Consider the following 56,518-nt stretch of genomic DNA (forward strand, 5'->3'; position numbering starts at 1 on the left):
CACGGCAGATACGGCGTGCCCGCCTGGGCCGACAGCACCGGTCTCCGCCCCATCGCCGACCTTTCGATGGATTTGTACCAACGATTGGATAATGCGGGTCTTGGGAGGTTGGGTCAAGGGGCTGTTCCCCACTAGAACCAGATCGTCTAGTTTTGTTGGCACAAAGGGGACCAAATGGCACGGTCAACGCTGTATCAACTGGTGGCCTCCGACCTTCGGAGGACCATCTACTCCGGTGCGCTCGGACCGGGGGATCAGCTGCCGACCGAAGTGGAGCTCATGCTCACCCATCAGGTGAGCCGCAACACCGTGCGGCTCGCCCTCGGTGAGCTGGTGAACGAGGGTCTGGTCACCCGTACCCCCCGCCGGGGCACCGTGGTCAGGGAGCGCCGCCCGCTGCTCATCCACCCCCAGAGAGAGCTCCAGCCGCAGCCCGAGGAGACCAGGGAGGCCTTCGCCTGGGCCGTCTCCCAGGAGGGGCGCGCACCGAGCCAGAACATCGAGGTGGCGATCGTGCATCCGATCGAGGAGATCGCCAGCAGGCTGGAACTCCCGGACGACGAGCTCGCCGTGGTCCGCCGCAGGCTGAGATTCGTGGACGGCCAGCCGTACAACACCAACGACTCCTATTTCCCGCTGGCGCTGGTCGCCGATTCCGAGATCGCCCGTCCCGGCGACATCATGCGCGGGGCCAACAAGGTTCTCGAAGAGCTCGGCCATCCTCAGGTCCGGATGGTCGACGACATCTGGGCGCGGATGCCCAACAGTTCGGAGGCCGAGATGCTCCAACTCGAGCTGGGTACACCGGTCGTCGTCTACGTCCGGGTCGGATACGACGAGAGCGACACCCCTGTGCGGGTCGCGGTGTCGGTCCTTCCCTCGGACAAACACCTGATCAGATACGAGCTGGAAAGCCGTTGACGTCCCCGTGACCGCCCGGACGGGCCGGCCCCATATCCGCCCGCGCCGCGGGCGATCATCGGGCCGCGCTCGCCGGGCGGCCGGACGCGGTCCCCTTTCCCCGCTCGCCTCAGGCCCCTAGGCGCTCCGCCTAGCCCGGCATGGATGCCGTGCGCCACGGTCCGGCCACGTTCCGTGTCATTTCATGCACCGAGTGCAACGAAGGGATGAATCATGCACTCAACCACCGTCAATCCCACCGTCACGCACAGACTCACGTTGCGCAGAGCTACGAGTGACGATCTGCGGGGAGTGCTCGCGCTCCTCGCCGAGACCGCCGGATGGCTGAACGGCCGCGGCGTACGCCAGTGGCCCGCGGGAGGGTTCCCCGCCGAGCGCATCAGCCCGCTGATCGAGGAGGGGGTTCTGTATCTGCTGGACGGCGAGAGGGGAGAAGAGGGACCGGCGGCCACCATCGCCCTGGACGGCCACGCGGATCCGGAGTTCTGGGCCGCGGAGGACGCCCCCGGGGCGGCCCTCTACGTTCACAAACTGTCCGTCGCGCGCGACTACTCCGGCCGCGGTCTGGGGGAGGCGCTGCTCGACTGGGCGGGACTGAGGGTCCTGACGACGGGCAGGCGCTGGCTCCGGCTTGACTGTTCCAAGGACAACTCGAAACTGCAGGATTACTATCGGGGGCAGCGTTTCGCCCACCTGCGCACGGTCGATCTGCCGCACCGCGCGTCGGGGGCCCTGTTCCAGCGGGCCGGGGGCCTGCGTGGCCGGGCATCCGGGACCGGGCTGCCGTTCGTGGACCGTCGCGGGCTACCCGTGCCGGAGCATGTCTGAACCACGGCGATCCCAGGACAAAGTCATCCGATAGCCTCACTTCATGACCGGATCCTTGCTTGAGGTGATCGCACTTGACGTGCGTGACGCCGTCGCGGCCGAAGAAGGCGGCGCAGACCGTCTGGAGATCGTCGTCGACATGGCGTCCGACGGGCTCACCCCGGCGGTGGAGACGGTCGCGGCGATCTCCAAGGAGTGCGCGCTGCCGCAGATGGTGATGCTGCGCGGCGATGCGTCGTTCCTGGCCACGCCCGAATCGCTGGAGGGCCTGCGGCGCGATGCCAAGGCCCTCTCCGAGGCGGGCGCGGCCGGGTTCGTGTTCGGCTTCCTCGACTCCGCGGGGGCGGTCGACCTGGCCGCCACCGAGGCGCTCATCCACGCGGTGACCCCGCTGCCCTGGACCTTCCACCGGGCGGTGGACCACGCGGCCGACATCCAGGCGGGCTGGCGTGCCGTCCGCCTGCTGCCCAACCTCGCGACCGTGCTCACCTCGGGTGCGCCCAGCGGCGTGACGGAGGGACTGCGGGTGATCAAGACCCGCTGCGAGGCCGGCGACGGCCCGCTGATCATGGTGGGTGGCGGTCTGAGGCCGGGTCACGTCCCGCTGCTGATGGACTACGGCGTGCGGGCCTTCCACGTCGGCAGCGCCGTACGGGCCTCGTGGTCCGACCCGGTCGACGCGCGCCTGGTCCGCGACTGGCGAGCCCTGATCGACTGAGGACCGGCCCCCGCGCGGGCTGCCTCCCCGGTCAGACGTCGCCCAGGGCCAGGTCTGCCCGGCGCAGGGCGGCGGCCATCGTCTTGACCGTGGCGGGCTCGTCCATCACGCCGCCCCCCGCCCCCCGCTGCTCCTGCCAGGCGCGCACCCGGTGGGAATACTCCTCGTACCGGGACAGGTGGAAGGCGTAGACCGCGGCGTAGCGGCTGACCAGGTGCGACGGATGCATGTCCCAGCCCTGGTAGAAGCCGTGGCTCAGCGAATGCCCGACCATCCCCGCGTGGCGTCGCCACAGGTCCCGCACGACCTGCCTGTCGTCGGAGGCGGGAAAGGCGGCCAGCGAGCCGTCCGACAGCTCCACCCCGGTCCCGGCGAAGGCGGTCTGCATGACGTGCCGGGCGTGGTCGCAGGCCGGGTGGTCCAGCCGCTGCTCGTGCGGGGGCAGGGAGCAGCTCGCCGTGTAGTCGAAGACACCGAAGTGCGCCGCGGACAGCCTGCCGTCGAGGGAGGGGACCAGGTCCGCATCGAGGAACGACACCGTCTGGGTGGCCTCCACCTGGATCTCGAACCTGAGGGTTCCCGCGCCGAGCCCCAGTCCCTTCTCCAGCGCCTCCAGGCAGTCGGCGAACTGGCCGAGGTAGGCCCTCATCAGCACCTTGGGGAAGGTGACGACGAACCCGTCCGGCAGGGACCCGGCGCGTTCGATCACCCCGGTCAGGAACCCGTCGAGGGTCCTGACGCTCCGGACCGGATCGCCGTCGGCGAAGGACTTCACCCGCGGTCCCCACCTGCGCGGGAGCGTCCCGTTCGCGTGCAGGGCCGCGACCGCCTCGGCGGCGGCGGCGACGTGGCCGTCCTCCTCCCCGGGGCGCAGGCCGTACCCGTCCTCGAAGTCCACCCGAAGGTCCTCGATCGGTTCCCGGGCGAGCTTCGCCGCCACCTTCTCGTGCACGGCGCTCACGATGCGCTCGTCCGTCTCGAAGAGCTCCGCCAGGTCGTTCGCGGGCAGGTGCCGTTCGAACAGGTCCAGTGCCGCGTCTCCCCACGCCGTCACCGTGCCGGCGTCGAAGCGGTCGGCCGGGACGTAGACGGTGTGCACCGGCTGCCACTCCACCGCCGAGGCGGGATATCTCGTCTCCTGCTCGCGGTGGGTCTGCTCGAAGCCGGGAATCAGGGCGAGCGGATCGGAGAGCGTGACGCGCATGCTGGTGCTCCTCGTGAACGTGTCGGCCGGCCACACCCCAACCGCCGGCGCTCCAACGACTGGCCAGGCACTCTAACGGCCGGTGCGCGCCGAAGCCAGGCACCCTGTGGAGCCGGGGGAGCGCCCTACCGGCCGGAGGCGTCCAGCATGGCGGCGAGGCCGACCAGCTTCACGCGTTCGCCGCGGTCGAGAGACTTCGCCAGGGCGGCCTCGGCCGCCTCGATGGCCAGCCAGTGCTCGTAGGTGATGGGCAGGACTCCCCGGGAGGCGAGAACGGTGTCCAGGTCCGCCTGCCGTACCGGCTCACGGCCGGCGAGGTCGGCGAGGAGGGTGCGGACCGTCTCGGCGGCGTCGGACTTGTTGGTGCCGATCACGCCGGTGGGGCCGCGCTTGAGCCAGCCCGCCACGAACTCGCGGTCGCGGCCCTGGATCCGCCCGGCCTCGTTCGGCACGGTCATGGTGGCCTCGGAGAAGGGGACACCGGGCAGCGGCACGCTCCGGTAGCCGACCGAGCGCAGGACCATGCCGACCGGGATGGTCTCGAACTCCCCGGTGCCGACGACCCGGCCCTCGGTCAGCCGGGTGCGTTCGAGCTTGAGCGCCTCCACCCTGCCGTCGCCGAGGATCTCCACCGGGCGCATCCAGAACCGGACGTCCAGCCGCCGGGGACGGCCCACGGGACCTCGGGCGGCCCAGCTCTGCAGGACCTCGACGTTTCCCCGGACCTGCCGTGAGGCCGCCGTGACGTCCGCCACGCACTCCTCCGGCCGTACGTACACGTCCGCGTTGGCCAGCTCGCCCAGCTCCCGCAGCTCCTTCAGGGTGAACTTGGCGTGCTCGGGCCCCCGGCGGCCGATCATGTGGATGGCCTTGACCTCGCTCTCCGCCAGCCTGGTCAGCACCTCTTCGGGCACGTCGGTGGCGCGCAGCTCCTCCGCGGTCTTGGCGAGGACGCGCACCACGTCCACGGCCACGTTGCCCACACCGATCACCGCGACCTCGGAACTGTCGAGGACAAAGCGGTCGGCGGGCATGTCGGGATGGCCGCAGTACCAGTTCACGAAGTCGGTGGCGGCCACACTCCCCGGCAGGTCCTCGCCGGGTATGCCCATCCGCCGGTCCACCATCGCGCCGGTGCAGTAGACCACGGCGTCGTAGCAGTCGAGCAGGTCCGCCACGTCGATGTCCTTGCCGAGCTCGACGCCGCCCAGGAACCGGACGTTCGGCAGCTCCAGGACCCCGCGCAGGTAGCCCGCGATCGACTTGATCGACGTGTGGTCCGGGGCCACGCCGTACCGCACCAGCCCGTAGGGCGTGGGCAGCCGCTCCAGCACGTCCACCTCGACGCCGCCGGAGGTCTGTTTCATCAGCGCCTCGGCCGTGTAGATCCCGGCAGGCCCCGATCCCACAATCGCGACTCGGAGTGACACATCGCCTCCTCGGCGTTGGATGTCATGAACGCGATTCCCTCTTTTGATTCTGTACCAACGGGGGCCGCTCGGCCAGGATCGCGCGCCGACGTGATCAAATCGTCCGCCGCCGGGGGTCCCGTGCGATCTTCCGCCACGCGCTGGGGACCGGCCCACCGCAACCCGGTCGAACCCCGTCCCAACGGTCCGTCGAGAGCCCCGGCCGGCTCACGAACAGGGCATGACCAGGCGATCGCCTCATCAAGGGCTTCCCAGGCTTTCCGCGCATTACCGCAGGTCAGGTATACTGCGCGTAGCCACAGGGCGTTTGATCGGGGGATCGGTGGCTTTGGTGGAACGGAATTACACGCTTGACTTCCTCGCGGGAGATCGCCGTGAGAAAGCCATCGTGCAACACATGGTCGTCTCGCTTTTCGCGGGCATACTGCTCGGCGTCCTGGGGGCACTGCTCTCCTACGGGCCCGAGCCTCTTTACGGCGTCTACAGCCCTTACGCCTACATCCTTCTCATCGTCATCGTGGGACGGAGCGCCGCCGGTTTCGGCTGGGCGCTGCTGGCCGGTGTGCTCGCCGCGTTCGGACCGCTCGTCTCGCTGCTGACCGTCTCGATCCTCCACGCCGAGGACCAGTCCAGGGGCCTCGGCGGCAGCGGCACCGTGATGAACCTCATGTTCGTCACCCTCGCGCTGTTCGGGGTGCTCTCCTACTTCACCCGGCGCGACGACCTGTGGGGAGACCTGGCGGGCGGCGTGCTGGCCGGGCTCGTCGCGGTCGTGGGCATGGCGAGCACGTTGCCCGGCAGACCGGAGTACGTCCCGGCGTTCTGGCCCTGGAACGTCGCGATCGTCGGCGTGCTCATGGTGGGGCTGGTGCTCTCGCTGCGCAGGGGCTGGGGATGGATCCGCTCCGGGTTGATCGCGCTGGTCATCGCATCGGCCGACTTCCTCGCCGCAGGCTTCTGAAGCGGCCGACCTCCTCGGCGGCAGACTTCCCCGCCACGGGTTTCCAAAGAGACCGACTTCCCCGGCGGCAGACTTCCTCGCCACAGGTTCCCAAATCGGCGGACGCAGACAACCGGCTTGCGCCACTCGATAGCCTGTAGGACAACGTTTCCCTGCTAGCTAGGAGTAGCCGTGCTGCTGCGCATGTCGTCGTTGTTTCTTCGAACCCTGAGGGACGACCCGGCAGACGCGGAGGTCCCGAGCCACAAGTTGCTCGTCCGCGCCGGCTATGTCCGCCGTATCGCACCCGGCGTCTACTCCTGGCTGCCCCTCGGCAAGATGGTCCTGGAGAACGTCACGCGCATCGTGCGCGAGGAGATGGATCGCATGGGCGGCCAGGAGGTCCTCTTCCCCGCGCTCCTGCCCCGCGAATACTACGAGGCCACCGGCCGCTGGACGGAGTACGGTGACACGCTCTTCCGTCTGAAGGACCGCAAGGGCGCCGACTATCTGCTCGGCCCCACCCACGAGGAGATGTTCACCGACATGGTCAAGGGGGAATACGCCTCCTACAAGGACTATCCGGTGACGCTCTACCAGATCCAGACGAAATACCGCGATGAGGCCCGTCCCCGGGCGGGCATCCTGCGCGGTCGCGAGTTCGTCATGAAGGACTCCTACTCCTTCGACCTGGACGACGAGGGTCTCAAGCACTCCTACGAGCGGCACCGTGAGACCTACATCAAGATCTTCGATCGTCTCGGCATCGGCTACAAGATCTGCTTCGCCACGTCCGGCGCGATGGGCGGCTCGGCGTCGGAGGAGTTCCTCGCCCCCGCCGTGACCGGCGAGGACACCTTCGTGGCCTGCCACCACTGCGGCTACGCGGCCAACGCGGAGGCGGTCACCACCCCCGCCCCCGCCGCGATCACCGGGGAACGGCCCGCCCAGCGGGTGCTCGACACCCCCGGGACGCCGACCATCGAGTCGCTGGTCACCTACGTCAACGAGCACCACGGCCTCAACGTCACCGCCGCCGAGACGCTCAAGAACATCGTGGTCAAGGTGACCAAGCCCGGTTCCGACAAGCCCGAGACACTGATCGTCGGCGTGCCCGGAGACCGTGAGGTCGACTTCAAGCGGCTGGAGGCCTCCCTGGCCCCCGGCGAGCCCGCCATCTTCGAGGCCGAGGACTTCGCCAGGCACCCCGGCCTGGTCCGCGGCTACATCGGCCCGCAGGTTCTCAAGGGCCTCGGCATCCGCTACCTCGTGGACCCCCGCGTGGTCGACGGCACCGCCTGGGTGACCGGTGCCAACGAGCCCGGCAAGCACGCCGTGGACGTCGTGGCCGGCCGTGACTTCGTCGCCGACGGCACCATCGAGGCCGCCGAGGTCCGCACCGGCGACGCCTGCCCGGTCTGCGGTTCCGCCCTCTCCATCGACCGGGGCATCGAGATCGGTCACATCTTCCAGCTCGGCCGCAAATACGCCGACGCCGCCAAGCTCGACGCCCTCGGCCCCGACGGCAAGCCCATCCGCGTCACCATGGGCTCCTACGGCGTCGGTGTCTCCCGGGCCGTGGCCGTGATCGTCGAGCAGGGGCACGACGAGCTGGGCCTGGTCTGGCCCCGCGAGGTCGCCCCCGTCGACGTCCACCTCGTGGGCACCGGCAAGGACGGCCAGATCGAGGCCGCGACCCGGCTCGCCGAGGAGCTCGAGGCCCGCGGCCTGCGCGTCCTGGTCGACGACCGGGCCGGCGTCTCCCCGGGTGTGAAGTTCAAGGACGCCGAACTGCTGGGCATGCCGACGATCCTGATCGTCGGCCGCGGTCTCGCCCAGGGTGTCGCGGAGCTGCGTGATCGCGTCACCGGCGTCAAGGAGGAGATCCCGATCGCCGAGGCCGTCGACCGCGTCGTGGCCGCCTGCCGCGCCTGACCTCCGGCGCCTCCGGCGTCTTCGCGCGCAAACCCCGGCGTCTTCGCACGAAAAGGAGCGGCCCACCCGTCACGGGTGGGCCGCTCCTTCGTCCGCACGGCCCTGCCGTTCGTATCGCGCGGTCGCCTGCGCGGTCCTGCGTATCGCGCGGTCCTGCCGTCCGTACGGTCCGCCCTGCCGTCCGTACGGTCCGCGCCGGTGGTGATGGGGGCCCGTCAGCGGCGGGCGCTGCTCCCGAGAGTCTTGCGCCAGTGGAAGCCGCCGGGGAGGTTGACGCTCAGCGTGCGGCGCCCGTCGGCCGTCTTGGTGACGCGGAAGGCGCGGTTGCCCCAGCTGTGGCCCACACCGCTTCGCGAGAGATTGACGCGGAACGGACCGAACTTCATCGACTTCCTATATCCCCAGCCCATTGCTTCCTCCCTAGACGTATTCGCGGAAGTTCAGCTACCCCCCAGGCTCGCAATAAACGCAGCAAATATGACCGCTTACGGTAAATGCGACAAATGATGTCAAAATGAATTTAAATGGCGATAAGGGATTCGGTATGGCAAAACTGGAAGCGAGTCGCGATCGCCGCGATGTGATCATCGGCGCACCGGCGTGATCGCCGCTTCACCGAGCCTGTCGGCTCACCGACGGGATTTCCCGTTCAGCGTTGGGGCCGCCGCTCCGCCGCCGGGGTCGCCGGCCCGCTGGGCTCACTGTGACGGGGCGGCGCTGCTTGACGGGGTCGTCGCCGGGAGGACGGGTTCGGGGGCGGGGGGCATGCCGGGGAAGGCCGCGATCTCCGGGCGCAGGCCGTACGAACGGGTGGCGCACTCCTGCATGGCCAGCGCGGACATCTGGCGGACGGCCGCGTCGGTGGACGCGGTCAGCTGCAGATAGGCGGTGGTCACCCTCTGCTCGACCAGCACGGCCAGCTCCACGGCCTGGGCCGCGGTGGACGGGATGACCGGCAGGTCATAGGTCGGGGTCGGCTCGGCCGGGGTGCCGCCGCCAGAGATGATCAAGGTGCGGAGCCGGTCGCGGCGGGCGCGATGGGCGTTGAAGGCCGCCGTCGCGATGACGCGCAGGTTTCCCGTGGTCCTGGCGCCGATGATCCCGTAGGCGTAGACGGCCGCGTGCTCGGCCGCCAGAGCCGTGTCAAGCTCCTGAGCGGCCGTCACAGGGACCTCGAGAGGGCCATGGCGTGTGCGGCCTCACAGGCGCCGATGGACGCGATCAGCTGGGCCAGGGCGGGGGAGACCCCGGCGAGCTGGCGGGGGCGGAGCGCCGCGGCCTTCTGCTCCAGGTCGCGCAGGCTCCGCAGGGTGGGCCTGCGGCTCGGTGCGGGGGTGGCCGACGGCGAGGGCGGTGTGGAGGCGGGTGAGGGCGGTGCCGTGGCGGGAGAGGTGCTTGAGAGGAGCTTGTCGCGAAGTCTGCGGCGGAGCTCGGCCAGGTGGGCCTCGTGCCGCCCGGCGAAGGGCGCGAGCTTGGCGGAGGCCGCCGAGGCGTACAGCGCGACGGTCCGCTCCTTGCCCGCGATCAGCTGGTTGAGCAGCACCGTCTCCGGATCCGGGGGTGTGGCCACGACGGGTTTCGGCTCCTCGGAGGCGCAGCCCGCCACCGTCAGGGCGGCCACCCCGAGAGCGCTGCCCCGTAACAGGGTGCGCCGGGAGACGGAACGCACGGGCGACCTCCGGTTATGACATGGGTTGCTGACGCCTCTAACATCGTACGGGCATGGCATCACAGTCACCTCGCTTCTCGGACGGCGTCGCCACACCGAGTGGCGCTCTTTCTACGCCCTGGTGTGGATAGGCTGGTTAATCGCATGGGCGAGGTCCGCCCGGCTGAGATCGTGACAATGGGAGGTCGGCATGGGCAGCGCCACATCCCGCGACCGCCTGATGGAGCTTCTGGAACCTGTCGTCGAAGCCGAAGGGCTCGACTTGGAGGACGTCACGGTCACACCGGCGGGCAAGCGGCGGTTGCTGCGTGTCATCGTCGACCGTGACGGCGGTGTGAGCCTGGACGACGTCGCCGAGGTCAGCCGTTCCGTCTCCGAGGCGCTGGACGCCGACGACGCGATGGGTGCCACCCCGTACGTGCTGGAGGTCTCCTCTCCGGGGGTCGACCGCCCGCTCACCGAGCCGCGCCACTGGCGCCGCGCGGTTAAGCGGCTGGTCAAGGCCGACCTGCGAGACGGCACCGCCGTGGAGGGCCGGATCGTCGTCACCGACGAGACCGGTGTGGAGCTGGACGTCGACGGCGCACCGCGCCGCATCGACTATCAGGACCTGACCCGAGGACGGGTGCAGGTGGAATTCCGCCGGCTCGACGACGCCGAAAACGACGGCGAAGACGGCGACGAAGGCTAAGGGGGAAGCCTCGTGGACATTGACATGAGCGTCCTGCGCAGCCTGGAGCGGGAGAAGGACATCTCCTTCGACCTGGTCGTCAAGGCGATCGAGGACGCGCTACTGATCGCATACTTCCGGAGTGAGGGCGCCGCCGCCAAGGCGCGCGCCGAGCTCGACCGGAAATCCGGGCACGTGACCATTTTCGCGGCCGAGCTCGACGACGAGAGCGGGGAGGTGCTCAGGGAGTTCGACGACACCCCGGGCAACTTCAGCCGCATCGCCGCGACCACGGCCAAGCAGGTCATCCTGCAGCAGCTCCGCGACGCCGAGGACGAGATCAACTTCGGTGAGTTCGCCAGCCGTGAGGGCGAGCTCGTGGCGGGCGTCATCCAGCAGGGCAAGGACCCCCGGGTCGTCCTGGTGGACCTGGGCAAGATCGAGGCGGTGCTGCCGCACAGCGAGCAGGTCCCCGGTGAGGAATACGTTCACGGTGACCGTATTCGTTGCTACGTGGTCCAGGTCAAGAAGGGCCACAAGGGCCCCTCGGTGACCCTGTCGCGGACCCATCCCGGTCTGGTGAAGAAGCTCTTCGCCCTGGAGGTCCCGGAGATCGCCGACGGCACCGTCGAGATCGCCGCGATCGCCCGCGAGGCCGGTCACCGCACCAAGCTCGCGGTCCGTTCGCGGCGTCCCGGCGTGAACGCCAAGGGCGCCTGCATCGGCCCGATGGGCTCGCGCGTGCGCAATGTGATGGCCGAGCTGCACGGCGAGAAGATCGACATCATCGACTGGTCGGACGACCCCGCGGAGTTCGTGGGGAATGCGCTCTCTCCCGCTCGTGTTTCGCATGTCGAGGTCATCGACGTCGACGGCCGCGCCGCGCGTGTGACCGTGCCGGATTACCAGCTCTCCCTGGCGATCGGCAAGGAGGGGCAGAACGCCCGGCTGGCCAATCGCCTCACCGGCTGGCGCATCGATATCCGCCCTGACACCCAAGCGGGGGACGCGGCCGGTTCCGCAGATGCATCCACACGGTAAGCTGGAATATGGTGGCCAAGCTTCCCCACTGAGAACATGTGTGGGGTGCCGGGTTCGCACGGTTTCTTCCGAGCTGCTCCGCCTGGTGATGGTCGAGGGCGTTATCGTCCCTGACCTGCGACGACGGCTCCAGGGGCGTGGTGCTTCGCTGCATCCCTCCTTGAGCTGTTTGGATCTCGCTGAGCGTCGACGGGCGTTTCCGCGTGCGTTTCGCACTGCGGTCCCGCTCGATCTGTCGCGAGTGCGAGGTCATCTTGAAGAGCTGCAGACTGAAAGGATCGGGTGAGATGGTTACCAAATGTCATGTAGGACGCCGATTTGATGGGCTGGTCAGATAGCTATGAGCGCCTGATGAGCATGCGGCGATGAGTACGTCTACGTAACGACGGTCCGGCGGCACTGCCTCCCGGGCCGAGACAAGGGAGTGTAGTGGCGAAGGTCCGGGTATACGAGCTCGCCAAGGAGTTCGGTGTGGAGAGCAAGGTCGTTATGGCCAAGCTCCAGGAGATGGGCGAGTTCGTGCGTTCGGCGTCCTCGACTATCGAAGCACCGGTAGTCCGCAGGCTCACGGAAGCTTTGGGCGGTCCCACCAAGGGCTCGTCCGACAAGGGCGGTAACAGAACGCCCAGGCCGCCTCAGGCGGCCCCCAGGCCTGGCGACAGCCAGGCCGGAAACGGTGCCACCGCGGCACCGACCTCAATCCCCAAGCCGGGACCGGCCCCCAGGCCGGGACCGCGACCGGGTCCCGCACCGGCTCGCCCCGCGGCGCCGGCGGCTCCCGCGCCGCAGGCCCCGCCGGTCGTGCCCCAGACTCAACCCGAGCAGGTGCAGCCGCAGCAGGCTCCGCCCCCGCAGGCTCCGCAGCAGCCCTCACCGGTTCAGGCACCTCGTTTCGAGGCGCCCCGCACCGATGTCGGCCGTCCCGCGGCCTCCGGCCCCAAGCCCGGCCCGCGTCCGGCTCCGCGACCCGCACCCGCGGCTCGTCCCGAGGCGGCGCGTCCGGAAGGCCGCCCCGCGGCCGGTCCCGGCGGAGCCCCCTCGGGCCCCCGCTCCGGTGCGGGCGCTCCCGGTGGTCCGGGTGCCAAGCCCGGTCCGCGTCCGGGCCCGCGTGGCCCGCGTCCCGGCAACAACCCGTTCTCGTCGAACGCCAGCGGCATGGGCCAGGCCCGTCCGCCGCGCACCGGCGGCCCGGGTGGCCCCGGCGGACCTCCCGGTCCCGGTGGTCCCGGCGGCCGTGACGGAGCTCCCGGCGACAGGGGTCCGCGTCCCGGTGGTCCTCGCGAGGACCGTGGTCCCCGTGACCAGAACCGCGACAGTGCGGGTCCCCGTCCTCCCGGCGCTCGTTCCGGTCCGCCCGGAGCGCCCGGCTCACGTCCGGGCCCCGGCGCGGGTGGTCCGCGTCCCGGTGGCGGCGGCGGCGCGGGTGGTCCGCGTCCCGGCGGTCCCCGTCCCAGCCCGATGATGATGCCGCAGGGTCGTCCTGCCGGTCCCGGTGGCGGCGGTGGCGGCGCAGGCCGTCCCGGCGGTGGCGGTGGCGGTGCGGGTCGTCCCGGCGGCGGTGGCGGCGCAGGCCGTCCCGGTGGCGGCGGCGGTGGCGGTCGTCCCGGTGGTGGCGGCGGCGGTTTCGCCGGTCGTCCCGGTGGCGGTGGCGGCGCAGGCCGTCCCGGCACGAGCACCGGCGGTCCCGGTGGCGGCGGCGGCGGTTTCGCCGGTCGTCCCGGTGGCGGCGGTCGTGGCCGTGGTGGCGGCACCGCGGGTGCCTTCGGCCGTCCGGGAGGACGTCCGACCCGCGGTCGCAAGTCCAAGCGTCAGCGGCGTCAAGAGTTCGACAACATGCAGGCCCCGGCGATCGGTGGCGTGCAGGCTCCCCGCGGTGGCGGTCAGACGATCCGTCTGTCGCGCGGCGCCTCCCTGTCGGACTTCGCCGACAAGATCGGCGCGATCCCCGCGTCCCTGGTGCAGATCATGCTGCACCTCGGCGAGATGGTGACCGCCACGCAGTCGGTCAACGAGGAGACGCTGCAGCTTCTCGCCGCCGAGCTGGACTACAACCTGCTTGTGGTCAGCCCGGAGGAGGAGGATCGCGAGCTTCTCGAGACCTTCGACATCGAGTTCGGCGAGGACGAGGGCGACGAGTCCGATCTCGTCGCGCGCCCGCCGGTCGTGACCGTCATGGGTCACGTCGACCACGGTAAGACCAAGCTGCTCGACGCCATCCGCAACACCAACGAGGTGGCGCGCGAGGCGGGTGGGATCACCCAGCACATCGGTGCTTACCAGATCACCACCGAGCACGAAGAAGAAGAGCGGAAGATCACCTTCATCGACACCCCGGGCCACGAGGCGTTCACCGCCATGCGTGCCCGTGGTGCCAAGGTCACCGACATCGCCGTCCTGGTGGTCGCGGCCGACGACGGTGTGAAGCCGCAGACCATCGAGGCCCTGAACCACGCCCAGGCGGCCGACGTGCCGATCGTGGTCGCGGTCAACAAGGTCGACAAGGAAGGCGCGGACCCGGGCAAGGTCCGTGCGCAGCTCACCGAGTACGGTCTGGTCGCCGAGGAATACGGCGGCACGACCATGTTCGTCGACATCTCCGCCAAGAACGGGACCGGCATCGAGAACCTTCTCGAGGCCATCCTGCTCACCGCGGACGCCGAGCTCGACCTGCGGGCCAACGACACGATGGACGCCCAGGGCGTCGCCATCGAGGCGCACCTCGACAGGGGCCGCGGCCCGGTCGCGACCGTGCTGGTCCAGCGCGGCACGCTCCGCGTCGGCGACTCGATCGTCTGTGGCGAGGCCTTCGGCCGCGTCCGGGCGATGCTGGACGACAAGGGCGAGGCCATTCTTGAGGCCGACCCGTCGCGTCCGGTGCTGGTCCTCGGTCTGACCGCGGTGCCGGGAGCCGGTGACAACTTCCTCGTTGTCACCGACGACCGGATGGCGCGCCAGATCGCCCAGCAGCGTGCGGCTCGCAAGCGCATCGCGGACATGGCCAAGTCCGGCCGTCGCCGCACCCTCGAAGAGCTCTTCAGCGAGATGGAGAAGGGCCAGATCGATGAGCTCAAGCTCATCATCAAGGGTGACGTCTCCGGTTCGGTCGAGGCCCTCGAGGACGCGCTGCTCAAGATCGACGTCGGCGATGAGGTGCGCCTGCGGGTGCTCCACCGTGCCGTCGGTGCGATCACCGAGTACGACGTCAACCTGGCGGTCGCCGACGACAACGCGGTCATCATCGGCTTCAACGTGCGCCCCGAAGTCCGGGCGCGCGACCTCGCCGAGCGCGAGGGTGTCGACATCCGCTACTACTCGGTCATCTACCAGGCGATCGAGGAGATCGAGGCGGCCCTCAAGGGCATGCTCAAGCCGGAGTTCGAAGAGGTCCAGATGGGCACCGCCGAAGTCCGCGAGGTCTTCAAGGTGCCGAAGATCGGCAACATCGCCGGTGCTCTGGTCCGCTCGGGCACGATCGTCCGGAACAGCAAGGCCCGGATCATCCGCGGTGGTGTTGTCATCTCCGACAACCTCACCGTCTCCTCGCTGCGTCGCTTCAAGGAGGACGCGACCGAGGTCCGCGATGGTTACGAGTGTGGTATCGGTGTCGGCTACAGCGACATCAAGATCGACGACGTCATCGAGACGTTCGAGATGCGGGAGAAGCCGCGCGTCTGATGCCTCGGATCGGCGCGGGTGACCACTCGCCGGCCGTCGGTTCTCACCCCCGGGGTGAGGGCCCTCGGCCGGCGGGTGGCCCCGCGCCATCGATGGCACGGTGACGTCCGTGGCGAGTGAATATGTATGTAGGCGCCCTGACAATGGACATTCTGCTCGGCGATGTTCATTCGCTGAAGGAGAAGCGCTCGGTGGTGCGTCCCATCATCGCCGAGGTGCAGCGACGGTTCCCGGCCGTGGCCGTGGCCGAGACCGGCCATATGGATCTGCACCGCCGTACAGAGATCGGGATCGCGGTCGTGTCCTCCACCGCCGCCAACTGCGGCGCGGTGATGGACGACTGCGAGCGTCTGATCGCCTTCCATCCGGAAATCGAGTTGCTGTCCGCCAGGCACCGGCTCTACAACGAGGACGAGGACTAGCTACAGAGACGACCGGTCGCGGGGCAGCCCTTCGCGGTCGGTCGTCACTGTGAGAAGGGGGAGCGATATGGATGTCGCACGCGCACGTAAGATCGCCGACCGGATTCAGCAGATTGTGGCGGAGATGCTGGAGCGCCGGATCAAGGACCCGAGGCTGGGTTTCGTGACCATCACGGACACGCGGATCACCAACGACCTGGGTGATGCCACGGTGTTCTACACCGTGTTCGGTTCGGAGGCCGAGAGGACCGACTCCGCTCTGGCGCTGGAGAGCGCCAAGGGGCTCATCCGCTCGGAGGTGGGCCGTCAGACGGGTCTGCGTCACACGCCGACGCTGACGTTCACCCACGACCCGCTCCCTGACACCGCCCGCCACCTCGACGACCTGCTCGCCGAGGCGAAGGCCAGGGACGTCGAGATCGCCAAGCGGGCCGAGGGCGCGCAGCACGCGGGCGAGGCGGACCCCTACCGCAAGCCCGACGAGAACGACGATGAGTTCGAGGACAGCGACGACGAGCCCTCGGAGCGCGCGGGACACTCCGCGACGTGATGCCCCAGCTGCGTGACGACGGCCCGGTGCCCGGTCGAGACTGGGATCGGGCCGTCGAGCTCATCTCGTCCGCGGACGAGATCGCGCTGGCCTGTCACGTCTCGCCTGACGGCGACGCGCTCGGCTCCATGCTCGCCCTCGGGCTGGCCCTGCGCGCGGTGGGCAAGCGCGTCACGGCCTCCTTCGGGGAGCACCGGACCACGGTGCCCCGGCTGCTGCGTTTCCTGCCCGGACAGGACCTCCTGGTCGGGCTCGACGACTATCCGGCCGCGCCCGAGCTGATGATCACGTTTGATGTCCCCACCGTCGGCCGGCTCGCCATGCTGAGCGACAGCGCGGGCAGGGCCCGTGAGCTGATCGTGGTGGACCATCACCCGTCCAACACCCGCTTCGGCACGCTCAACCTGGTCGATCCCGGCGCCGCGGCCACCGCGGTGCTCGCCGAGGAGCTGCTCCACCGGCTCGGCCTGCCGATCGACAAGGTCATCGCGACCTGCCTCTACGTCGGACTGGTCACCGACACCGGCTCGTTCAAATACTCCTCGACCACCCCCGCGGCACACGCCATGGCCGCCCGTCTGGTGGCCACCGGGCTGAACACCGAGGAGATCGCCAGGGACCTGTGGGATCGGTCCCCGTTCGCTTACCTCAGGGTGCTCGGCACCGCCCTCGACAGGGTGACGCTGGAGCCCGAGGTGGGCGGCGGGCTGGTCTGGACGTTTGTCACCCGGGCCGACCGGGCCGCGTACGGCCTGCCGTACGACGAGGTGGAGGGGATCATCGACGTGGTCCGGCGCACCGACGAGGCGGACGTGACCGCGGTCCTCAAGGAGGACGACGACGGCGCCTGGCAGGTCTCCACCCGATCCAAGGGCGGGGTGGACGTCGCACGGATCTGCACCGCGCTGGGCGGTGGCGGGCACACCAAGGCCGCCGGCTTCACCTCCCACCTGCCCGTCGAGGAGACGATCGCGAGTCTCCGGGCACTCTTGTAGAAGGCCTTCCGTAAAAGGTCTTTCCAACCGACATCCTCCCCAGGGCCGGAGCCCGGGGGCTCCACAGGAGGAACTCGATGAGTACGGCTCGCGTCAAGCGCACCCCGCCGCCGAGCGGGCTGATCATCGTGGACAAGCCCGCCGGCTGGACCTCGCACGACGTCGTGGCCAAGCTCCGCGGGATCGCGGGCACCCGCAAGGTCGGCCACGCGGGCACCCTCGATCCGATGGCCACCGGCGTGCTGGTGGTGGGCGTGGAGAAGGCGACCAGGCTCCTGGGCCACCTCGCGCTCACCCAGAAGGGTTACGACGCCACGATCCGGCTCGGCCAGTCCACCAACACCGACGACGCCGAGGGTGAGATCATCGCCACGCTCTCGGCCGCGGACGTCGCCGAGGAGAGCCTCAGGAAGGGTGTCGCCACCCTCACCGGCCCGATCATGCAGATCCCGCCGCAGGTCAGCGCCATCAAGGTGAACGGCGAGCGAGCCTACAAGCGGGCCAGGGCGGGTGAGGAGGTCGAGCTCAAGTCGCGCCCGGTGACCGTGTCGGCCTTCGAGATCACCGATATCCGCCGCCACGGGGACCTCATTGACGTCGACGCCTCGGTGTCCTGCTCAAGCGGCACCTACATCCGGGCCCTGGCTCGTGACCTCGGCGCCGACCTGGGGACCGGCGGCCACCTGACCTCCCTGCGCCGCACCCGCGTGGGCCCCTACGACCTGTCGATGGCGCACACCCTCGAAGAGCTCTCCGCCGACTGCGTGATCCTGCCGATGGCCGACGCGGTCGCGGCGGTCTTCCCGCGGCGCGACGTCACCGCCGAGGAGGCGAGCTCCGTCGCGCACGGTGGGCGGCTGCCCTCGCTGGGGCTGGGCAGCGGTCCGATCGGCGTGTTCGGGCCGGACGGCATGCTGCTGGCCCTGGTCGAGGAGCACGGCGGGATCACCAAGTCCCTGGCCGTGTTCGTCTCCTGACGGACGCCTGTCCTTGGCCTCGCCGCCGAGGTCAAGAGCCTTTTCGCCCTGCTATGACCTCCCCGATTGGAGAGAAGGCCGGGGAGCATGGCAGGCTTTAGGGGTCGATCCGCTACGAGGGGAAGAGGCTGCGGTGCGAGGATGGCACGGATTGGACGACGTGCCCGAAGACTGGGGCAGGTCCGTCGTCACGATCGGCGTCTTCGACGGCGTGCACCGCGGTCATCAGCAGATGGTGGCCCGTGCCGTCGCGATGGCCGGTGATCTCGGGCTGCCCTCGGTGGTGGTGACCTTCGATCCGCACCCCGAAGAGGTGGTCAGGCCGGGCACCCACCCGCCGCGGCTGACAACGGCCAGGCACCGCACCGAGCTGCTCGCCGATCTCGGTGTGGACGCCGTGTGCGTGCTGCCGTTCACGCTGGAGTTCTCCCGGATGAGCCCGGACGAGTTCGTGCAGATCGTGCTCGTGGACCGGCTGCACACGGCCGGGGTCGTGGTGGGGGAGAACTTCCGCTTCGGGCACAAGGCCTCCGGCGACGTGGAGACGCTCCGGACCCTCGGAGAGAAATACGATTTCGTGGCGGAGGGAGTTCCGTTGGTGAGCAACGGAGAGACCATCTCCTCCACCCTCATCCGGGAGCAGTTGGCCGCCGGTGACATGGAGGCCGTCGCCGTGACGCTCGGCCGCCCGCACCGGGTGGAGGGCGTGGTCGTCCGGGGCTACCAGCGCGGACGCCAGCTCGGCTTCCCGACGGCCAACGTGGAGTCGCCGGAGTTCACCGCGATCCCCGCCGACGGCGTCTACGCGGGCTGGTTGCAGGGCATCTCGACCGGTAATCTGCCGGCCGTCTACGACGGCGCACGCTGGCCCGCGGCGATCTCCGTGGGCACCAACCCGACCTTCGAGGGCGTGCCCCGCACGGTAGAGGCCTACGCGCTCGACCGCGACGACCTCGATCTCTACGGCGCCCACGTGGCGGTGGACTTCGGCTCGCGGCTCCGGGGAAACGTAAAGTTCGACTCCATCGAGACGCTCATCGCGCAGATACACGCGGACGTCGACCAGGTCCGCCGCCTGACCGCCTGACCGGTTGGCCGCCTGATCAGGTGACCGCGTGGCTGCGCTGCCTGTGACCATGTGGTCGTGTGCCCACCTGGCCGTGTGATCGTGCGACTGTGCCGCCGTGTGATCACGCCGCCGTACGGCTGTGCGGCCTGAGCTGCCACCGCCCGCCCGCTCGCACGATGTGCGGGACCCTGAGGACGGGTGGTAATCTGGCGTGTCAGCTCTGTAACCGGCGGTTTTACAGCCCCGGTGCTGATCTCGCCACGGCGACTGTAGGCACGCATGGTCGTTCGGGCATCTGAAATCGCGCGTGCCCGTAGAGGTTCAAGGAGACACGTGTCGCTCGACACCGCCGCAAAGAAGCAGATCATCGGTGAGTACGCCAAGGGTGAGACCGATACCGGTTCCCCCGAGGTGCAGATCGCGCTGCTCAGCAAGCGCATCAGCGAGCTCACCGAGCACCTGAAGCTGCACAAGCACGACCACCACAGCCGCCGCGGTCTGCTGCTGCTGGTCGGTCGCCGCCGTCGTCTGCTGAAGTACCTGCAGAGCAAGGACATCGCGCGTTACCGTTCGCTCATCGAGCGTCTCGGCCTGCGCCGATAGAGTTGTGAGGGAGCGGCGCTCGCGCCGCTCCCTTATCTCATCTGGGTGAGCGTCGGCGCGTCGCGCCATGAAGACACGCATCCAGTGAGCAAACTGAATAGCCGAGACAGTGCCCCGCGTCCGCAAGCAAGCGCGCCCCACGGCGTCGGAGGGCCGGTCCTCGGTAGTGGCCCCCGGTCATCATGGCGTAAGCCGTACGGAACCGGGCGCTTCGATCGAAGACCGGCGCTGCACCTACGGGGAGCCGGCAAGAAGACGACTCAGGTGCGATACGCGCGCCTGGGGGGACGCGGGCGACCGAGCTACAAGGAGGTCCCCCGTGGAGGGTGTCCACAGCAGTGAAGCCGTTATCGACAACGGCTCTTTCGGTACGCGCACCATCCGGTTCGAGACCGGGCGGCTCGCACGCCAGGCGGCGGGTTCCGCCGTTGTTTACCTGGACGACGAGACGATGGTCCTCTCTGCGACCACCGCCTCCAAGAATCCCAAGGAAAACCTCGACTTCTTCCCCCTCACGGTGGACGTCGAGGAGCGAATGTACGCCGCGGGCCGCATTCCCGGCTCGTTCTTCCGACGTGAGGGCCGTCCTTCCGAGGACGCCATCCTCACCTGCCGCCTGATCGACCGGCCGCTGCGCCCGTCGTTCGTCAAGGGCCTGCGCAACGAGATCCAGGTCGTCGCCACCATCATGGCGCTCAACCCGGACCACCTGTACGACGTGGTCGCGATCAACGCCGCGTCCCTCTCCACCCAGCTGGCCGGATTGCCGTTCTCCGGCCCGATCGGCGGCGTCCGCGTCGCGCTGATCGAGGGCCAGTGGATCGCCTTCCCGACCCACTCGGAGCTGGCGAACGCCACCTTCGACATGGTGGTGGCCGGTCGCGTCCTGGAGGACGGTGACGTCGCGATCATGATGGTCGAGGCCGAGTCCACCCGTGACACGCTCAAGCTCATCGCCGACGGCGCCGTCGCGCCGACCGAGGAGACCGTGGCCCAGGGCCTCGAGGCCTCGAAGCCGTTCATCAAGGTGCTGTGCGACGCGCAGGCCAAGATCGCGAAGGTCGCCGCCAAGGAGACCCGCGATTACCCGCTGTTCCTCGACTACCAGGACGACGTCCTGGAGGCCGTGACCGGCGCGGTGAAGAGCGAGCTCACCGCCGCGCTGACCATCGCCGCCAAGCAGGAGCGCGAGACCGAGCTCGACCGGGTGAAGGCACTGGCCGCCGAGAAGGTCGCCGCCGACTTCGAGGGTCGCGAGAAGGAGGTCAGCGCCGCGTTCCGTTCGCTGACCAAGAAGCTCATGCGCGAGCGGGTCATCGCCGAGGGCATCCGCATCGACGGTCGTGGCGTCAAGGACATCCGCCAGCTGAGCGCCGAGGTGCACGTCGTGCCCCGCGTGCACGGCTCGGCCCTGTTCGAGCGCGGTGAGACCCAGATCCTGGGCATCACCACCCTCAACATGCTCCGCATGGAGCAGATGATCGACACGCTCAACCCCGAGCGCACCAAGCGCTACATGCACAACTACAACTTCCCGCCGTACTCCACCGGTGAGACCGGCCGCGTGGGCTCGCCCAAGCGCCGGGAGATCGGCCACGGCGCGCTCGCCGAGCGGGCGCTCGTCCCGGTCCTGCCGGCTCGCGAGGAGTTCCCCTACGCGATCCGTCAGGTCTCCGAGGCGCTGGGCTCCAACGGCTCGACCTCGATGGGCTCGGTCTGCGCCTCGACGATGGCGCTGCTCGACGCGGGCGTCCCCCTCAAGGGCATCGTCGCGGGCATCGCGATGGGTCTCATCCACGAGGGTGGCGACTACGTCACGCTGACCGACATCCTCGGTGCCGAGGATGCCATGGGTGACATGGACTTCAAGGTCGCCGGCACCAAGGACGTCATCACCGCGCTCCAGCTCGACACCAAGCTCGACGGCATCCCCGCGTCGGTCCTGGCCGCCGCGCTGAAGCAGGCCAAGGGCGCCCGTCTTGCCATCATCGAGGTGATGCGGGAGGCCATCGACTCCCCGGCGGAGATGAACGCGACGGCTCCGCGCATCATCACGATCAAGATCCCGGTTGACAAGATCGGAGAGGTCATCGGCCCGAAGGGCAAGATGATCAACCAGATCCAGGACGACACCGGCGCCGAGATCACCCTGGAGGACGACGGCACCATCTACATCGGCGCCACCGACGGCCCGTCCGCCGAGGCGGCCAGGTCGGCGATCAACGCCATCGCGAACCCGCACATGCCGGAGATCGGTGAGCGCTACCTGGGCACGGTCGTCAAGATCGCTGCCTTCGGCGCCTTCATCTCCCTCATGCCGGGCAAGGACGGGCTCCTGCACGTCTCCCAGATCCGCAAGCTGCACGGCGGCAAGCGCATCGAGAACGTCGAAGACGTCATGAACGTCGGCGAGAAGGTCCAGGTGGAGATCGCCGAGATCGACTCCCGCGGCAAGCTCTCCCTGGTGCCCGTCGAGGTCATCGAGAAGGAGTCCGCGGCCAAGGCCGAGAGCGGCGCCTCCGAGGACGAGCCCGAGGCGACGCCGGCTCCCGCCGCAGCCGCCGACGACCGTCCCCGCGAGGACCGGCCCCGTCGCACCCGCACCCGCAGCAGCAGCGGTGGCGGCGGCAACGGCGGCGGCCGTGGGGGAGAAGACCGCAACTCGTGATAACCACCACTCTGCACCCCGGCAAAGACGGTGTCGGGGTCGTGCGGCGCACCGTCCTCCCCGGTGGGCTCCGGGTGGTGACCGAGTCCATGCCGACCGTGCGTTCAGTCGCGGTCGGCATGTGGGTCGGCATCGGATCGCGGGATGAGTCACCCGAGCACATGGGGGCCTCGCATTTCCTTGAGCACCTGCTGTTCAAGGGAACGCCCACGCGGGACGCGCTGGAGATCTCCGCGGCCATCGAGGGCATCGGCGGTGAGATCAACGCCTTCACCGCCAAGGAGTACACCTGCTACTACGCGCGGGTCCTCGACGAGGATCTGCGGGTGGCGATCGACGTGCTCGCCGACGTGGTGACCTCTTCGCTCATCACCCCCGAGGATGTCGAGGCCGAGCGTGGCGTGATCCTGGAGGAGATCGCCATGCACGACGACGATCCCTCGGACGCGGTGCACGAGCAGTTCTCCGCCGAGCTGTACGGAGACACGCCCATCGGCCGGCCGATCCTCGGCACGGTCGAATCGATCAACGAGGTCACCCGCGACCGGATCGCCGAGTACTACCGGCGTTACTACCTGCCGACGCGCACGGTGGTGTCGGTGGCGGGCAACATCAATCACGAGCAGGTCGTGGCCCTGGTCGCCGCGGCCTACGAGCGGGCCGGAGCCCTCGGCGGGGACGCCTCGCCGGTGTCTCCGCGCCTTGCGGTCCCCGAGGTCGAGTCTCTCTCCGGTGCCAAGGTCGTGCACCGGCCGACCGAGCAGGCCAACCTGGTCCTCGGCACGACCGCGCTGGTCCGCACCGACGAGCGCCGTTTCGCGCTCGGTGTGTTCAACGCGGCGCTCGGCGGCGGCATGTCCTCGCGGCTGTTCCAGGAGATCAGGGAGAAGAGGGGCCTCGCCTACTCGACCTACTCCTACACCTCCGCTCACGCGGACACCGGCCAGTTCGGCATCTACGTCGGCTGCCTGCCGTCGAAGATCGACGACGTGCTGAAGATCTGCCGGGAGGAGGTGCTCCGGGTGGTCGCCGACGGCCTCACCGAGGAGGAGATCTTCCGCGGCAAGGGTCAGATGCGCGGCGGTCTCGTGCTCGGCCTGGAGGACACCGGCTCCCGGATGTCCAGGATCGGCAAGGGTGAGCTGGTCTTCGACGAGCTGCTCTCGGTCGACGATGTTCTCGCCAGGATCGAGGCGGTGACTCCCGAGGAGATCGCGGAGGTCGCCGGAGACGTCCTCACGCGTCCGATGTCCCTCGCGGTCATCGGCCCCTACGAGGACAAGGACTTCAGCTGGGTCCTGACCGGCTAGCAGTCATATCAGGAGCGGTCCCGGCGCCTTCGCGCCGGGGCCGCTTTTTGATGCGGCTCCGGCGTACCGGGAACCTGGCGGTCCCTGAAGTTCCGGCGGGGGCGGACGGTATAACCTTGGGGCCGTGATCAGGGTTGGAGTTCTCGGCGCCCGCGGGCGTGTCGGTATCGAAGTGTGCAAGGCCGTCGAGGCGGCGGACGGGATGGAGTTGGTCGCGGCCGTCGACAAGGACGACCCGATCGAGGGGCTTGAGGGCTCCGAGGTGGTGGTGGACTTCACCCACCCCGACGTGGTCATGGGCAACCTCGAGTGGTGCATCTCCCACGGCATCCACCCGGTGGTCGGCACCACGGGTTTCGACGCCGGGCGTCTGGCGACCGTCAGGGGCTGGCTGGACGCCAATCCCGGCACCAACGCGCTGATCGCGCCCAACTTCGGCATCGCGGCGGTGCTGATGATGCACTTCGCCCAGCAGGCCGCCCGTTACTTCGACTCCGTCGAGATCGTCGAGCTGCACCACCCGAACAAGGCCGACGCCCCCTCCGGAACCGCTCGCCGTACGGCCGAGCTGGTCGCCGAGGCGCGCCGTAAGGCCGGGGCCGGGCCGATGCCCGACGCGACCAGCGCGGAGCTGGACGGGGCCCGCGGCGCCGATGTGGACGGCGTTCGGGTGCACTCGGTGCGGCTGGCCGGGCTGATCGCCCACCAGGAGGTGATCCTGGGCGGAGACGGGGAGATCCTCACCCTCCGCCACGACACCATGAACCGCGCGTCGTTCACCCCGGGCGTGCTCCTGGGCGTGCGCCGCGTCCGCGAGCTTCCCGGCCTGACCATCGGCCTGGAGCCCCTCCTCGACCTGTAGGACCCTGGGTGCCTCCTCCTCCCACCGGATAACCCTTACGGCCTGCACACAGCGCCGCTATATCCTCCGGTTCTATGACAAGCACTCGATCGTCAACGTCGGCTGCGGTCCGCTGGGCGCGGGTGGAGGAGCTGGCCGGGCTGGTGGGGGTGGAGGTCGCCGCGGACGGGGTCTTCGCACAGGTGGGCATCGTCTTCCCACCCGGGACCACGATGATCGAGGAGATCGACGATCCGTCGCGGGTCCTGGTGGCGGGGAGCCCGCCGGTGGGGTTCGCCATGTTCGGCTGGATCGACGGCTCACTCCACCTCGATCAGCTCGCCGTCCATCCCGACCACGGAAGGCAGGGCGTCGGGGGGCGTCTGCTGGAGGCGGTCTGCGATCACGCGGCCTCGGAGGGCTGCGCCGCCGTGACGCTGACGACGTTCCGGGACGTGCCCTGGAACGGGCCGTGGTACGCGCAGCGCGGCTTCGCCGTGCTGGATCCCGCGGAATGGGGTCCTGAGCTGGCGGCACTGGTGGTGCACGAGCGGGAGCTGGGCATCGAACTCGCGCCCCGCGTCGTGATGCGCCGGATCCTCTGACGCCCCGGTGATCAGAGCCGGGCTCTCCCCCGGGGAGCGTCTACGAAGGCCGGGATCCTCGCCGGGAGCTGGGAGAAGGTCGGCTGGAGAGCCGGAACCGGTGGTGACGGGCGTCAGATCGCCAGGCCGATGGCGAACAGCAGGCCGAACAGGAGTTGGAAGCGGCCGGTCTGCTGGAGGGTGGCGATCAGCGCGGGGCCCGTGGCGCCCTCCCTGACGGCCTTCACCGGGATGAGGGCGAGGGGTGCGGTGAGCACGGCCAGTGCCGCGAACGGGTGCCACAGCGCCAGGAGCAGGGCGATGACGAGTGGCAGGGTCAGGCAGAGGGTGTAGAGGACGCGGGTGCGGCTGTCGCCGAGGACCACGGCCATGGTGCGTTTCCCGGACGGGCCGTCGGTCACGATGTCGCGCAGGTTGTTGACCACCAGAAGCGCGCAGGCCAGCAGACCCGCCGGGACCGCGGCCGCCACTGCCGGCCAGGGCAGGTATTCGAGCTGCACGAACGTGGTGCCCGCCACCGCGACCAGACCGAAGAACACGAAGACCGAGATCTCGCCGAGCGCGCGGTAACCGTAGGGCGCCCGGCCGCCGGTGTAGAACCAGGCCGCCGCGATCGACGCCGCGCCCACCAGGAGCAGCCACCAGGCCCCGGTGACCACGACCAGCACCAGCCCCGCCACCGCGGCGGCCAGGAAACAGCCGAAGGCGGCGACGAGGACCTGACGGGGCGACGCGGCACCCGAGCCGACCAGGCGCATCGGGCCGACCCGCTCGTCGTCGGTGCCGCGCACGCCGTCGCTGTAGTCGTTGGCGTAGTTCACGCCGACCTGCAGGGCGAGCGCCACGAACAGGGCGAGCAGGGCCCGCCACCACACCGCCCCGTCGTATCCGACCGCGACCCCGGTGCCGACGGCGACGGGCACGACGGCAGCGGGAAGGGTGCGCGGACGTGCTCCGGCGATCCACTGGCTCGGGGTGGCCATGGTGTTGCGATTTCCTCTCGAGCTCAGCTGATGTCGGTGGCCAGGCGGATCATTCGCACCGACCGGCCCATGTCGAGGACCCGCTCGGCGCCGTCCACGCCCCAGCCGGCCGACTCCAGGAAGCCTCGCACAGCATAGTTGTCGGCGAACACCCAGGTCACGACGGTGCGATAGCCGTCGTCACGGAGGTAGTCGATCGTCGCGTTGAGCAACCGGCTGCCGTGACCGCGCCGGACGTAGTCCGGGTCGATCAGGAAGGTGAGCAGCTCACCGGTGGTGTTGAGGTCGAGGTCGGGATCCTCGGCCGGCGCGTGCGAGGCCAGGCCCGCGAGCTTCTCGGCACCCGCCATCGCCGCCACGGCCTCGATCCCGCCGGGACCGAGCGCGGGGAAGGCGTCCGTGTCGAGGAGGACCTGCTCCACGGCCACCAGCACCCGATGCCGCGGGGTGGGGGGGAAGGAGATCGCCTCGTCCCACTGTCGTTGCCACATGCTCTCGGCTGCCGGGCCGGTCATCTGCTCGAGCGGTCCCTCGGGAAGGAACTCCCGGTAGCCGAATTTCCACGCGCGGATCTGGGTGCCCGTCACCGCGGCGACATCCTCGCGCCGAGCCGCCCGCACGCCTACGTCTGCCATCTCGGCCCGCTCCTTCTCTGCCGTCTGCCGTCGCCTCTAAGCGCTGCCTCGTGGATCACGTGCCACGCGAGCGGGCATCAGGCGGGTGGATCTGTGAGGCAGGCTCTTACACCGTATCGGGGAATCCGACTCACGGATGACGTCAACCTGTCTCTGCTTGTCGTCGTGCCCGATATGCCCTTGTCTTGGTGCGGTTGCCACAGACCTTCATCGAACACCACGAGCGCGAACGATTCTTCGACGAGTCGATGAACGCCCACTGACAGGTGCTCTCCGTGCAGACCTTCAGCCTCGGCCACATCCCGTCCGCGCGCACGCTCATCACGGCGGCCGCGATCCTCGCCAGACCGCCGGGAACCCCTGCGTCGACGGGCTCGAGAACCGGCCCGTCGGCCGTCAGGACGACCCGCAGGGGAAACGCGGGGAACGTGTGGGACGACTCCGGCTCGTGATCGTGGTCATGGTTGTGGCGGAGCGCCGCCCGCAGGGTCTCCCGGAGGCCGACGGCCACGGCGAGGTCCTCGTCGCGGGCCGTGTCGTCCGGCCCGATCAGATCCCGCTTGTGGAGCCACGCGGCCAGCGCGGCGGGGGAGGGCACGGTGTCGCTGTCGCTCTCGACGTCATAGGTGTTCACGAAGTCGCGCACCAGGTCGGAGGGATTGGTCATGGGTTGCTCACCTCTTCGCAACCACTGTACGCCAATAGGGGGTTGTATTCGCCACGACACCGTCATAGCGTGTTGAGCGGTGTCTAATTGGAGGTTGTCATGTGGTACCTGGCCTATCTCGCGCTCCGGCAGAGTCAGAGGCGGGATCCGTACCGAAGAAAGAATCATGATCGCGAGGATGTGGCGCGGCTGGACGAGGGACGAGGACGCCGTCCCGCCTGATCCGGCTTCCCGGGCGGTCAGGGGGAGTCCAGGGCCGTCGCCAGCCGTCTGACCCCCTCGACGAGTTCCGCCACGTGAACGGTCGCCGAGTGGGTCACCCGGATCCGGGGTCCCGGCGGCTCCGCCGAGTAGTAGATGCGCCCGGAACTCACCAGCGCGCCTGCCTGGCGGGCCGCCTCCACCACGGTCTCCTCGTCCCGGTCGGGCGGGAGCCGTACCCACATGTGCAGGCCACCGTGGGGGACGAGGTGGATCTCGGCGGCGGGCATCTGGGTGGTCAGGGCGGCGGCGAGGGTGTCCCTGCGGACGGTGAGCTCGGTGCTCAGCGCGGAGAGGTGGCGCCGCCAGGCGGGTGAGCTGACGAACTCCAGCGCCGTCTCCTGGAGCGGTCTGGCGACGAAGAACGACTCCACGACCTGGGCGGCCCGCAGCCGCCGCGCCGCGGGGCCCCGGGCGAGGACCCCGGCGACCCGCATGCTGGGTGACAGGACCTTGGTGAGGGAGTTGATGTGCACGACCGTGCCGTGGGCGTCCAGCGCGATCATCGGCGGCGGAGTGGGGGCCGCCGTGAAATACCGGGCGTAGTCGTCCTCGATGACAAACGCCCCCGCCGCGCGGGCGATGTCCAGCACCTGCCTGCGCCGCTCCAGGGTGAGGGTGGCGCCGGTGGGGTTGTGCAGGGTCGGCTGGCAGAAGAAGACCCGCGCGCCCGTGACGGCGAACGCCTCCGCGAGCAGCTCCGGTATCACCCCGTCGCGATCCATCGGTACGGCCGTCGCACGGAGCCCGGCGGCCCGGGCGGCGGCGAGGGCGCCCGGATAGGTGGGGATCTCGACGAGAACGGGGGTCCCGGGGGCGGCGAGGGCGCGGAAGGCGTGGGTGAGGGCGGACTGGCCGCCGCTGACGATGAGGGCGTCCGACGGGGTGACGTCGCCGCCGACCTCCTGGGAGAACCACCGCCGGAGCCCGGAGACGCCGGTCAGCGGAGGTAGCTCCCAGACGTCGGGGCGGCGGAGCGCACGGGAGGCGGCGGCGGAGAGGGCCCTGGCGGGACGCAGGGCCGGGTTGAGATAGCCGCCGGTGAGCGGGATGACGCCGTCCGGCGGGGGAGTGAGCAGGCCGCTCACCCCGGTGTCGTCCACCATCCGGTCGCCGAGCGCCACGGTCTGCCAGGACATGTCCACCGTGTCACCGGCTCGCATGACGGAGGGAGCCACGTAGGCCCCGCTGCCGGGTTTTGTGATCACTCGCCCTTCCGCGGCGAGCCGGCCGAGCGCTCGCGACACGGTCACGGGGCTCACGTTGTGCACCCGCACGAGCTCCCGGCTCGACGGTAATCTGTCGCCGGGGCGTAGCTGTTTCACCTCTTCTCGCAGCATGGCGGCCAAACGGACAATACTGCTATCGTCATTCATGAAGGGTAAGAATAGCGCTATCGTGACAAATCCAGTAGCGGTCGAGGCTCGCGGCACCTCCTCGACGGCTGTCTCCCCGGGCTCCCCCGGCTCTCCGGAGGGGGGACCTCGGGGATCGGGTCCGAGGGGATCGGCGCCTCTGAGCGCGGCGTGGCGGGGGACCCTGCTCGCCGGCCTGGGGGTGCTGTCGTTCTCGGGGTCGTTCCCCGCGGCGGTCTTCGCGATGGAGGGATTCGACCCCTATCTCGTGGCGATCGGGCGGGCCGCCGTGGCCGCCGTCGCCGCGGTGGTGTTCCTTCTCATCGCCAGGGTGCCGCTGCTGCCGCCCAGGTCCCAGCTGCGGCCCTATCTCGCCATCGTGGCCGGTGTCGTCTTCGGGTTCCCGGTGTTCAGCGGGCTGGCCCTCCACGCGGGCGCCAGCACCTCTCACGCCGCCGTGGTGATCGGGCTGCTGCCCGCCGCCACCGCGGCCTTCGCCGTACTGCGGGCGGGAGAACGGCCGAAGCCGCTGTTCTGGGTGGCCTGCGGCCTCGGAGCCGTGGCGATCACGGCTTTCACCCTGAGCATGGGCGGCGGTCATGTCACCGGAGCGGACCTGCTGCTCGTCGGTGCCCTGCTGTCGGCCGCCGTCGGCTACACCGAGGGTGGCCGCCTCGCCAGGGAGACCTCCGGCTGGCGGGTGATCTCCCACGCACTCGTCCTCGCCGCCCCGCTGACCGTCCCGATCACGGTGGTGCTGATGCTGACCACCGACATGCGGCCCAGTGCGGTCTCGCTGGCCGGATTCGCCTACGCCGGCCTCATCTCGATGTTCCTCGGTTTCATCCCCTGGTACGCCGGCCTGGCCGCGGGCGGGATCGCCCGAGCGGGGCAGACCCAGCTCGCCCAGCCGCTGCTGACCCTGCTGTGGGCCTGGCTCCTGCTCGACGAGGGGTTCGGTCTGGCCACGATCGGGGCGGCGCTGGCCGTACTGGCGTGTGTCGCCATGACGCAGCGGGCACGCTCTTGAAAGATGTGACATTCAGGCACAGGATGTGAGCTGTAGCTGTCACAAAAGGGGTGAAGTCATGGCGGACCTGACGATTCCGGAGGGCGGGTTCTGGCCCGCTCCCGAGATCCCGCAGCCGAACATCTACCCGATGGAATGGCGGGTCGAGACCGAGAAACTCGCGGCCATCTACGAGAAGTCCAAGCGCGTGGTGTGGAACCCCGCCGATCTGCCCTGGGACGATCTCGACCCGAACGACTTCACCGTTGAACAGCGCCTGGGGATCATGTACTGGTTCTCCGTGCTCGCCAACTTTGACGCCTCGGGGCCGGCCGTCTTCGCCCGGGCCACCATCCAGGCGTTCGAGAAGCACGAGGAGGATCCGGTCCGCAAGTGCTTCTTCTCGATCACGCGTGACGAGATGAACCACGAGGAGTGCTGCCAGCGCAGCATCGCCAAGCTGTGGCCGGGCGGGCCGCTCAACTGGACCCCGGTCACCGACCTGGAGAAGGCCGCCCACAACAACATCGGCTGGCTCTATCACAACGGCGGCCGCTACTGGACGGGCTACAGCGGCGCGGTCGGCAAATACAGCCTTCCGGTGCTGTTCACCAGCTTCATGATGGGGGAGATGGCCGCCTCCACCCTGTTCCGGGGCATGGCCACCGGCGCCCGGCACCCGGTCTTTCAGGACATGTTCCAGCGCATCGGCCGCGACGAGTCCCGTCACCTCCAGATCTGCATGACCATCCTGGAGAACGAGTGGCCGGGTCTCACCGACGACACCCGCTCGCTGATCACGCGCCAGCTCCGCGCCGGTTTTGTCTTCCTCTCGATGATCCTCTGGGAGCCTCCGGGCGGCTTCTGGGAGCTTCCGCCGTACTTCCTGCACAACCACCGGGTCCTGATGGACCACGCCCGCGACGCGGGCCTGGGCGTGCTCTCCTACGAGGCTCAGGCCGAGAACTGGCGCGTGGCCATGGCCAAGATCCGCGTCATCGTGGAGCGCTGGGGCATCGAGTTCCCGGCCATCCCCGAACTCGACATCGAGGGCGTCGAGGTCGGCTTCCTTGACCCCGAGGACATCATTCCGGTCTTCTAGATCTTCGGAGGGCGCCGGACCCGCTCGTCGAGTACGGCCGGCGGGAGCCGGAGAAGTGAGGACAGTGTTCACCATCGGGGGTGGCACGGCCGCGTCGGCGCGGCGGTGGAGCTATGCCGTCCTGGTCTTCATGACCCTGGCGGCGGGTGCGATGGACGCGGTCGCCTTTATGGCGCTCGGCGGTGTCTTCACCGCGAACATGACCGGAAATCTGATCCTTGTCGCTCTTGTCGGCGGAGAGGACTGGGAGATCCGGGCGCTCCGCGCGGGGCTCGCGTGCGTGGTCTTCGCGGTCGGGCTCTACGCCGGTTTCAGGATGCCCGCCCTCGGGCGAGGGGGCGAGCGGTGGCCGCTGGCCGTCACCCATCTGCTCTGGGCCGACCTCGCGCTGCAGACCGCCTTCCTCGTCGGCTGGATACTCTGCGAGGCCGCGCCCGGACCGCCCCTGACGCTCGTGTTCATCGCGATGGCGTCCTGCGCCATGGGCATCCAGGCGGCGGCGGCCCATCGCGTCAGCATCGCCGGCATCACCACCACCTTCGTCACCGGCACCCTCACCGCCCTGGCCGAGTCGCTGGTGTCGCGCAACGGCGATATCGCGCATCGCGCCGTCATCGTCCTGGCCCTCGTCTGCGGCGCGCTCTGCGCGTCCCTGCTGCTGCACTTCGCGCGGGTCTGGGCGGCAGTGGTCCCGCTGGTGTTCATGTTCGCCGCGCTCATGATCGTCATGACGCGCCTGCACACGCGAAAACCGAACCGTGGCAGGGGTGAATGATCTTTTTCCGCCCGCCCTGATGTTTTCCGGACAACTCGCCGGGGAGCTGTCCGTCGGCAGAGACTCCGCCGACAAATAGGGGCGGAGAACCGATCTCTGCCCCTATTGTCGCAAAGTACCGGAGCAGGCGGCCGGAGAGCTCCGGTGACGCGGGCCAGTGGCGCAGGGAGGACATGTCATGGGCGGAAGCCTTGCGGTTGGAGATGTGGTCGAGGATTTCGAGCTTCTCGACGAGACGGGGACACCGCGGCTGCTCAGTGAGTTTCTGGCCAAGGGGCCGGTGGTGCTGTTCTTCTACCCGGCGGCCATGACGTCGGGATGTACGACGGAGAGTTGCCACTTCCGGGATCTGGCGGCCGAGTTCGCCGCCGTGGGTGCGACCAGGATCGGGATCAGCCGTGACGCGGTGGATCGGCAGGCAAAGTTCTCAACGGTCAACCAGCTGGGATACCCGCTGCTGTCGGACCCGGAAGGCAGTGTGGCCCGGCAGTTCGGTGCCCGTCGCAACATCGCGGTGGGACCGTTCCTCACCCGCCGGATGACCTTTGTCATTGACTCGGACCATCGTCTCCTTGAAATAATCCACAGTGAGGGCCACCCGGAGGCCCACGCGGACAGGGCCCTGGAAGCCCTGCGATCACGGACGGGAACATGACCGGCTGGAGATGCTCTCGCCGCGTCTACCTGCGAAGACGTCATTCTGTTCTGCTCAACAGAACATAACGCAATGATGTTTTATTCTCAGAAACATGGATCTAACGTCGATCTCATTGACGGTTGACTTCGCATCTCAGGGTGGCGGTCCCGGCTTTCTGTGGAGACGATAATGACGATCACGCAGCACGGACGCGAGCAGAAACAGCTCAACAAGCTGTATGAGGATTTCGACGCTATGGGCCTGATTCCGCTGTGGACCATACGAGACGACTTGATGCCCATGTCCCCGTGTCCACAGGCATTGCCCCACCTGTGGCGGTGGGCGGACCTGTTGCCGCTCGCGGAGCGCTCGGGGGAGTTGGTGCCGGTCGGGCACGGCTGTGCGCGGCGCGCGATCGCGCTGTCCAACCCGGGACTGCCAGGCCTGCCGTACGCGACCCCGAACCTCTGGGCGGCGATCCACTACCTAGCCCCCCACGAGGTGGCTCCCGCCCACCGGCACAGTCAGAGCGCGTTCCGCTTTGTCATCGAGGGTGAGAGCGTCTGGACGAACGTGGACGGCGACGCGGTGGCGATGCGGCGCGGTGACCTGCTGCTGGCCCCCAGTTGGACCTACCACGAGCACCACAACACCACCGATCGCCCGATGACCTGGATCGACGGGCTCGACATCCCCCTGGTGAGCAGGCTGGACGCGAGCTTCTTCGAGTTCGGCCTCGACACCCTGGCCACCTGCGAGACCCCGAAGCGCTCGCGGGGTGAGCGCCTGTGGGGGCATCCGGGGCTGCGTCCGATCGGCCAGCCGGATCGGTCCAGCTCTCCGCTGATGGCCTACCGCTGGGAGCACACCGACGCGGCACTGACGGCCCAGCTGGAGTTGGAGGCCGAAGGCGCCTCCTCCGTCATCGAGCCCGGTCACGCCGGAGTCCGTTTCTCCAATCCCAGCACTGGAAAGGACTCGCTGCTCACCATCCGTACCGAGATGCACCGGCTGCTGGAGGGCGCCCGGACCGCTCCGGTCAAGACCGTCGGCTCGGCCGTCTGGCAGGTGTTCGAGGGTACGGGCGTCGCCACCGTCGGCGACCGGCGGTTCGAGCTCTCCCGGGGCGACCTGTTCGTGGTGCCCTCCTGGGATGAGCTGGTACTGGAGGCCGGCGACCGCCTGGATCTCTTCCGCTTCAGCGACGAGCCCGTCTACGAGGCACTCGGCCTGGCCGACACCTACCGTGGAAAGTCCGCCTAGCGCCGTAACGCCGTGCCGTAACGCCCAGTGCCGTAACGCCGCCCGCCGCCCGTCGTCGAGAGGCGCGGAGATGTCGTGAACCTCGGCCTCATTCGCCCAGGGCCAGCCGGGCATGCTCTGTCGTGCGTCGAAGTTCGGCCACCAGGCCGGGAATTCGGTCCTTGGTGAAGCGCACCGAGGGCACGGCGATCACAATCGCCGCGACCGCCTCTCCCGTCGCGTCGAGCACGCACCGGCCGATGGCGCTCACTCCGCTCTCGGTCTCCTCGAGGTTGAATCCGTAGCCACGCTCGCGAATCACGTTCAGCTCACTCGCGAACCGGTGGAACCGTACGGAAGACAGCTTCTCCTCCCCGCGGGCCTGCGCCGGAGGCGGTGATGTTGTTGTCGGCGTTGTACGCGCCGTCGTGTCCTCGGGAGCGTCCCCAACGGGCCGCGTGAGAGCTTCCGCGCCACCCTCGAGGTACAGGTTCGCGAGTTCCTCGAGGTCGAGCTCGGCGAGCAGGGCCTTGCCGCCGGACGACAGCGCGGCGGGCAGGATGGTTCCTCGCCGATCACCGATGTGAAGCGTCTGCGTGCTCTCGACGCTGGCAAGGAACCTGGTCTGCGTGCCGACCCGGACCATGAGGTTCACGGTCTCGCCGACGCGGTCGCAGAGCGCGTCCATGGACGGCAGCAGCGCTCGCCGGAGGCGCTGGGCGGCGGACTCGCCGACGAGGTGGGCCGACAGACCCGGTCCCGGAACGTAGCAGCGGTGTTCGTCCTGCCTGGCGAAATCACGGTAAACCAGCATGGCCAACAGCCGATGGGCCGTGGAGGGGGCGATTCCGAGGTCCTCCGCCGCCTGGCGGACACGGAGCCTTCCCTGGTCACGCAGCATCTGTACCAGGAGCAGAGCGTTGTCAACCGAGTCGAGAGCGTAGGAAGGCTTGTTCTTCATTACAGAACATTCTATTTCTCTCAGAAAAAGCCTCTCTAAAGCCGGCCCCATAGAGTCGGCAATCGACCATTCGAAGAACAAGGCCGGGTCACGGAATCGGCAGGAAAGCAATCGGCAGGCCGGTGGCCTTCCTGCCACGGGCCCATCGGTCAGGTGATCATGTAGCCGGCCGGGACCGTGCCTTGGTGGCGGCACCGTCGGAAACGATCGCGTTTTCATCGGCGAAGAGGAAGGCGCCGTGGGTCTCCGGGACCAGGGCGAGCCCGATGAGGGAGACGAGGATCAGCGCGGAGACGGCGGTCGCCGCCAGCGAGAGACTGCCGCCGAACCACTGCGTCGCGATCACCCCGGTGACCAGGGGCCCGCCCGCGGTGAGCAGACGCCCGATGCTGTTGGTCACCGCTATCGCGGAGGCGCGCACCCCGGGGCCGAACAGTTCGGCGAAGTAGATCGAGTTGCCGGAGAGCATCCCGAAGACACCGAACCCGACGACCGGGAGCAGCCACAGGTACATCGCGTACGTGTAGACGAAGGGGTAGAGCAGGCCGACGCTGAGAACGGCCAGTGCGAGGCTCATCAGATACGTTCGCCTACGGCCGATCTTGTCGGCGATGAATCCCCAGCTCGCGTAGCCCAGCACCCCGCCGAGATTGAGCATCGCCGTCGCCTGCGACACATATCCGATCGCGGCGGGGCCGGTGACGCCCTCGCCGGTGACCACCGTACGGACGATCTGCGGGGTCCAGGCGGTGACGTTCCAGAAGGCGAACAGCGCGCCGGCGGCGATGATCGTGCAGGGCAGGGTCCGCCGCAGTAGGGGCCGGGTGAACAGCCGGACCAGCACGAACCGGTCCGAGGCCTTCTTGGCGGCACCCGCCTGACGCTCTCGTTTACGCCTGGCCCGCTCGGCCCTGACCTCGATCATGGACTCGGGTTCGTGCACGTAACGCCGGATGAACAGGACCAGCAGGGCGGGGACCAACCCGGCGGCCAGCGTGGGCCGCCAGCCGAAGCCGCCGATGAAGTTGTAGACGACGGATGCGAGGAAGAAGCCGAGTGCGAGACCGGACATCATGATTCCGGTGGCCTTGGCGCGATGGCGGTTGTTCCACGCCTCGGCGACCAGCGCCGCGCCGATGGGAAGCTCCACGCCCGAGCCGATCCCGGCGAGGAAACGCAGCGCGGCGAACTGCCAGTACACGGCGGCCAGCGTGGCGAGCGCGGTGAACACGGAGTAGGTCAGCACCCCGACGATCAACACCCGGACCCGTCCGATGTAGTCGGCCAGCGTGCCGAAGAACACCGCTCCCAGAGCCCAGCCGACGAGAAAAACGGTGACGGCGAGGCCGCTGTAGAAGGACGTCTGCGCGGGGGTCGGATCACCGATGCCCGAGTTGACGAGGAGGTCGGCCGTGGCCGGACCGGCGACGAGGGTGAACAGGTTCGAGTCGAAGCCGTCGAGGGCCCAGCCCGTCGTCGTCGCGAACAGCACGATCCACTGGTAACGGGTGATCTCCTGGTGCCAGGCAGGTGCACCGGTGGGAGTCTCGGCCATCCCGGAGACCCCTCCTACGAAGCCGGCCGGGGGACGCCGGGCGTCGAGCCGGCCCGCTCGCGGCCCAGGCAGAACACCTTCCCCGTAGCCCGCAGTCGCAGCACGTGCGCCCCCTCCGGCGGCTGCCGGAGGAGGCGGACGAACTCCTCGCAGAGTTCGACGGTCAGAAGATTGCCCGGAGGCCTGTCCAGCTCGGCGACGAGGACGCCGTCGGCCGGGGCCGACACGGTGAGGCCGGTCATCAGTTGAGCCTGTCCGTGGCCACGCCGCCGTACCAGTCGACGTCGCTGTCGGCTGTCCGGACGGTCACCACACGGACATTCGTGAAGTCGTCGAAGGACTCCCAGCCGCCTTCCCTGCCGATGCCGCTCTCTCCCACCCCGCCCCAGGGCGAGGAAGGATCGAGCCGGTGATGGTCGTTGACCCACACCATGCCCGTCTCAAGCCGTCCGGCCACCCGGTGTGCCCGCGCGACATCACGCGTCCAGATCCCCGAGCCCAGCCCGAACGGCGAGTCGTTGGCCAGCGACACGGCCTCGTCCTCGTCCTCGAAGGGGATGACGACCACCACGGGGCCGAAGATCTCCTCGCGCGCGACGCGCATGTTGTTGGTCACGTCGGCGAGCACGGTCGGTTCGACAAAAAAGCCGCCGGGCAGTCCCGGCACGTGGGCGGCATGACCGCCCGCGGCCAGCTTCGCGCCCTCGTCGAGGCCGATGCGTACGTAGTCGAGGATCCGCGCCTGCGCGCGCGCCGAGATGACGGGGCCGAGCTGGGTGGACGCCAGGGCCGGATCCCCCATGCGGACCGAAGCAGCGATCTTCGAGAGGGCCTTGATGAAATCGTGGTAGATGCGGCGCTGAACGAGCAGCCGGCTGCCGGCGATACAGGTCTGACCGGCCCCGATGAATCCACCGAAAGCGGCCCCCCGGGCGGCGACCTCGACGGGCATGTCGTCGAACACGAGGACCGGGGACCTGCCGCCGAGTTCGAGGGTCGCCTTGGCGAATCGCTTCGCGGCGGCGAGCGAGATCGCCCGGCCGGGCTCCGTACCGCCCGTGAAGACGACCTTCTTGACCAGGGGGTGTTCGGTCAGTGCGGCGCCCGCGGTCGGCCCCAGACCGGGGACCACGTTGAGCACACCGGCCGGGATGCCGGCGTCATCGGCGATCTCACCGAGCAGGAGGGCGGTCAGCGGCGTCTGCTCGGACGGCTTGAGAACCACGGTGTTGCCGGTTGCGAGCGCCGGGGCCAGGCTCTTCGAGGCGATCATCATCGGATGGTTGAAGGACGACAGGATCCCCACCACACCGAGCGGGAACCGGCTGGTGTACGCGTGGTAGTCGCCACGCAGCGGCACGACCGCGCCTCGATCGGCGAGGAGCAGTGCCGCGTTGTAGCGGTACCACTCGGGGAGCCGGGTGATCTGGGCCTTCGTCTCGGTGATCGGCCGCCCGTTGTTCGTGGTCTCCAGGCGGTAGAGATCGGCCATCCGGGCCTCGATGCCGTCCGCGAAGCGGTTGATCAGGCGCGCCCGGTCATGGATGGGGAGATCTCGCCACACGTCCGACCGGAATGTCTCATGGGCTACCCGGACGGCCCGATCGATGTCCTGCTTGCCGGCGCCGGCGACCTGGGCGAAAACCTCGCCGGTCGCGGGATTCGTGATGTCGATCGGGGCGGCGTGACCCTCGACCACCTGGCCCCCGATGCGCAGCCCTGCGGCCAGTCCGCAGGGCAGCTCGCCGTTCTCGGTCACGGTCATAAACGATCTTCCTGATCCGCGTTTTCCTAACTCGTATACGGAGATTATAAATCGGTATACGGATGGACCGTACTTTGTCGCATTTGATGCGACAAGGGTGGCAAGCGAGTTGAACATGCGATTCCTGTGGATGGAGTGAATACTGTGTGGCGGGCGGGCACGCAGGACGCCCATCTCCGGAGCGGTTGCTTCATCAGCGGACAAGGTGGTGGGACATGGTGCCGGAGGAGTCGGCGGCGGGCCGGGTCACACGCTCGTTGCGTCAGCGCCTGCTCACCGGCGAGCTCAAGCCGGGCGCGCCCCTGTCGCAGTCCCGCATCGCCGCCGAATACGGCGTCAGCCGGATGCCGGCGCGAGACGCCCTGCAGGTCCTGGCCGCCGAGGGGCTGGTAGACCTCGACGCCTTCACCGCCGTCGTGCGCGGCCTGTCGATCACGGAGCTGCAGGAGCTGTACGAGCTCCGCGAGGCCGTCGAGCCCGTGCTGACCCGCATCGCGGTGCCGAACGTCGGGCGGGCCGAGGTCGCCCAGATGACGACGCTGATCGAGGGGATGGAGTCGAATCCGCCGGCGGTCGACTGGCTGGCCGCCAACGCGACGTTCCACGCGCTCGTCTACTCCCGCGCCGATCGAGCCCGCATGATCGAGTTGACCGAACAGCTCAGGCGCCTGACCGACCGCTACGTCTACCTACATGTCGGGGTGTTCGGCGACACCGACCACATCCACGAGGAGCACCGGCAGATCCTTCACGCGGTCCGGAACGGCGACGCCGCCGGGGCCGCCGAGCTGACGCGTCTGCACATCGCCACCTCCCACGAGTTCATCCTGCGCTACCTGCTGGAGCACGAGCACATGCCGCTGGGACACGGGAAGGGCAACCGGGCAACCCAGTCAAGGTAATCTCTGGGTCGTCTCAGGTATCTGCTTCTGCGGTGGCCGGCCATTCTTCGGGTTGCGACACGTAGGTGCCGCGCTGAGGGACGGTGTAGACCCACCCCTGCTCTCTGAGTAGCCCAATCGCACGGCGTACCGTCTCCCGGGCGACGCCGTGCTGCTGTATCAACGTGCTCTCGCTGGGAATGGGGCGGCGGGGCTTGAGCTCGCCACGATTGATGCGGTCAGCCAGTTCGTTTGCGATCTTTTGGTAGAGCAGCGTCTTCTGCGGTTTACGCCTGGCTTCGCCAGGTGGACCAACGAATGTGCCCTCGCCCTGTGCGGTATGTACGAGGCCCTCGTCTCGGAGCATCCTGATCGCTCGCCGGGCTGTGGTCCTGGCGATGCCGAACGCGCTCCTCAGCTCGGTTTCGCTTGGTACGGCATCGCCGGGGGAAAGGTGCCCTGTTAGGACGCGCTGACGGATGACGTCAGCTACCTGAACGTACAGATGGGTGTCGCTTTCATGATCCAGCACGACCGCAAGGTAACTGCTCTACCACCACTGGTGCTGGTTGACTTAACCAATTGATATGAGTGCTAGACGTATAGAGACTGGCTTGTCGCTAATCCTGCTATTTTGTCGGCTCTGGCCAGTTTTCGACGGGCGACACGTATGTGCCGCGATAGGGAACGGTGAACACCCATCCCTGGTCGCGTAGGGTGCCCATCGCCTGGCGCACCGTGGCTTTCGCGACGCCGTGCTTCTCCATGAGTTTCTTCTCGCTGGGAACGCGCCGGTTTGGGCGTAGCTCGCCGTCCTGGATCCGAGCTCGAATCCCCGCTGCGATCTGCTGATACACCGGTAGTTGATCGTCTGGCCGTGGAGTCCCCGGCTCGCCGACGAATGTGCCTTCTCCCTGGATCGTGTACGCCAGACCTTGTTCGCGGAGTTCTCGCGCGACCCGGCGGGCGGTTGTCCTCGCGATGCCGTACTCGATCTCAAGCTCGGCCTCGCTGGGCACGGCTTCACCGGGGCCGAGTTCGCCGACCTGGATGCGTGCGCGAATCATCTCGGCGACCTGTTTGTAGACCGGTACGGGGCCCTCACGGTCAAGCATGTCCGCAGGATAGACCAAACGGTACATGCACCTACAAATCAGACGCCTAGTCAAACCATGGATAGGTGCACTAGACCAGTAGGGGCAATCTGGCCTATGGTTAACCAGCGAACGCGGGAGGGAGTTGAGCGCGGAGATGGTGGCTGAGGTGCTGGAGGAGCGGCATCACGGGCACCACGTGGGGTTGTTGCAGGCGAAGCATGAGCCGATCGACTGGCGGCCGTCACTGTCGCGGGCCGGTCCGGCGCGGGTGAAGGAACACACCTGTGACTGCCGGGCGACCTTCTACGAGCTCTGCCAGGCGGGCGGGCTGATGTTCATACGGCGGACACATCGGCTGAGAGGAGCGGTGGACGTGCACGAATCACCCTGGGTGGTCGCGAGGGACACGCAGGCGCTCTGGCTCCGCCTGCTGATGGGCAGCGCCCGTTGACGGCTCAATAAGCGTGCCCGGTGACGGGAAGCGGGTGGGCTTTCCGTCACCGGGCACCTCACAGCTCCCTGCCTCCTCGGCGGGCCCATGACGGTCGAGGAGGCAGGGCGGTGGTCCCGTATCGATCCATGGAGGGACGGTACGGGACCACCGATCGAACCCCCGGCGGGAATCCCACTTCCCACTTCCCGCCGGGTGCGGATGGTGGTCCCGCGCTGCCAGGGCGGGACCACCATCAAGAAACGAACCGCGATCAAGAAACCAACCGCCGTCAAGAAGCGAAGCGTCGGGACGCGCAGGGGCGGACCAGCCGAGGAGCGGCATGCCGGAAAGGGAACCGCCACGGCGCGGGCCGTCAGGAGACGATCCGGCGCCAGGCGGTGTCGGTGACGATCACGTGGTCGAGGAAGCGCAGGCCCAACGTCTCGGCGGCCTCGCACAGACGGGTGGTGACCTCCAGGTCGGCCGGGCTGGGGTCGAGGGAGCCGCTGGGGTGGTTGTGGGCCAGGCCGAAGGAGGATCCGCCCGAGGTGAGAACGGCGCTCATGATCTCGCGGACGGGAGCGGGGGCGTGGTCGCTGCCGCCCTCACTGACGATGGTCTTGCGGGTCACCGCCCCGCTCGGATCGCAGACCACGACGACCACGCGCTCGTGGCTGAGGCCGCGCAGGAGCGGGGAGGCGACGGCGGCCAGGTCTCCCGAGGATCTGACGCGGCGGCGCTCCGGCTCGGACTGCGCCTGCCGTACGAGATGGAAGGCGGCGATGACCCGGGCGGCCTTCGCGGGGCCGATGCCGGGGACGGACATCAGGCGGTGGGCGTCGGAGCGGGCCAGCCCGCGCAGGTCGCCGCAGTGGGCGATCAGGTGGGAGGCGAGTTCGACCGCGTTGGTGCCCCGGCTGCCGGAGCCGATCAGCAGGGCGAGCAACTCCCGGTCGGCCAGCGCGGTCGCCCCCCTCGACAGCAGTCGCTCACGAGGCTGGTCATTGGGGGACATGTCCTTGACGCGCACTCGGCACCTCCGGCTCGGGAAACCAGACTGGTTCTACCAGGTGGCGCAGACAATCCGGCTCCGGAGGACCGTCCACGGTTCTGGCCCTCGCCGGGCGATCATCCGTGGGCGCCGGTTCCGGAAAAAGGCGAATGCCGGCCCGTCAGGAGGGCGAGCAGTCGTTCAGAGGACATGCCCGGCCCGTCAGAGGGCGTAGTTGGTTGCTCGGGACGTGCCCGTCCGTCGGAGGGCGATCACTGGTCCGCCAGAGGGGGTGGCTCGTCAGGGTGTGTGCGACTCGATCAGGGGGTGAGCGGGTGGGAGTAGACCAGGCGGAAGCGGTCGCCGGGTATGACGATGTCGCTGGTCTCGACCGGGCGGTCGCCGGCCCAGTGGGTGCGCTCCACGTGAAGGACGTGGACGCCCGCGGGCAGGGCGAGGGCGTCGCTCTCGGCGGGCTGGGGGACGCGGGTGTAGACCTGCTCCACGATCTCGGTGATCTTGACCCCGAGGGCGGACAGACGGGGGATCAGGCCGCGGGGGTTCTCCTCGGCGACGGGCTCGCCGAACTCGGCGGGTTCGTACGAGGTGGCGAGCTGAACCGGCTTGCCGTCGCCGCGGAAGACGTAACTGGTGCGGGTCACCGCGGCGAACTCCTCCAGGCGGAGGCGCTGGGCGATGTCGGGGGTGGCGTCGGCGGGTTCGGTCCGCCAGTCCCAGGTGGCCCGGGTGCCCTGCGACTGGATGTCGGCGCCGAAGGGGGCGTGGTGGTCGTGGAAGCGCCAGCGATGCAGGGGGAGCAGCGTGGGCTGAGCCCTGACGTAGTGGCCCGAGCCGACGCGACCGACGATCAGACCCTCGGCGGCGAGCACGCGCAGCGCGTGGCGGGCCGCGGTTTCGCCCACACCGTATTTCCTGGTCAGCTGGGCACGCGAGGGAATCGAGGCGCCGGGGGAGAGAGAGCCGTCGACGATCTGGCGGCGGATATCCGCGACAACGCGCAGGTAGACCGGATCGGAGCTTGCCACGTGTCCATCCCTGGGTTCGACAGGCGTCGTCCCATCCTGTCGTATTCGGCGAACAACTCAGGGTAATGGAGGCAATTTGGAACTCCAACTTTGAGGGTGTCTCCGAAAGTGGCGAAAAATATCTCAGAGACCGTGTAACACCCACGTAAGGACCCACGATTGAACGGTAGAGGTCGTCGATGTGTGTACCCCCGAGCACATATCGGCGGCCTCTTTCATGTTCAAGCTGACTTGTCCTCGCAGCTTAAAACGGACAAAAATATTATTACCTCCCATGTTCGGGTGCGAGGGGGCAGGCGCGGGCCCGTTCTGGCGGTGCGGCGGGGACATTCGCGTCGTCCGGATGGCCGCCGCTTCTACTGGGGCCTCGGGCGGTGACGGCGGGAAGAACCGGCCGGTCGATCGCCTCGTTCTCACGGGCCTCCGGCGCGGTGTCCCCGGGGTGGCAGGGGCAGGTGAGAGCACGATCCGCCGAGCAGACCAAGATCAACGAGCGGGCCGCTCCGGCGTCTTATATCCGCCTGTACGGTGTGTAGAGGGCTGCATGGGGGAATATTCGCTCTTTGGGTCATCGGTGGACGGAGGCTAGGCGGGGTGGCGGGGTCTACCGTTTCCATGGATCCAGGTAGCGTTCGGTCTATGGCAGCGCCAATTCGAACCTCCGACGCCCCCTTCGGCCGCATGCTGACCGCCATGGTCACGCCGTTCACCAGTGACGGTTCGGTCGACTACGAGGGAGTGCAGCGCCTGGCCACCTACCTGGTGGACAAGCAGCGCAACGACGGCCTGATCGTGAGTGGCACGACAGGTGAGTCTCCGACGACCTCCGACGACGAGAAGGAGCGCATCCTGCGTGCCGTCGTCGAAGCGGTCGGCGACCGCGCCGTGGTCGTGGCGGGAGCCGGCAGCAACGACACCCACCACAGCGTCGAGCTGGCCAAGAGCGCCGAGCGCGCCGGGGCCCACGGTCTCCTGGTGGTGACGCCTTACTACAGCAAGCCACCGCAGGAGGGGCTCTTCCGCCATTTCACCGCCGTGGCGGACGCCACCGACCTGCCGGTTATGCTTTATGACATTCCTGGTCGCAGTGGCGTGCCGATCCTGACCGAGACGCTGGTACGGCTTGCCCGCCACGAGCGGATCATCGCGGTGAAGGACGCCAAGGCCGACCTGTTCGCCGGGTCGCAGGTGATGGTGGCCACCGGACTGGTCTTCTACTCGGGCGACGACACGCTCAACCTGCCGTGGCTCTCGGTCGGGGCCGCGGGGTGTGTCAGTGTGATCGGGCACGTTGTGGGCGCCGAGATCGCCGCGATGGTGGAGCTGTACCGCTCGGGAGACGTCTCGGGCGCGCTCGCCCTTCATCGCAGGCTGCTTCCGGTGATCTCCGGAATCATGGCGCAGGCCGGTGGCGCGATCATGGCGAAGGCGGCGTTGGCCCTGGTGGGGCAGCCTGTGGGACCGCCGCGACTGCCGCTGGTGGAAGCCACAGAAGAGCAGGTGGGGCGACTGCGCGAAGACTTGATCGCGGGCGGCGTGAAGCTGTCCGACGAATTTGGTGCGTAAGCAAGTACGAGAAAGAACGTGGCGGCCGTCAGTGGCCGCAGTGGAGAGGAACGGGAGTTTGAGAGACAGAGGACATAGCGGTCCGCTGGGGGACGGAGTGCTGGGCGAGGGCGTAGTCCTTCCGTCCGGGAAGTCCGCTGACGCGTGCACGACGTATGAAAGAGGTGTGGCCGAATGAGTCACCCGCACCCCGAGCTCGGGCCGCCGCCGGCGATGGCCGAGGGCGCACTGCGCATCGTCGCGCTGGGCGGTCTCGGCGAGATCGGCCGCAACATGGCGGTGTTCGAATACGACGGCCGCCTGCTGATCGTCGACTGCGGGGTACTGTTCCCCGAGCCCGACCAGCCCGGCATCGACCTGATCCTGCCCGACTTCGAATACATCCGGAATCGTCTGGACGACATCGAGGCCGTGGTGCTGACCCACGGGCACGAGGACCACATCGGCGCCGTGCCGTACCTGCTCCGGGAACGTCGCAACATCCCGCTCGTGGGTTCGAAGCTGACGCTCGCGCTGATCGAGGCGAAGCTCACCGAGCATCGCATCCAGCCGACCAAGCTTGAGGTCGTCGAGGGAGAGCGGCACCGGTTCGGGCCCTTCGAGTGCGAGTTCTTCGCGGTCAACCACTCGATCCCGGACGCGCTGGCCGTCGCGATCAGGACGCCCGCGGGCATCGTGCTGCACACCGGCGACTTCCGGATGGATCAGCTGCCCAGCGACGGGCGACTGACCGACCTCGGCGGGTTCGCCCGGCTCGGGGCCGAGGGCGTCGACCTGTTGATGTCGGACTCGACCAACGCCGAGGTGCCGGGTTTCGTCACCAGCGAGCGGGAGATCGCGCCGGTCATCGACGAGGTGATCCGCACCGCGGAGAAGCGTGTGATCGTGGCGAGCTTCGCCTCCCACGTCCACCGCGTCCAGCAGGTCATGGACGCCGCGGACCACCACGGCCGCAAGGTCGCGCTGGTCGGCCGCTCCATGGTGCGCAACATGGGCATCGCCCGTGATCTCGGCTACCTGAGGGTTCCGCCGGGTCTGATCATCGACCCGAAGGACCTCGAGGCCTATCCGCCGGAGGGCCTGGTGCTCATCTGCACCGGGTCGCAGGGCGAGCCGATGGCCGCGCTGTCGCGCATGGCCAACCGCGACCACCCGATCCGGGTCGCCGAGGGTGACACCGTGCTGCTGGCGTCGTCGCTGGTGCCCGGTAACGAGACCTCGGTCAACAACGTGATCAACGGACTGGTCCGCTGGGGCGCCCGCGTGGTGCACAAGGGCAACGCGAAGGTGCACGTCTCCGGCCACGCCGCCGCGGGCGAGCTGCTCTACCTGCTCAACGTGACCCGGCCGTCCAACTTCATGCCGGTGCACGGCGAGTGGCGGCACATGCGGGCGCACGCCAAGCTCGCCGCGCTGACCGGGGTGCCCGAGGACCACATCGTGATCGCCGAGGACGGCGTCGTGGTGGATCTGTTCGACGGCCGCGCGAAGGTCGTGGGTGCGGTCCCCGCCGGTTACGTGTACGTGGACGGCACCTCGGTGGGCGACGTCACCGACTTCGCCCTGAAGGACCGTCGCATCCTGGGCGAGGAGGGCTTCATCTCCGTCGTCATCGTGGTCGACTCCGCCACCGGCAAGCTCGCCGGCGGTCCGGAGATCCACGCCAGGGGATCGGGCATCGACCCGTCGATGTTCGACGCGATCCTGCCGGAGGTCGAGAGGGCCCTGCAGGACAACGCGGCCGACGGGGTGGTGGACGTCCAGCAGGTTCGCCGGGTGGTCCGCAGGACCGTCGGGCGCTGGGTGAGCGACACCTACCGTCGCCGCCCGATGATCATCCCCGTGGTGATCGAGGTCTGACACCTTCTCGCCGTGCGGCGGTTCCCATCGCCGCACGGCGAGGGTGCCGGCGATAAGAACCGCCGCGCGGTAAGGGCACCGCCGCTGGTCCTTGCCGCCGTACGGTGAGGACGCCGGTGATGTTTCTCACCGCCGTACGTCCGTCCTATCGCCGTGCGGCGAGGGCGTCGGTGATGGCGCGCAGGCGGCCGGCCGAGGCGAGGCCCCCGTGGTAGATGTGAAACTCCTCGGCGCCCGCACTCGCGTAGCGGTCCATCTCCTCGCGCATCCGGACCGGGTCGGCCGGGCGCGGGGGCAGCGCGAGCACGTAGGCGCCGATACGCGTCCCGGGTGAGGCGAGGGCGCGCAGGCGGGCCAGCTTCTCCGCGGAGGGCTCGACGTCGCCCCAGCAACTGCCCACGAGCGTCCGCACCGGGTCCTTCGGTCCGGCCCAGGCGAACGAGCCCGTCGCCCAGGGGTCGGGGCTGGCGTGCAGGGTGACCGGGAGCGCGCCCGCCTCCGGGATGACCAGCCGCTGGAGCTCCTCGGACAGTCCGGTCCGCACCTCTCGTACGGCGGGCGCCAGGTCGCCCAGCGCGTCCTCGACCGAGTCCGGAGAGCCGTCCACCCCGGCCCGCACCAGCGGCGCGAGCCCCCACGGGTATCGCCCCGCGCAGGCCGCGCAGAAGCACAGGGAGAGCAGGTCGGCCTGGACCTGGCTCCAGTCGGCGCCGTCGGTCTTCTCGTGCGTGCCGCCGTGGCGGAAGCCCATCGGGCCGCACGCCTCCAGGATCACCGCGTCCGGCTCGCCCAGCTCGACGATCTCTCTGACGAGCGTGCGGCAGTAGTCGGCGACATCGGGGTGAGAGGGGCAGAGCGCGTAGGGGTAGGTGTCGCCGAAGGCGTTGCGGACCGTCAGGTCGGGGTCGGCAGAGCCGAGGGGGGAGCTGTGCGTGAGCACCACCCAGGCGTGCACGGCCAGGCCCTCGGCCCGCAGTAGGTCCCGTGCCCGGATGAAGGCGTCGGGCGAGGTCCACGACGGGGTGGCGGGGACCAGCCGGCCGGTCCAGGCGGACGGGCGCACCGGCACGTAGCAGGCGGCACGCGCGTCGACGAGCCGATGCGTCGGATGGAACGGGGTGGCCGCCCGGACCGAGTGGTAGGAGGCCGCCAGCGCGACGGCGTCCACGCCCAGGGCCGCGAGCCGGGCGGGCGCGGCCGGGTCGCCGAGGACGTCCCAGGGATAGGCGTAGATCACATTCATGTCGTGTCCTCACATGTTCGCCGTACGGCGATGCGGGTGATCCCTGCGATGCCGCACCGTCCGCCGTACCTGCCCCGAATTGGGGAGTGAGCACGGTCTCGGGCGGAGGAGATCATCCGACGTGCCGCTCCGGAGCGGGCACGGCGCAGGCGCAGGAGATAGCCCCGCCGTACCCGCTCCGGATCGGAGGACAGTTATGGCCGTGGGTGGAGGGGATTGTCCCGCCGTACCCGTTCCGGAACGGGCACGGCCGTGGGCGCGGGAGATCACCAGCGGGGTCTGGCCGCCGAGAAGGACGGGTCGAAACGGCGCATGTAGGAGGTGTCGTCGCGGGCGGTGACGCCACATTTGAGGTACTGCTCGTGCATCACGGCCAGCGCGTCGCGGTCCAGCTCTATCCCCAGGCCCGGTCCGGTGGGCACCGGCACGGCGCCGTCGACGAAACGCAGGGCGCCGGGGGCGACCACGTCCTGGCCGTCCTGCCAGGGGGTGTGGGTGTCACAGGAGTGGGCGAGGTTGGGGATCGTCGACGCGAGGTGGGTCATCGCGGCGAGGCTGATGCCGAGATGGGAGTTGGAGTGCATGGACAGCTCGATGCCGAACGTCTCGCACAGCCGGGCGAGCTGGGTGGAGCGGACCAGGCCACCCCAGTAGTGGTGGTCGCAGAGCAGCACCCCGATCGCGCCGAGCCGGATGGCGGGTGGCAGGTGTTCGAAGGTGACCACGCACATGTTGGTGGCCAGGGGCATCGGCACCTCGGCCGCCACCTCGGCCATGGGGCCGATGTCGCCGGTCGGATCCTCCAGATACTCCAGCACTCCGCTCAGGGCCCGGCCCACCTCGATAGAGGTCTCCGGCGACCACATCGCGTTCGGGTCGAGGCGCAGGGGATGATTGGGAAAGGCGTCGCGCAGCGCGAGGGTGGCCTCGATCTCCTGCTCGGGAGGGAACACGCCCCCCTTGAGCTTGATCGACTGGAAACCGTACTCACCGATCAGCAGCCGGGCCTGCTCGACGAGGCCCGCCGGATCCAGGGCGGCGCCGAAGCGGTCCGCGGGCTCGCCGGGATGCCCGGCCCACTTGTAGAACAGATACGCGCTGTACGGCACCGCGGACCGGATCGAGCCGCCGAGCAGGTCCGACACCGGGCGCCCGATGGCCTTTCCCCGGATGTCCAGGCAGGCGACCTCGAAGGGGGAGAAGACCCGGTCGACGCTCTTCTCCCTGGTCGCGACGCCCGTCAGCCCGTGCAGGTCGGTGACGGCCTCGCCGACCGAGGCGCTCACCCGCGCGTAGATCTCGTTGGTGGAGTGGACGTCCAGCCCGAGCAGTTCGCGGGCCGTGGCCCGGACCTTCTCCAGGTGGCCCAGGTCTCCGTAGGTCTCGCCGAGGCCGGTCAGTCCCTCGTCGGTGACGACCTCGACGATCGTGCGCAGCGCCCACGGCTCGTGCACGCCGGCGGCGTTGAGCAGGGGCGGGTCACGGAAGGCGACGGGGGTGACCCGGATCTCCTTGATCAGCATCCCGCGATCTCCGTTCCGGCCGTGATCAGGCGTTCCAGCCGGGCGAGGTGCTCCGGGGTGGGGTCGGTGAGGGGGGCGCGGACGCCGCCCACGTCGAGGCCGCGCAGCCGTACCCCGGCCTTGACCAGGCCCACGGCGTATCCGGGGACCAGGTCGCGGAGCTCGACCAGCGGCAGGTAGAAGTCGGTGAGCAGCCGCTGGACGAGCTCGTCGTCGCCTCCCGTCACGGCCTTGTTGAAGGCCAGCGCGACCTCGGGGGCGAAGCAGAACACCGCACTGGAGTAGAGCGTGACGCCCAGGCCGCGGTAGGCGGGGACGGTCATCTCGGCCGTGGGCAGGCCGTTGAAGAAGGTGAACTCGCGGCTCGTCGTCCGCCGCACGGTCAGAATGATCCGCTGGAGCAGGTCGAGGTCGCCGAATCCGTCCTTGATGCCGATCACGCTGGGCATGTCCGCCAGCTCGGCCGCCGCGGCGGGGGTGAAGCGGGCGTTGCCCCGGTGGTAGACGATGATCGGCAGGTCGGTGGTGGCGGCCACCTCGCGGACGTAGCGGACCAGACCGTCGGCCGGGGCGCCGACCAGATAGGGCGGCAGGAGCAGGAGGCCGTCGGCGCCGTTCGCGGCGGCGGCCTCGGCGCATGCCTGGGCGAAGGGCAGCGCGCCGCCCGCCCCGGCGAACACGGGCACCCGGCCGGCGGCGGTCGTGGTGGTGACGGAGACGACGCGGGCGTACTCGTCGAGGCTCAGGGCGTGGAACTCGCCGGTGCCACAGGCGGTGAAAACACCTCCGGCCCCGGCTTCGACCCCTCGGCCGACATGTTTGGCGAGCACCTCCTCCGCCACGTCGCCGTCGGCCCCGAAGGGCGTCACAGGAAAGAAGAGAACACCATTGAGACGCATGTCCCACCCTTGTCATCGCGGTCGTTCACTTGTTTCGCCCACCGGGAGGAAGCGGGAAGGCCGAGGCCGACGCTTCCGGGCACGCTCATGCCCGATCCCGGCGGGGAGAGGTCAGGGAGAAGGTCACCCGGTGGGGGGAGTCCGGGAGACGGGAAGCGGTCACCCGCCGGGAGGAGGTCGAGGGACGAGGAGAGGTCCTCCGGCGGGAAGAGGCCGGGGGACGGGGAAAGGCCGGGGGAGAGGTCGCCCGGTGGAAGAAGGTCAGCGGATACCCTCGCGGCGCAGCGTGGCGGAGAGCTTGCGCGTGTGCCTGACCACCGCTTCGGTGATCTTCTCGACCTCGCCGGGTGGCAGGTCGGAGGGCATGGAGCAGCTGATCGCGTCGGTGGCCGGGATGCGGTAGTCCACCGCGCAGGCCACGCAGGCCACGCCCGGGGTGCCCTGCTCGTGCTCGAAGGCCCAGCCGCGCGTGCGCACCCGGTCCAGCTCGGCGGTGAGCACGGCGAGGTCGACGATCGTGTTGTCGGTGATCGGGGAAAGAGGACTGGGCAGCAGCGCGGCCACCTCGTCGTCGGTGAGCTCCGCCAGCAGGACCTGGCCGAGCGCGGTCACGTGGGCGGGAAGGCGCCGTCCGACACGCGGGATGACGTGGTGCACCTCGCGGGACTCGCGACTGGCCAGGTAGAGCACATGTGCGTCGTCGCGACGGGCGAAGTGCACGGTGCGCCCGATCTCGGCACGCAGGTCCTCCAGGGTCTCCTGCGCCAGCGGCAGCGCGGGATCCTTGTCCAGGTAGGCGGTGCCGGTGAGCAGCGCGTGCGGGCCGATGCCGTACGCGGAGCGGACCTCGTCCGCCTCGATCCACTTCAGCTCCAGGAGCGTGCGCATCAGGGCGTGCAGGCTGCTGCGTGGATAGCCCACGCGCTGCTGCAGCTCGGACAGGTTGAGCTTCACCGGTGAGGCGGCCAGGGTCTCCAGGATCCGGACCGCCCGCTCCGCGGACTTGACCAGCGACGGCTCCATGCGGGTCCCATCTCCGTGGACGTGTGCCATGGCGGTCAGGATATTGGATGCCATCCATATACATGGACACGCACGTGGACGAGTGTGCGGACGGAAGCATGAACGGGTGCGTGGACGGATGCGTGGATGAGTGCGTGAGCGAGGACGCGGACGGGCATGCGGGTGAGGCCCCGGACAGGCATGCGGGTGAGGACGCGGGTGGGAGCGGACGCATGAGGCTCCCTAACCCTTGATGGCGCCGCTGGTCAGGCCGCGCATGAACTGCCGCTGGAAGATCAGGAACGCGATGATCGACGGCAGCAGCGCCAGCAGGGACGCCGCGAGCAGCACGCCGATGCCGGACTCCTCGTCCGCGCGCAGCGATCTCAGCGCGATCGGCAGCGTCCACTGGCTCGACTCCGTGGCCACGATCAGCGGAAGCAGGTACTGGTCCCAGATCATCGTGAAACCGAACACGCCGATCACACCGAGCGCGGGCCTGCACAGCGGCAGGATGATCGTGAAGAACGTCCGCAGCTCGCCCGCCCCGTCGATGTGCGCGGCCTCCTCCAGCTCGACCGGCACCTCCTTCATGAACTCGGTCATGACCAGGATGGAGAAGCCCCAGGCGCCGACCGGCAGGATCATCCCCGCGTAGGAGCCGATCAAGTCGAGATGGAACGGGGGCACGTCGGCCAGCACCACCGAGAGCGGGATGATGATGACCTCCTCGGGGAGCATCATCGTGGCCAGCATGATCAGCAGCACGATGGTCATGCCCCTGAATTTCTTGCGCGCCAGGGAGTAGGCGGCGAAGACGCTGACCAGCATCTGCAGCAGCAGTCCGAACCCGACCACCACGAAGGAGTTGAGCAGGTAGCCGTAGACGCCCATCTCGCCGGCCCGGAAGAAGTTCTTCAGGGTGAAGCCGTCCGGCACTATCGAGAAGCCGGTCGGGTCGAGCGTCTCGCCGAAGGCGCTGACCAGCAGCCCCACCAGCGGCCCGGTGAAGACGATGACCATGCCCCCGTAAAGCACCGTCTTCACGATGATCGCGAGCGGTCCGCGCCTGTCCTCCAGGCCGAGTGCGGTGTCGAGTCTCATTTCGGCTGCCTCCTGCGCAGGAACTGGACCAGCAGGGTCAGCAGCAGCGTGGCGACGAACAGCACGATCGATCCCGCGGCCGCGACCCCGAGATCGCCTCGTTGCAGGCCGAGCTTGTAGATCAGTGTCATCAGCACCTCGCTGGAGCCGTTGGGCCCGCCGTTGGTGAGGACGTAGACCTCGACGAACACCCGCAGGCCCCGGATGGCGGCCAGGGTGAACAGGATCCAGAACACCGGGCGCAGCGCCGGCAGCGTCACGTGCCGCAGCCGCCGCCAGGTGGACGCGCCGTCCACCGCCGCGGCCTCGTACAGCGTGCGGTCCACCCCGACCAGCCCGGCAAGGAAGATCATCATGTCGTACGGCGTGCCGCGCCAGATGCCCATTCCCATGATCGACAGCAGGGAGGAGTCCTCGCTGGCCAGGAACGGCTGCGGGCCGATGCCCAGCCAGCCGATGATGGTGTTGAGCATTCCCGTGTCGCCCGGGTGATACATGATCCGCCAGACCTCGGCGACCGCGGCCATCGTCGTCACCACGGGCAAGAACGCCGCGGTCCTGACGAACCACAGATACCGGGCCTTGCCCTCGATGAGGAGCGCGAGCAGCAGGCCCAGGACGAGTGAGCCGACCGTGGTCCCCAGCGCCAGCGCCGTGCTGTGCCACATGGCGCTGACGAACGCGCCGTCGGACAGGATCGTGCGGTAGTTGTCCGTGCCCACCCACTCGTCGCCGAGATACGGGCGAACCTCGAAGAAGCTCATCCGCAGGCCCTCGAACATGGGGATGAACTTGAAGTAGAGGAACAGCAGCAGCGCGGGGGCGAGGAAGAGCCAGGCGGTCAGAGTCCCGGACCGACGCCCCGGCCCCTGCCGGGGCGTCGGTCCGGACGGAAGAGTCGTGGTCATGAGGCGTGCTGGGTCTGCAGTTCCTGGGTGAACTTGCCGTCGAGTGCGGTCATCGCCGCCGTGACGTCGGCGGAGCAGTCGGCCCAGACCGTGTTGATCGCGTCGGCGGAGATCTGCCGGAACGGCGTCCAGTTGGGCACCGGCTGGCTGTATTCGGCGTCCTTGTAGGCGTCCTGGAAGACCTTCCAGCGCGGGTCCTTCCGTTCGGCGGCGAGGTCCACCCCGCTGTTGATCGGCAGGCGGACGATGGGGCCGGGGGCGTCGCCGTTCATGCCGACCCGCTGGCCTTCGGGGGAGACCGCGAAGTCCACGAACTTCTGCTGGGCGGCTTCGTCGCCGGAGCCGGCCATCATGTAGACGTTCTCGCCCTCGCCGAGGGTGCCGGGACCGCCGGACGGGCCCTTGGGAACCGGGATGACCTCGATCTTGTCGGTTCCGATGTTGGTCACGAACCTGGCCAGCACGTAGGGGCCGACCAGGTAGATGCCGCCCTGGCCCTTCTCGAACACCTCGTGCGTGACGGTGGTGTCGTTGCTGACCGCGCCCGGGTTGACCGTCTTCGCGGTGCAGAACTGGTCCTGCAGCCACTTCACGGCCTCGACGGCCTTCGGATCGGCCATCCCCGGCGCGAACTTGCCCCCGCCGGTGGGCCTGAGGAACTCGCCGCCGTTGGCGTAGATCAGCGATGAGGCGTACCAGGACGCGTACCCGCGTGTGGTGGTCGCGGGGATGACAAAACCCGAGGTGTCCTTGGCGCCGTTGCCGTCCGGGTCGTCGTCGGTGAACGCCTTGGCCAGCTTGGCCAGGTCGTCCCAGCTCTGGGGGACCTCCTGGCCGACCTTCTTCCGCCAGTCCGAGCGGACGATCAGCGCGAACGCCTGGGCGGAGAAAGGCGTCCCGTAGAACTTGCCGTCACCGGCCTGCGCCGCCTTCCAGGCCTGCTCCGAGATCTTGTCCGCACCGGCCAGCTTGGTCTTGTCGACCTCGCGCAGCCAGCCCTGCTGCTGCATGTTGCCCAGCTGGGCGGTGTCGTTGATGACGATGTCGGGAAGCTTCTTCTGCGCCGCCTGCTGCTGCAGCTTGGTCTCGAAGTCGTCGAAGAGCGCGACGACCTTCGCCTTGATCCCGGTGGCCTTCGTGAACGCCGCCGCCAGCTTGTCGGCGGTCTTCGCCGAGTCGGACGCGGGGACCTGGCGGATCCAGATCTCCAGCCCCTCGTCGGAGCTCTGCGCTGACGAGCAGCCCGCCAGTCCTATGGCCATGGTCATGGCCACGGCAACGGGGACCCCGAGCAGACGACGTGACATCAGACCGCCTCCTGTTCACATATGTGGATGACTTATGTGGATGTGGCACCTGTCCAGCAGAAGGTAGTCAGTGATGCAGATCACAGTCAACGGTTTGCTTCACTGAATGATGTTCATGGATGTGAATCTCGTCCGATTTGTGGATGATGAGCGACGATGTCAAGCACTACGGAGGAGATGACCATGCGTGTTCTCGTTACAGGCGCCGCCGGAATCGTCGGCACCATGCTCCGGCCCCGCCTCGCGCGGCCGGGCCGAGTACTGCGCCTGCTCGATCTCGTCCCGATCGACCCCGGTCCCGGGGAGGAGGCCGTCACGGCCGACCTGACCGATGAGGCCGCGGTCCGGGCGGCGATGGAGGACGTGCAGGCGGTGGTCCACCTGGGCGGGCTCAGCCGAGAGCGCCCGTGGGCCGACACCCTCCACGTGAACATTCACGGCACCTACGTCCTGCTCGAGGCGGCCCGCCAGGCGGGGATCCGGCAGGTCGTGCTGGCCGGCAGTCACCACGCGGTCGGCTTCCACCCCCGCACGCCGACCCCCGCGCAGCCCTCCGGCACCGTACGTCCGCCTGATACGGCGCGGCCCTCCGAGACGGCCGCGCAGCCGTCCGGCACCGCGCAGCCGTCCGGTATGGCGCAATCCTCCGATACGGCGGCGCAGTCGTCCGGCATGGCGCAGGCGCCGGACGCCGAGACCCCGGGTGGCGCGCCGGACTATCTGTTCCCCAGGCCGGACACCTTCTACGGCGTCAGCAAGGTCGCCGCCGAGGCGCTCGGCAGCCTCTACCACGACCGGTTCGGCATGAACGTCGTGGTGATGCGGCTGGGCTCCTGCGCCGAGCGCCCGGTCGACACCCGGGCGCTGTCGACCTGGCTCTCACCCGGAGACGGCGCCCGGCTGGTGGAGGCGTCCCTCGTCGCAGACGGTTTCCACGTGGTGTGGGGCGTCTCGGCCAACACCCGCCGCTGGTGGTCGCTGGAGGAGGGCCGGGCTATCGGCTACCACCCCGAGGACGACGCGGAGTCGTACGCCGCCTCCCTGATCGCCGATCACGGCGAACCCGACCCCGCCGACCCCGTACACGCCCTTGTCGGCGGCGTCTTCTGCACCCGTGAGCTCGGCGGCATCTGGTGACCTGACGAATGACCCGCGGCCGATTCCCACCGCCCGGGATTTCGGTCGACCGGGAAAGCACGGAATTTCGGCCGGATGAGAAAAGAGTCTGACCGTTCGATTGTCCAGCCTAGATCATTTGGTGTAAACATCCATAAATATCTTAAGAAGCCATATGTGGTCGTTCCCTGAGGGCGGAAAGGTGTGAAGACCGATGGGCGGCACCGAGGGATGGGCGGTCAGTGTCCCCGGGGGATACCGAGTCGGTGACTGGCAGGTCGGCAGGCCCATCGCCACGGGGAGCTGGGCGAGCGTTTACGAGGGACGGCGAGAAGGAGAAGGCGAGACGCGCTCGGCGTTGAAGTTCCTTCCCACCGGCACCGTCACGCGACGGCAGTTGCGGCACCTCCAGGACATGACGCAGCGGGAGATACGCCTGCACCGCAGCCTCCAGCACCCCCGCCTGGTCCGGCTGCGGGAGACGCTCGTCGTCGACGACGCCGAGAACCCCGAGCTCGACGGCGCGTGCGTTCTGGTGATGGACCTGGCCGAACGGTCGCTGGCCGACCTGATCGGAAGCGGGACTCCGGTTCCCGACGCGCCGAGGCTGATCGCCGAGATCTGCGAGGGACTGGCGCACATGCACGCCGCGGGGTGGGTGCACGGGGACCTCAAGCCGAACAACGTGCTCATGATGGCCGACGGCTCGGTGCGGCTCGCGGACTTCGGCCTGGCCACGGAGCTCGACGGGACCCACGGCTACCTTCCCCCGGCGGGATCGGTGGACCACGTCCCCCCGGAGCGCTGGGGTGAGCCGCTGAGCGAACGGGGACACGCGGTATGGACCTCGGCCGACATCTGGGCGCTGGGCGTGACGGCCTGTCAGCTCCTCACCGGCCACCTCCCCTTCAGCGCCCCGACCGCTCGCGCGCGCTACGTGGCCGCCACCGAGTACGCGGCGGGTGATCGGCCTCTGGCGCTCCCGGCCTCCCTGCCCGAGGCCTGGCGCTCCTGGGTGAGCGATTGCCTGGCGCCCAATCCGAGGTCCCGGCCCGGCGCGGCCCTTCAGCTCTACCGGGCACGGATGCTGGCCGGCGCGGTCGAGGTTCCGCTCCGGCGAGCGCGCCGCCGGACGGCGGGGGTGACGGCCCTGGCACTTCTGATGCTGGCCGGCGTCTCGGGGGCGGGGACGGTCTCCCCGTCCGTGGCCGACCCGTTCGGGCGATGGCTGCGCACCGGTTCCGACATCCCCCCGCAGTACCGCGCATTGATCGTCGAGGCCGGCACCATGTGCTCCGAGCCGGGCCTGAGCCCGGCGCTGATCGCCGGGATGCTGAAAACGGAGAGCGACTTCGATCCGAATCTGTCCGACGTCGCCAAGGACGAGTACGGCATCGCGCGCTGGACGCCGTCGGTGCTGCAGTTCTACCTACCCCCCGCCATCAGGGGCACCATCCTCCCCCCGCCGCTGCCGCCCGAGGTCAGCATCCCCGCGGTCGGCCGCTACCTGTGCGTACGGTTGCC

General features: G+C 68.9%; 55 protein-coding genes (2 of these 55 cut by a window edge). 30 read left to right on the forward strand and 25 right to left on the reverse strand.

What is annotated here, in order from left to right; all coding sequences use genetic code 11:
* Positions 1-38: the 5' end (the start) of a hypothetical protein gene (locus CHC08_RS48255; protein ID WP_143653225.1), read on the reverse strand. 316 nt of this gene lie to the left of the window's left edge; 38 of the gene's 354 nt are visible here — the first part of the coding sequence; the start codon lies at positions 36-38; the stop codon falls past the left edge of the window.
* Positions 39-174: 136 nt separating this feature from the next.
* On the opposite strand from CHC08_RS48255, the gene CHC08_RS14985 reads away from it, so the two are divergent.
* The 3 genes from CHC08_RS14985 (at position 175) to CHC08_RS14995 (ending at position 2,467) form a co-directional block, all read left to right on the forward strand.
* Positions 175-921 carry a GntR family transcriptional regulator gene (locus CHC08_RS14985; RefSeq protein ID WP_089207874.1) on the forward strand — a complete coding sequence of 249 codons (747 nt, stop codon included), beginning with the start codon at positions 175-177 and terminating at the stop codon, positions 919-921.
* Positions 922-1,134: 213 nt separating this feature from the next.
* Positions 1,135-1,749 carry a GNAT family N-acetyltransferase gene (locus tag CHC08_RS14990; protein WP_089207875.1) on the forward strand — a complete coding sequence of 205 codons (615 nt, stop codon included), beginning with the start codon at positions 1,135-1,137 and terminating at the stop codon, positions 1,747-1,749.
* 43 nt (positions 1,750-1,792) lie between these two features.
* Positions 1,793-2,467, forward strand: a complete 675-nt coding sequence (locus tag CHC08_RS14995; RefSeq protein ID WP_089207876.1) for a copper homeostasis protein CutC — start codon at positions 1,793-1,795, stop codon at positions 2,465-2,467.
* Between the two features lie 31 nt (positions 2,468-2,498).
* Here the strand turns inward: CHC08_RS14995 and CHC08_RS15000 are convergent, their stop codons facing one another.
* Together CHC08_RS15000 and CHC08_RS15005 are read right to left on the reverse strand one after the other, a co-directional pair.
* A complete protein-coding gene (locus CHC08_RS15000) occupies positions 2,499-3,671 on the reverse strand; it encodes a DUF6986 family protein (protein ID WP_089207877.1) in 1,173 nt (390 codons plus the stop codon).
* 125 nt (positions 3,672-3,796) lie between these two features.
* Positions 3,797-5,101: an FAD-dependent oxidoreductase gene (locus CHC08_RS15005; RefSeq protein ID WP_089207878.1), complete on the reverse strand. Its 1,305-nt coding sequence runs from the start codon at positions 5,099-5,101 to the stop codon at positions 3,797-3,799.
* A gap of 397 nt (positions 5,102-5,498) precedes the next feature.
* Between CHC08_RS15005 and CHC08_RS15010 the strand changes: the two genes are divergently transcribed.
* Positions 5,499-6,062, forward strand: coding sequence for a hypothetical protein (locus CHC08_RS15010; protein ID WP_143653226.1), 564 nt, complete (start codon positions 5,499-5,501; stop codon positions 6,060-6,062).
* A 171-nt stretch (positions 6,063-6,233) separates the two neighbouring features.
* Complete coding sequence (locus tag CHC08_RS15015) at positions 6,234-7,976, forward strand: proline--tRNA ligase (RefSeq protein WP_089207880.1); 1,743 nt, start codon at positions 6,234-6,236, stop codon at positions 7,974-7,976.
* Between the two features lie 215 nt (positions 7,977-8,191).
* On the opposite strand, the gene CHC08_RS15020 is transcribed toward CHC08_RS15015, so the two are convergent.
* From CHC08_RS15020 to CHC08_RS15030, 3 genes are all read right to left on the reverse strand, one after another.
* Positions 8,192-8,386, reverse strand: a complete 195-nt coding sequence (locus CHC08_RS15020; protein ID WP_089207881.1) for a DUF4236 domain-containing protein — start codon at positions 8,384-8,386, stop codon at positions 8,192-8,194.
* 288 nt (positions 8,387-8,674) lie between these two features.
* The gene (locus CHC08_RS15025) at positions 8,675-9,142 is read right to left on the reverse strand and encodes a ferritin-like domain-containing protein (RefSeq protein WP_089207882.1); all 468 of its coding nucleotides are present in this window, start codon (positions 9,140-9,142) and stop codon (positions 8,675-8,677) included.
* Positions 9,139-9,645: a twin-arginine translocation signal domain-containing protein gene (locus tag CHC08_RS15030; protein ID WP_089207883.1), complete on the reverse strand. Its 507-nt coding sequence runs from the start codon at positions 9,643-9,645 to the stop codon at positions 9,139-9,141. Before CHC08_RS15030 ends, CHC08_RS15025 begins: the two co-directional genes overlap by 4 nt.
* A 190-nt stretch (positions 9,646-9,835) precedes the next feature.
* Here CHC08_RS15030 and rimP point away from each other — a divergent pair, with 190 nt between their 5' ends.
* The 14 genes from rimP to CHC08_RS15100 all read left to right on the forward strand — a co-directional run bounded on the left by rimP (position 9,836) and on the right by CHC08_RS15100 (position 25,071).
* On the forward strand, positions 9,836-10,336 hold the full coding sequence (rimP, locus tag CHC08_RS15035; protein WP_089207884.1) for a ribosome maturation factor RimP: 501 nt from the start codon (positions 9,836-9,838) through the stop codon (positions 10,334-10,336).
* Between the two features lie 24 nt (positions 10,337-10,360).
* Positions 10,361-11,356, forward strand: a complete 996-nt coding sequence (gene nusA, locus CHC08_RS15040; RefSeq protein ID WP_204359044.1) for a transcription termination factor NusA — start codon at positions 10,361-10,363, stop codon at positions 11,354-11,356.
* Positions 11,340-11,642, forward strand: a complete 303-nt coding sequence (locus CHC08_RS15045) for a YlxR family protein (protein ID WP_089207886.1) — start codon at positions 11,340-11,342, stop codon at positions 11,640-11,642. Before nusA ends, CHC08_RS15045 begins: the two co-directional genes overlap by 17 nt.
* Positions 11,643-11,785: 143 nt before the next feature.
* Positions 11,786-15,031, forward strand: coding sequence for a translation initiation factor IF-2 (gene infB, locus CHC08_RS15050; RefSeq protein ID WP_089207887.1), 3,246 nt, complete (start codon positions 11,786-11,788; stop codon positions 15,029-15,031).
* 122 nt (positions 15,032-15,153) lie between these two features.
* Complete coding sequence (locus tag CHC08_RS15055; RefSeq protein WP_089207888.1) at positions 15,154-15,453, forward strand: DUF503 domain-containing protein; 300 nt, start codon at positions 15,154-15,156, stop codon at positions 15,451-15,453.
* Positions 15,454-15,520: 67 nt separating this feature from the next.
* The gene (gene rbfA / locus CHC08_RS15060) at positions 15,521-16,003 is read left to right on the forward strand and encodes a 30S ribosome-binding factor RbfA (RefSeq protein WP_089207889.1); all 483 of its coding nucleotides are present in this window, start codon (positions 15,521-15,523) and stop codon (positions 16,001-16,003) included.
* Positions 16,003-16,998 (forward strand): DHH family phosphoesterase, encoded by a 996-nt coding sequence (locus CHC08_RS15065; protein ID WP_089207890.1) that lies wholly within the window; start codon positions 16,003-16,005, stop codon positions 16,996-16,998. The genes rbfA and CHC08_RS15065 overlap by 1 nt, the downstream gene beginning before the upstream one ends.
* Positions 16,999-17,075: 77 nt before the next feature.
* Positions 17,076-17,975 (forward strand): tRNA pseudouridine(55) synthase TruB, encoded by a 900-nt coding sequence (truB, locus tag CHC08_RS15070; RefSeq protein WP_089207891.1) that lies wholly within the window; start codon positions 17,076-17,078, stop codon positions 17,973-17,975.
* A 133-nt stretch (positions 17,976-18,108) separates the two neighbouring features.
* Positions 18,109-19,062, forward strand: coding sequence for a bifunctional riboflavin kinase/FAD synthetase (locus tag CHC08_RS15075; protein ID WP_089207892.1), 954 nt, complete (start codon positions 18,109-18,111; stop codon positions 19,060-19,062).
* 315 nt (positions 19,063-19,377) lie between these two features.
* Positions 19,378-19,647 (forward strand): 30S ribosomal protein S15, encoded by a 270-nt coding sequence (rpsO, locus tag CHC08_RS15080; RefSeq protein ID WP_089207893.1) that lies wholly within the window; start codon positions 19,378-19,380, stop codon positions 19,645-19,647.
* A gap of 319 nt (positions 19,648-19,966) precedes the next feature.
* The gene (locus CHC08_RS15085; protein ID WP_089207894.1) at positions 19,967-22,315 is read left to right on the forward strand and encodes a polyribonucleotide nucleotidyltransferase; all 2,349 of its coding nucleotides are present in this window, start codon (positions 19,967-19,969) and stop codon (positions 22,313-22,315) included.
* Positions 22,315-23,625, forward strand: a complete 1,311-nt coding sequence (locus CHC08_RS15090) for a M16 family metallopeptidase (protein WP_089207971.1) — start codon at positions 22,315-22,317, stop codon at positions 23,623-23,625. The genes CHC08_RS15085 and CHC08_RS15090 overlap by 1 nt, the downstream gene beginning before the upstream one ends.
* Before the next feature lie 124 nt (positions 23,626-23,749).
* Positions 23,750-24,487 (forward strand): 4-hydroxy-tetrahydrodipicolinate reductase, encoded by a 738-nt coding sequence (dapB, locus tag CHC08_RS15095; RefSeq protein ID WP_089207895.1) that lies wholly within the window; start codon positions 23,750-23,752, stop codon positions 24,485-24,487.
* A gap of 74 nt (positions 24,488-24,561) precedes the next feature.
* Positions 24,562-25,071 carry a GNAT family N-acetyltransferase gene (locus CHC08_RS15100; RefSeq protein WP_089207896.1) on the forward strand — a complete coding sequence of 170 codons (510 nt, stop codon included), beginning with the start codon at positions 24,562-24,564 and terminating at the stop codon, positions 25,069-25,071.
* 113 nt (positions 25,072-25,184) lie between these two features.
* On the opposite strand, the gene CHC08_RS15105 is transcribed toward CHC08_RS15100, so the two are convergent.
* The 4 genes from CHC08_RS15105 to CHC08_RS15120 form a co-directional block, all read right to left on the reverse strand.
* Entirely contained in the window at positions 25,185-26,054 is an 870-nt protein-coding gene (locus CHC08_RS15105; protein WP_089207897.1) for a 1,4-dihydroxy-2-naphthoate polyprenyltransferase, read from the reverse strand.
* Between the two features lie 23 nt (positions 26,055-26,077).
* Positions 26,078-26,689: a GNAT family N-acetyltransferase gene (locus tag CHC08_RS15110; RefSeq protein WP_089207898.1), complete on the reverse strand. Its 612-nt coding sequence runs from the start codon at positions 26,687-26,689 to the stop codon at positions 26,078-26,080.
* 142 nt (positions 26,690-26,831) lie between these two features.
* Complete coding sequence (locus CHC08_RS15115; protein ID WP_089207899.1) at positions 26,832-27,356, reverse strand: CGNR zinc finger domain-containing protein; 525 nt, start codon at positions 27,354-27,356, stop codon at positions 26,832-26,834.
* 239 nt (positions 27,357-27,595) lie between these two features.
* Entirely contained in the window at positions 27,596-28,957 is a 1,362-nt protein-coding gene (locus CHC08_RS15120; RefSeq protein ID WP_089207900.1) for an aminotransferase-like domain-containing protein, read from the reverse strand.
* Positions 28,958-29,015: 58 nt separating this feature from the next.
* On the opposite strand from CHC08_RS15120, the gene CHC08_RS15125 reads away from it, so the two are divergent.
* The 5 genes from CHC08_RS15125 (at position 29,016) to CHC08_RS15145 (ending at position 33,758) form a co-directional block, all read left to right on the forward strand.
* A complete protein-coding gene (locus CHC08_RS15125) occupies positions 29,016-30,002 on the forward strand; it encodes a DMT family transporter (protein ID WP_245878329.1) in 987 nt (328 codons plus the stop codon).
* A gap of 58 nt (positions 30,003-30,060) precedes the next feature.
* Positions 30,061-31,083, forward strand: coding sequence for a hypothetical protein (locus CHC08_RS15130; RefSeq protein WP_089207902.1), 1,023 nt, complete (start codon positions 30,061-30,063; stop codon positions 31,081-31,083).
* A gap of 55 nt (positions 31,084-31,138) precedes the next feature.
* Positions 31,139-31,858 carry a YoaK family protein gene (locus CHC08_RS15135; protein WP_143653228.1) on the forward strand — a complete coding sequence of 240 codons (720 nt, stop codon included), beginning with the start codon at positions 31,139-31,141 and terminating at the stop codon, positions 31,856-31,858.
* A 178-nt stretch (positions 31,859-32,036) separates the two neighbouring features.
* Positions 32,037-32,513 (forward strand): peroxiredoxin, encoded by a 477-nt coding sequence (locus CHC08_RS15140; RefSeq protein ID WP_089207904.1) that lies wholly within the window; start codon positions 32,037-32,039, stop codon positions 32,511-32,513.
* A gap of 171 nt (positions 32,514-32,684) precedes the next feature.
* A complete protein-coding gene (locus CHC08_RS15145; protein ID WP_089207905.1) occupies positions 32,685-33,758 on the forward strand; it encodes a cupin domain-containing protein in 1,074 nt (357 codons plus the stop codon).
* Between the two features lie 88 nt (positions 33,759-33,846).
* Here CHC08_RS15145 and CHC08_RS15150 read toward each other — a convergent pair whose 3' ends face one another.
* From CHC08_RS15150 to CHC08_RS15165, 4 genes are all read right to left on the reverse strand, one after another.
* On the reverse strand, positions 33,847-34,698 hold the full coding sequence (locus tag CHC08_RS15150) for an IclR family transcriptional regulator (protein ID WP_089207906.1): 852 nt from the start codon (positions 34,696-34,698) through the stop codon (positions 33,847-33,849).
* A 157-nt stretch (positions 34,699-34,855) separates the two neighbouring features.
* Positions 34,856-36,253 (reverse strand): MFS transporter, encoded by a 1,398-nt coding sequence (locus tag CHC08_RS15155; RefSeq protein ID WP_089207907.1) that lies wholly within the window; start codon positions 36,251-36,253, stop codon positions 34,856-34,858.
* 14 nt (positions 36,254-36,267) lie between these two features.
* Complete coding sequence (locus tag CHC08_RS15160; protein ID WP_089207908.1) at positions 36,268-36,495, reverse strand: Clp protease/crotonase-like domain-containing protein; 228 nt, start codon at positions 36,493-36,495, stop codon at positions 36,268-36,270.
* On the reverse strand, positions 36,495-38,018 hold the full coding sequence (locus tag CHC08_RS15165; protein ID WP_089207909.1) for an aldehyde dehydrogenase: 1,524 nt from the start codon (positions 38,016-38,018) through the stop codon (positions 36,495-36,497). Before CHC08_RS15165 ends, CHC08_RS15160 begins: the two co-directional genes overlap by 1 nt.
* Before the next feature lie 215 nt (positions 38,019-38,233).
* On the opposite strand from CHC08_RS15165, the gene CHC08_RS15170 reads away from it, so the two are divergent.
* Positions 38,234-38,920, forward strand: coding sequence for a GntR family transcriptional regulator (locus CHC08_RS15170; protein WP_089207910.1), 687 nt, complete (start codon positions 38,234-38,236; stop codon positions 38,918-38,920).
* Positions 38,921-38,933: 13 nt separating this feature from the next.
* Here the strand turns inward: CHC08_RS15170 and CHC08_RS15175 are convergent, their stop codons facing one another.
* The gene (locus CHC08_RS15175; protein ID WP_089207911.1) at positions 38,934-39,431 is read right to left on the reverse strand and encodes a GntR family transcriptional regulator; all 498 of its coding nucleotides are present in this window, start codon (positions 39,429-39,431) and stop codon (positions 38,934-38,936) included.
* 97 nt (positions 39,432-39,528) lie between these two features.
* On the reverse strand, positions 39,529-40,014 hold the full coding sequence (locus CHC08_RS15180) for a GntR family transcriptional regulator (RefSeq protein WP_089207972.1): 486 nt from the start codon (positions 40,012-40,014) through the stop codon (positions 39,529-39,531).
* Between the two features lie 136 nt (positions 40,015-40,150).
* Here CHC08_RS15180 and CHC08_RS15185 point away from each other — a divergent pair, with 136 nt between their 5' ends.
* On the forward strand, positions 40,151-40,447 hold the full coding sequence (locus CHC08_RS15185) for a hypothetical protein (protein WP_089207912.1): 297 nt from the start codon (positions 40,151-40,153) through the stop codon (positions 40,445-40,447).
* Positions 40,448-40,802: 355 nt separating this feature from the next.
* Here the strand turns inward: CHC08_RS15185 and CHC08_RS15190 are convergent, their stop codons facing one another.
* Positions 40,803-41,444 (reverse strand): JAB domain-containing protein, encoded by a 642-nt coding sequence (locus tag CHC08_RS15190; protein ID WP_245878330.1) that lies wholly within the window; start codon positions 41,442-41,444, stop codon positions 40,803-40,805.
* Positions 41,445-41,740: 296 nt separating this feature from the next.
* A complete protein-coding gene (locus CHC08_RS15195) occupies positions 41,741-42,466 on the reverse strand; it encodes a GntR family transcriptional regulator (protein ID WP_089207914.1) in 726 nt (241 codons plus the stop codon).
* 639 nt (positions 42,467-43,105) lie between these two features.
* Between CHC08_RS15195 and dapA the strand changes: the two genes are divergently transcribed.
* The gene (gene dapA, locus CHC08_RS15200; RefSeq protein ID WP_089207915.1) at positions 43,106-44,032 is read left to right on the forward strand and encodes a 4-hydroxy-tetrahydrodipicolinate synthase; all 927 of its coding nucleotides are present in this window, start codon (positions 43,106-43,108) and stop codon (positions 44,030-44,032) included.
* Between the two features lie 174 nt (positions 44,033-44,206).
* A complete protein-coding gene (locus CHC08_RS15205) occupies positions 44,207-45,892 on the forward strand; it encodes a ribonuclease J (protein ID WP_089207916.1) in 1,686 nt (561 codons plus the stop codon).
* 145 nt (positions 45,893-46,037) lie between these two features.
* Here CHC08_RS15205 and CHC08_RS15210 read toward each other — a convergent pair whose 3' ends face one another.
* From CHC08_RS15210 to CHC08_RS15245, 7 genes are all read right to left on the reverse strand, one after another.
* Positions 46,038-47,135: a hypothetical protein gene (locus tag CHC08_RS15210; RefSeq protein WP_089207917.1), complete on the reverse strand. Its 1,098-nt coding sequence runs from the start codon at positions 47,133-47,135 to the stop codon at positions 46,038-46,040.
* A gap of 266 nt (positions 47,136-47,401) precedes the next feature.
* Positions 47,402-48,658, reverse strand: a complete 1,257-nt coding sequence (locus CHC08_RS15215) for a glucarate dehydratase family protein (RefSeq protein WP_089207918.1) — start codon at positions 48,656-48,658, stop codon at positions 47,402-47,404.
* Positions 48,652-49,557, reverse strand: coding sequence for a 5-dehydro-4-deoxyglucarate dehydratase (locus tag CHC08_RS15220; protein WP_089207919.1), 906 nt, complete (start codon positions 49,555-49,557; stop codon positions 48,652-48,654). Before CHC08_RS15220 ends, CHC08_RS15215 begins: the two co-directional genes overlap by 7 nt.
* Positions 49,558-49,818: 261 nt before the next feature.
* Positions 49,819-50,610, reverse strand: coding sequence for an IclR family transcriptional regulator (locus CHC08_RS15225; protein ID WP_245878331.1), 792 nt, complete (start codon positions 50,608-50,610; stop codon positions 49,819-49,821).
* Positions 50,611-50,802: 192 nt separating this feature from the next.
* Positions 50,803-51,663 (reverse strand): carbohydrate ABC transporter permease, encoded by an 861-nt coding sequence (locus CHC08_RS15235; protein WP_089207922.1) that lies wholly within the window; start codon positions 51,661-51,663, stop codon positions 50,803-50,805.
* The gene (locus CHC08_RS15240) at positions 51,660-52,571 is read right to left on the reverse strand and encodes a carbohydrate ABC transporter permease (RefSeq protein WP_089207923.1); all 912 of its coding nucleotides are present in this window, start codon (positions 52,569-52,571) and stop codon (positions 51,660-51,662) included. Before CHC08_RS15240 ends, CHC08_RS15235 begins: the two co-directional genes overlap by 4 nt.
* Positions 52,568-53,878, reverse strand: coding sequence for a sugar ABC transporter substrate-binding protein (locus CHC08_RS15245; RefSeq protein ID WP_089207924.1), 1,311 nt, complete (start codon positions 53,876-53,878; stop codon positions 52,568-52,570). The genes CHC08_RS15240 and CHC08_RS15245 overlap by 4 nt, the downstream gene beginning before the upstream one ends.
* A 183-nt stretch (positions 53,879-54,061) precedes the next feature.
* Here CHC08_RS15245 and CHC08_RS48260 point away from each other — a divergent pair, with 183 nt between their 5' ends.
* Both CHC08_RS48260 and CHC08_RS15260 read left to right on the forward strand, forming a co-directional pair.
* Complete coding sequence (locus tag CHC08_RS48260; protein WP_143653229.1) at positions 54,062-55,015, forward strand: NAD-dependent epimerase/dehydratase family protein; 954 nt, start codon at positions 54,062-54,064, stop codon at positions 55,013-55,015.
* A 193-nt stretch (positions 55,016-55,208) separates the two neighbouring features.
* A protein-coding gene (locus CHC08_RS15260) for a serine/threonine-protein kinase (protein WP_089207925.1) crosses the window boundary here: on the forward strand, positions 55,209-56,518 show its 5' portion. It continues 154 nt past the right edge of the window; only the first 1,310 of its 1,464 coding nucleotides appear in the window; it begins with the start codon at positions 55,209-55,211; its stop codon lies beyond the right edge, outside the window.

Source organism: Streptosporangium subroseum (assembly GCF_900188345.1).
Taxonomy (GTDB): domain Bacteria; phylum Actinomycetota; class Actinomycetes; order Streptosporangiales; family Streptosporangiaceae; genus Streptosporangium; species Streptosporangium subroseum.

Bases quoted from the DNA above. Each gene is read 5' to 3' on its own strand.
- CHC08_RS14985 (WP_089207874.1), top strand. From the start codon at position 175: ATGGCACGGTCAACGCTGTATCAACTGGTGGCCTCCGACCTTCGGAGG.
- CHC08_RS14990 (WP_089207875.1), top strand. From the start codon at position 1,135: ATGCACTCAACCACCGTCAATCCCACCGTCACGCACAGACTCACGTTG.
- CHC08_RS14995 (WP_089207876.1), top strand. From the start codon at position 1,793: ATGACCGGATCCTTGCTTGAGGTGATCGCACTTGACGTGCGTGACGCC.
- CHC08_RS15000 (WP_089207877.1), bottom strand. From the start codon at position 3,671: ATGCGCGTCACGCTCTCCGATCCGCTCGCCCTGATTCCCGGCTTCGAG.
- CHC08_RS15010 (WP_143653226.1), top strand. From the start codon at position 5,499: ATGGTCGTCTCGCTTTTCGCGGGCATACTGCTCGGCGTCCTGGGGGCA.
- CHC08_RS15020 (WP_089207881.1), bottom strand. From the start codon at position 8,386: ATGGGCTGGGGATATAGGAAGTCGATGAAGTTCGGTCCGTTCCGCGTC.
- rimP (WP_089207884.1), top strand. From the start codon at position 9,836: ATGGGCAGCGCCACATCCCGCGACCGCCTGATGGAGCTTCTGGAACCT.
- nusA (WP_204359044.1), top strand. From the start codon at position 10,361: ATGAGCGTCCTGCGCAGCCTGGAGCGGGAGAAGGACATCTCCTTCGAC.
- CHC08_RS15045 (WP_089207886.1), top strand. From the start codon at position 11,340: ATGCATCCACACGGTAAGCTGGAATATGGTGGCCAAGCTTCCCCACTG.
- CHC08_RS15055 (WP_089207888.1), top strand. From the start codon at position 15,154: ATGTATGTAGGCGCCCTGACAATGGACATTCTGCTCGGCGATGTTCAT.
- rbfA (WP_089207889.1), top strand. From the start codon at position 15,521: ATGGATGTCGCACGCGCACGTAAGATCGCCGACCGGATTCAGCAGATT.
- CHC08_RS15065 (WP_089207890.1), top strand. From the start codon at position 16,003: ATGCCCCAGCTGCGTGACGACGGCCCGGTGCCCGGTCGAGACTGGGAT.
- truB (WP_089207891.1), top strand. From the start codon at position 17,076: ATGAGTACGGCTCGCGTCAAGCGCACCCCGCCGCCGAGCGGGCTGATC.
- CHC08_RS15100 (WP_089207896.1), top strand. From the start codon at position 24,562: ATGACAAGCACTCGATCGTCAACGTCGGCTGCGGTCCGCTGGGCGCGG.
- CHC08_RS15105 (WP_089207897.1), bottom strand. From the start codon at position 26,054: ATGGCCACCCCGAGCCAGTGGATCGCCGGAGCACGTCCGCGCACCCTT.
- CHC08_RS15110 (WP_089207898.1), bottom strand. From the start codon at position 26,689: ATGGCAGACGTAGGCGTGCGGGCGGCTCGGCGCGAGGATGTCGCCGCG.
- CHC08_RS15115 (WP_089207899.1), bottom strand. From the start codon at position 27,356: ATGACCAATCCCTCCGACCTGGTGCGCGACTTCGTGAACACCTATGAC.
- CHC08_RS15120 (WP_089207900.1), bottom strand. From the start codon at position 28,957: ATGCTGCGAGAAGAGGTGAAACAGCTACGCCCCGGCGACAGATTACCG.
- CHC08_RS15130 (WP_089207902.1), top strand. From the start codon at position 30,061: ATGGCGGACCTGACGATTCCGGAGGGCGGGTTCTGGCCCGCTCCCGAG.
- CHC08_RS15140 (WP_089207904.1), top strand. From the start codon at position 32,037: ATGGGCGGAAGCCTTGCGGTTGGAGATGTGGTCGAGGATTTCGAGCTT.
- CHC08_RS15145 (WP_089207905.1), top strand. From the start codon at position 32,685: ATGACGATCACGCAGCACGGACGCGAGCAGAAACAGCTCAACAAGCTG.
- CHC08_RS15150 (WP_089207906.1), bottom strand. From the start codon at position 34,698: ATGAAGAACAAGCCTTCCTACGCTCTCGACTCGGTTGACAACGCTCTG.
- CHC08_RS15155 (WP_089207907.1), bottom strand. From the start codon at position 36,253: ATGGCCGAGACTCCCACCGGTGCACCTGCCTGGCACCAGGAGATCACC.
- CHC08_RS15160 (WP_089207908.1), bottom strand. From the start codon at position 36,495: ATGACCGGCCTCACCGTGTCGGCCCCGGCCGACGGCGTCCTCGTCGCC.
- CHC08_RS15165 (WP_089207909.1), bottom strand. From the start codon at position 38,018: ATGACCGTGACCGAGAACGGCGAGCTGCCCTGCGGACTGGCCGCAGGG.
- CHC08_RS15170 (WP_089207910.1), top strand. From the start codon at position 38,234: ATGGTGCCGGAGGAGTCGGCGGCGGGCCGGGTCACACGCTCGTTGCGT.
- CHC08_RS15180 (WP_089207972.1), bottom strand. From the start codon at position 40,014: ATGCTTGACCGTGAGGGCCCCGTACCGGTCTACAAACAGGTCGCCGAG.
- CHC08_RS15185 (WP_089207912.1), top strand. From the start codon at position 40,151: ATGGTGGCTGAGGTGCTGGAGGAGCGGCATCACGGGCACCACGTGGGG.
- CHC08_RS15190 (WP_245878330.1), bottom strand. From the start codon at position 41,444: ATGTCCCCCAATGACCAGCCTCGTGAGCGACTGCTGTCGAGGGGGGCG.
- dapA (WP_089207915.1), top strand. From the start codon at position 43,106: ATGGCAGCGCCAATTCGAACCTCCGACGCCCCCTTCGGCCGCATGCTG.
- CHC08_RS15205 (WP_089207916.1), top strand. From the start codon at position 44,207: ATGAGTCACCCGCACCCCGAGCTCGGGCCGCCGCCGGCGATGGCCGAG.
- CHC08_RS15210 (WP_089207917.1), bottom strand. From the start codon at position 47,135: ATGAATGTGATCTACGCCTATCCCTGGGACGTCCTCGGCGACCCGGCC.
- CHC08_RS15215 (WP_089207918.1), bottom strand. From the start codon at position 48,658: ATGCTGATCAAGGAGATCCGGGTCACCCCCGTCGCCTTCCGTGACCCG.
- CHC08_RS15220 (WP_089207919.1), bottom strand. From the start codon at position 49,557: ATGCGTCTCAATGGTGTTCTCTTCTTTCCTGTGACGCCCTTCGGGGCC.
- CHC08_RS15225 (WP_245878331.1), bottom strand. From the start codon at position 50,610: ATGGCACACGTCCACGGAGATGGGACCCGCATGGAGCCGTCGCTGGTC.
- CHC08_RS15235 (WP_089207922.1), bottom strand. From the start codon at position 51,663: ATGAGACTCGACACCGCACTCGGCCTGGAGGACAGGCGCGGACCGCTC.
- CHC08_RS15240 (WP_089207923.1), bottom strand. From the start codon at position 52,571: ATGACCACGACTCTTCCGTCCGGACCGACGCCCCGGCAGGGGCCGGGG.
- CHC08_RS15245 (WP_089207924.1), bottom strand. From the start codon at position 53,878: ATGTCACGTCGTCTGCTCGGGGTCCCCGTTGCCGTGGCCATGACCATG.
- CHC08_RS48260 (WP_143653229.1), top strand. From the start codon at position 54,062: ATGCGTGTTCTCGTTACAGGCGCCGCCGGAATCGTCGGCACCATGCTC.